This window comes from Cohnella suwonensis (assembly GCF_042655365.1).
Taxonomy (GTDB): Bacteria; Bacillota; Bacilli; order Paenibacillales; family Paenibacillaceae; genus Cohnella; species Cohnella suwonensis.
Window position 1 is genome coordinate 171,465 of sequence record NZ_JBHSMH010000005.1, and the last position, 57,671, is coordinate 229,135.

The 57,671-nt window shown below is 58.8% G+C and carries 42 protein-coding genes (2 of these 42 cut by a window edge); 11 read left to right on the forward strand and 31 right to left on the reverse strand.

Translation table 11 applies throughout. From position 1 onward, the window contains the following. The 12 genes from ACFPPD_RS02940 to ACFPPD_RS02995 all read right to left on the reverse strand — a co-directional run. Positions 1-2,436, reverse strand: partial view of a transglycosylase domain-containing protein gene (locus tag ACFPPD_RS02940; protein ID WP_209742957.1) — the 5' portion only. 81 nt of this gene lie to the left of the window's left edge; only the first 2,436 of its 2,517 coding nucleotides appear in the window; it begins with the start codon at positions 2,434-2,436; the stop codon falls past the left edge of the window. 239 nt (positions 2,437-2,675) lie between these two features. Next, positions 2,676-2,918 carry an RNA chaperone Hfq gene (gene hfq, locus ACFPPD_RS02945; protein WP_209742959.1) on the reverse strand — a complete coding sequence of 81 codons (243 nt, stop codon included), beginning with the start codon at positions 2,916-2,918 and terminating at the stop codon, positions 2,676-2,678. A 28-nt stretch (positions 2,919-2,946) separates the two neighbouring features. Then, positions 2,947-3,951 (reverse strand): tRNA (adenosine(37)-N6)-dimethylallyltransferase MiaA, encoded by a 1,005-nt coding sequence (gene miaA, locus ACFPPD_RS02950; protein WP_209742961.1) that lies wholly within the window; start codon positions 3,949-3,951, stop codon positions 2,947-2,949. After that, positions 3,941-4,717: a class I SAM-dependent methyltransferase gene (locus ACFPPD_RS02955; RefSeq protein ID WP_209742963.1), complete on the reverse strand. Its 777-nt coding sequence runs from the start codon at positions 4,715-4,717 to the stop codon at positions 3,941-3,943. The genes miaA and ACFPPD_RS02955 overlap by 11 nt, the downstream gene beginning before the upstream one ends. Beyond that, a complete protein-coding gene (gene mutL / locus ACFPPD_RS02960; protein ID WP_209742965.1) occupies positions 4,714-6,813 on the reverse strand; it encodes a DNA mismatch repair endonuclease MutL in 2,100 nt (699 codons plus the stop codon). The genes ACFPPD_RS02955 and mutL overlap by 4 nt, the downstream gene beginning before the upstream one ends. 38 nt (positions 6,814-6,851) lie before the next feature. After that, on the reverse strand, positions 6,852-8,285 hold the full coding sequence (locus ACFPPD_RS02965; RefSeq protein WP_209742967.1) for a S41 family peptidase: 1,434 nt from the start codon (positions 8,283-8,285) through the stop codon (positions 6,852-6,854). Beyond that, on the reverse strand, positions 8,282-11,002 hold the full coding sequence (gene mutS / locus ACFPPD_RS02970; RefSeq protein ID WP_209742969.1) for a DNA mismatch repair protein MutS: 2,721 nt from the start codon (positions 11,000-11,002) through the stop codon (positions 8,282-8,284). The genes ACFPPD_RS02965 and mutS overlap by 4 nt, the downstream gene beginning before the upstream one ends. Positions 11,003-11,610: 608 nt before the next feature. Further along, positions 11,611-12,672: a type 2 isopentenyl-diphosphate Delta-isomerase gene (gene fni, locus ACFPPD_RS02975; protein WP_209742972.1), complete on the reverse strand. Its 1,062-nt coding sequence runs from the start codon at positions 12,670-12,672 to the stop codon at positions 11,611-11,613. Positions 12,673-12,790: 118 nt separating this feature from the next. After that, the gene (locus ACFPPD_RS02980; protein ID WP_209742974.1) at positions 12,791-14,335 is read right to left on the reverse strand and encodes a putative amidoligase domain-containing protein; all 1,545 of its coding nucleotides are present in this window, start codon (positions 14,333-14,335) and stop codon (positions 12,791-12,793) included. Between the two features lie 200 nt (positions 14,336-14,535). Next, complete coding sequence (locus ACFPPD_RS02985) at positions 14,536-15,099, reverse strand: outer spore coat protein CotE (RefSeq protein ID WP_209742976.1); 564 nt, start codon at positions 15,097-15,099, stop codon at positions 14,536-14,538. A 139-nt stretch (positions 15,100-15,238) separates the two neighbouring features. Further along, the gene (locus tag ACFPPD_RS02990) at positions 15,239-16,210 is read right to left on the reverse strand and encodes an aromatic acid exporter family protein (protein WP_209742978.1); all 972 of its coding nucleotides are present in this window, start codon (positions 16,208-16,210) and stop codon (positions 15,239-15,241) included. A gap of 15 nt (positions 16,211-16,225) precedes the next feature. After that, positions 16,226-17,755: a carboxypeptidase M32 gene (locus ACFPPD_RS02995; RefSeq protein ID WP_378081214.1), complete on the reverse strand. Its 1,530-nt coding sequence runs from the start codon at positions 17,753-17,755 to the stop codon at positions 16,226-16,228. A gap of 229 nt (positions 17,756-17,984) precedes the next feature. On the opposite strand from ACFPPD_RS02995, the gene ACFPPD_RS03000 reads away from it, so the two are divergent. Both ACFPPD_RS03000 and ACFPPD_RS03005 read left to right on the forward strand, forming a co-directional pair. Next, positions 17,985-18,329 carry an iron-sulfur cluster biosynthesis family protein gene (locus ACFPPD_RS03000; RefSeq protein WP_209742980.1) on the forward strand — a complete coding sequence of 115 codons (345 nt, stop codon included), beginning with the start codon at positions 17,985-17,987 and terminating at the stop codon, positions 18,327-18,329. Positions 18,330-18,356: 27 nt separating this feature from the next. Further along, the gene (locus ACFPPD_RS03005; protein ID WP_209742982.1) at positions 18,357-18,938 is read left to right on the forward strand and encodes a beta-class carbonic anhydrase; all 582 of its coding nucleotides are present in this window, start codon (positions 18,357-18,359) and stop codon (positions 18,936-18,938) included. A 65-nt stretch (positions 18,939-19,003) separates the two neighbouring features. Here the strand turns inward: ACFPPD_RS03005 and ACFPPD_RS03010 are convergent, their stop codons facing one another. Next, positions 19,004-19,546, reverse strand: a complete 543-nt coding sequence (locus ACFPPD_RS03010; RefSeq protein WP_209742983.1) for a DUF309 domain-containing protein — start codon at positions 19,544-19,546, stop codon at positions 19,004-19,006. Between the two features lie 142 nt (positions 19,547-19,688). Between ACFPPD_RS03010 and ACFPPD_RS03015 the strand changes: the two genes are divergently transcribed. From ACFPPD_RS03015 to ACFPPD_RS03025, 3 genes are all read left to right on the forward strand, one after another. Then, positions 19,689-20,126, forward strand: coding sequence for a hypothetical protein (locus ACFPPD_RS03015; RefSeq protein WP_209742985.1), 438 nt, complete (start codon positions 19,689-19,691; stop codon positions 20,124-20,126). 6 nt (positions 20,127-20,132) lie between these two features. Beyond that, positions 20,133-20,411 carry a DUF2653 family protein gene (locus ACFPPD_RS03020; RefSeq protein ID WP_209742987.1) on the forward strand — a complete coding sequence of 93 codons (279 nt, stop codon included), beginning with the start codon at positions 20,133-20,135 and terminating at the stop codon, positions 20,409-20,411. A gap of 280 nt (positions 20,412-20,691) precedes the next feature. Then, positions 20,692-21,114 (forward strand): VOC family protein, encoded by a 423-nt coding sequence (locus ACFPPD_RS03025; RefSeq protein ID WP_209742989.1) that lies wholly within the window; start codon positions 20,692-20,694, stop codon positions 21,112-21,114. A gap of 84 nt (positions 21,115-21,198) precedes the next feature. On the opposite strand, the gene ACFPPD_RS03030 is transcribed toward ACFPPD_RS03025, so the two are convergent. The 7 genes from ACFPPD_RS03030 to ACFPPD_RS03060 all read right to left on the reverse strand — a co-directional run bounded on the left by ACFPPD_RS03030 (position 21,199) and on the right by ACFPPD_RS03060 (position 32,202). Then, complete coding sequence (locus tag ACFPPD_RS03030) at positions 21,199-22,485, reverse strand: serpin family protein (RefSeq protein WP_209742991.1); 1,287 nt, start codon at positions 22,483-22,485, stop codon at positions 21,199-21,201. Between the two features lie 71 nt (positions 22,486-22,556). Continuing rightward, the gene (locus ACFPPD_RS03035) at positions 22,557-24,956 is read right to left on the reverse strand and encodes a glycoside hydrolase family 95 protein (RefSeq protein ID WP_209742992.1); all 2,400 of its coding nucleotides are present in this window, start codon (positions 24,954-24,956) and stop codon (positions 22,557-22,559) included. Positions 24,957-25,035: 79 nt separating this feature from the next. Further along, positions 25,036-26,763: an ABC transporter substrate-binding protein gene (locus tag ACFPPD_RS03040; protein WP_209742994.1), complete on the reverse strand. Its 1,728-nt coding sequence runs from the start codon at positions 26,761-26,763 to the stop codon at positions 25,036-25,038. Between the two features lie 96 nt (positions 26,764-26,859). Then, on the reverse strand, positions 26,860-27,696 hold the full coding sequence (locus tag ACFPPD_RS03045; protein WP_378081358.1) for a carbohydrate ABC transporter permease: 837 nt from the start codon (positions 27,694-27,696) through the stop codon (positions 26,860-26,862). Positions 27,697-27,779: 83 nt separating this feature from the next. Further along, positions 27,780-28,739: an ABC transporter permease gene (locus ACFPPD_RS03050; protein WP_209742998.1), complete on the reverse strand. Its 960-nt coding sequence runs from the start codon at positions 28,737-28,739 to the stop codon at positions 27,780-27,782. A gap of 147 nt (positions 28,740-28,886) precedes the next feature. After that, positions 28,887-30,425 (reverse strand): response regulator transcription factor, encoded by a 1,539-nt coding sequence (locus tag ACFPPD_RS03055; RefSeq protein WP_209743000.1) that lies wholly within the window; start codon positions 30,423-30,425, stop codon positions 28,887-28,889. After that, entirely contained in the window at positions 30,415-32,202 is a 1,788-nt protein-coding gene (locus tag ACFPPD_RS03060; RefSeq protein WP_378081217.1) for a cache domain-containing sensor histidine kinase, read from the reverse strand. Before ACFPPD_RS03060 ends, ACFPPD_RS03055 begins: the two co-directional genes overlap by 11 nt. Positions 32,203-32,439: 237 nt before the next feature. On the opposite strand from ACFPPD_RS03060, the gene ACFPPD_RS03065 reads away from it, so the two are divergent. After that, positions 32,440-35,265, forward strand: coding sequence for a glycoside hydrolase family 3 C-terminal domain-containing protein (locus tag ACFPPD_RS03065; protein ID WP_209743002.1), 2,826 nt, complete (start codon positions 32,440-32,442; stop codon positions 35,263-35,265). A 106-nt stretch (positions 35,266-35,371) separates the two neighbouring features. Here the strand turns inward: ACFPPD_RS03065 and ACFPPD_RS03070 are convergent, their stop codons facing one another. Beyond that, entirely contained in the window at positions 35,372-35,638 is a 267-nt protein-coding gene (locus tag ACFPPD_RS03070; RefSeq protein ID WP_209743004.1) for a hypothetical protein, read from the reverse strand. Positions 35,639-35,805: 167 nt separating this feature from the next. Here ACFPPD_RS03070 and ACFPPD_RS03075 point away from each other — a divergent pair, with 167 nt between their 5' ends. Beyond that, positions 35,806-36,156: a helix-turn-helix domain-containing protein gene (locus ACFPPD_RS03075; protein ID WP_209743006.1), complete on the forward strand. Its 351-nt coding sequence runs from the start codon at positions 35,806-35,808 to the stop codon at positions 36,154-36,156. Positions 36,157-36,177: 21 nt separating this feature from the next. Here the strand turns inward: ACFPPD_RS03075 and ACFPPD_RS03080 are convergent, their stop codons facing one another. Continuing rightward, positions 36,178-38,250: a sensor histidine kinase gene (locus ACFPPD_RS03080; protein WP_209743008.1), complete on the reverse strand. Its 2,073-nt coding sequence runs from the start codon at positions 38,248-38,250 to the stop codon at positions 36,178-36,180. Between the two features lie 189 nt (positions 38,251-38,439). Here ACFPPD_RS03080 and ACFPPD_RS03085 point away from each other — a divergent pair, with 189 nt between their 5' ends. The 3 genes from ACFPPD_RS03085 to ACFPPD_RS03095 are packed head-to-tail and all read left to right on the forward strand — an operon-like array spanning position 38,440 to position 41,385. Continuing rightward, the gene (locus tag ACFPPD_RS03085; RefSeq protein WP_209743010.1) at positions 38,440-39,186 is read left to right on the forward strand and encodes a response regulator transcription factor; all 747 of its coding nucleotides are present in this window, start codon (positions 38,440-38,442) and stop codon (positions 39,184-39,186) included. 35 nt (positions 39,187-39,221) lie between these two features. Next, positions 39,222-40,091, forward strand: coding sequence for a class I SAM-dependent methyltransferase (locus tag ACFPPD_RS03090; RefSeq protein WP_209743012.1), 870 nt, complete (start codon positions 39,222-39,224; stop codon positions 40,089-40,091). A gap of 28 nt (positions 40,092-40,119) precedes the next feature. Continuing rightward, a complete protein-coding gene (locus ACFPPD_RS03095; protein WP_209743014.1) occupies positions 40,120-41,385 on the forward strand; it encodes a CapA family protein in 1,266 nt (421 codons plus the stop codon). A 441-nt stretch (positions 41,386-41,826) separates the two neighbouring features. On the opposite strand, the gene ACFPPD_RS03100 is transcribed toward ACFPPD_RS03095, so the two are convergent. Continuing rightward, entirely contained in the window at positions 41,827-42,342 is a 516-nt protein-coding gene (locus ACFPPD_RS03100; RefSeq protein ID WP_209743016.1) for a MarR family winged helix-turn-helix transcriptional regulator, read from the reverse strand. 197 nt (positions 42,343-42,539) lie between these two features. On the opposite strand from ACFPPD_RS03100, the gene ACFPPD_RS03105 reads away from it, so the two are divergent. Then, complete coding sequence (locus ACFPPD_RS03105; protein ID WP_209743018.1) at positions 42,540-42,716, forward strand: hypothetical protein; 177 nt, start codon at positions 42,540-42,542, stop codon at positions 42,714-42,716. A 600-nt stretch (positions 42,717-43,316) separates the two neighbouring features. Here ACFPPD_RS03105 and gyrA read toward each other — a convergent pair. The 8 genes from gyrA to ACFPPD_RS03145 form a co-directional block, all read right to left on the reverse strand. After that, positions 43,317-45,800: a DNA gyrase subunit A gene (gene gyrA / locus ACFPPD_RS03110; protein ID WP_209743020.1), complete on the reverse strand. Its 2,484-nt coding sequence runs from the start codon at positions 45,798-45,800 to the stop codon at positions 43,317-43,319. Between the two features lie 63 nt (positions 45,801-45,863). Further along, positions 45,864-47,837, reverse strand: a complete 1,974-nt coding sequence (gene parE, locus ACFPPD_RS03115) for a DNA topoisomerase IV subunit B (RefSeq protein ID WP_209743022.1) — start codon at positions 47,835-47,837, stop codon at positions 45,864-45,866. 58 nt (positions 47,838-47,895) lie between these two features. Beyond that, positions 47,896-48,885: an ABC transporter permease gene (locus tag ACFPPD_RS03120; protein ID WP_209743024.1), complete on the reverse strand. Its 990-nt coding sequence runs from the start codon at positions 48,883-48,885 to the stop codon at positions 47,896-47,898. After that, positions 48,878-49,894, reverse strand: coding sequence for an ABC transporter ATP-binding protein (locus tag ACFPPD_RS03125; protein ID WP_209743662.1), 1,017 nt, complete (start codon positions 49,892-49,894; stop codon positions 48,878-48,880). The genes ACFPPD_RS03120 and ACFPPD_RS03125 overlap by 8 nt, the downstream gene beginning before the upstream one ends. A gap of 53 nt (positions 49,895-49,947) precedes the next feature. Further along, a complete protein-coding gene (locus tag ACFPPD_RS03130; RefSeq protein ID WP_209743026.1) occupies positions 49,948-50,763 on the reverse strand; it encodes a GDSL-type esterase/lipase family protein in 816 nt (271 codons plus the stop codon). Positions 50,764-50,930: 167 nt separating this feature from the next. Further along, the gene (locus ACFPPD_RS03135; RefSeq protein ID WP_209743028.1) at positions 50,931-52,730 is read right to left on the reverse strand and encodes an ABC transporter ATP-binding protein; all 1,800 of its coding nucleotides are present in this window, start codon (positions 52,728-52,730) and stop codon (positions 50,931-50,933) included. Continuing rightward, positions 52,727-54,523, reverse strand: a complete 1,797-nt coding sequence (locus ACFPPD_RS03140; RefSeq protein WP_209743030.1) for an ABC transporter ATP-binding protein — start codon at positions 54,521-54,523, stop codon at positions 52,727-52,729. Before ACFPPD_RS03140 ends, ACFPPD_RS03135 begins: the two co-directional genes overlap by 4 nt. Positions 54,524-54,780: 257 nt before the next feature. Continuing rightward, positions 54,781-57,671 carry the 3' portion of a dynamin family protein gene (locus ACFPPD_RS03145; protein WP_209743032.1) on the reverse strand. 814 nt of this gene lie beyond the right edge of the window, so 2,891 of the gene's 3,705 nt are visible here — the last part of the coding sequence; its start codon lies off the right edge, out of view; it ends in the stop codon at positions 54,781-54,783.

Genomic DNA, 57,671 nt, shown 5'->3' on the forward strand with positions numbered 1-57,671 from the left:
CGTCTGCGACTCGCTCGGCGTCGGAGATTCGCCCGGAATGACGATCTCGATCGGCGGAGGAGACTCCTCCGGCAAGCCTCCCTCGTCCGGCGGCACGACTTCTCCGTTCCCGTCCGGAGGAGGCGACGAGCCCAATTCCGACAACGTCGACACCGAGACTTGCTCCGAAGGCGCGCTTTCCAGCTTCGTCGAAGCTTGGTAAGCCGTGACGTAATACATATAATTCTTATCCGGTTCGACGCTCATGTCGCCGATCGCGGTTTCCGCGATTTCTTCGAGTTGGGTGAATTCCGCCTGATCTTCCGACTTGCGATAGATCTTGTACGTGATCCCTTCGCCCGCGACGGCCGCCCAAGACAGTTGCACCGTCAGGGAATCCGGCGTGTAGGACGCCGTCAAGCCGGTAACGGCCGGAAGCTGCGATTCTTGCTGTATATCGCTCGGAACCGGGAAGCTCATCTTCTTCACGCCGACGAGCGCTTTGGACATGACCGCGGAGAACATCGCCGCCGCTTGGCCGCTGCTGTTTTTGAGCAAGTGCTCTTTGTCCGTCTTGTCGTAACCGAACCAGACGGCGGCCGTCCATTCCGGCGTATAGCCGACGAACCAGACGTCGCGGTTTTTGCTCGTCTTGTAGCCCGGAATGCCGGCTTGCGTCGTGCCCGTCTTGCCGACGACCGTCCGTCCGCTGATGGCGGCGCGCACGCCCGTACCGCCTTTCTGGACGACGCCTTTCAGCAAGTCGGTCACGTAATAGGCGGTTTTCTCGTCCATGACGCGATTCTTCTTCGGCTCCGCGTATTCGTAGACCGAATTGCCTTCGCTGTCTTCGATGCTTAAGATGCTATGCGGATCTTGCAGTTTGCCGCCGTTCGCGAAGGCGCCGTAAGCGCGAACCATCTCAAGCGGCGTCACGCCGTAAGTCAAGCCGCCGAGCCCGACGGACAAGTTTCGGTCGGCTTTATCGAGCTTGATGCCGAGCTTCTGCGCGAAGTTCAGCCCTTTGGTGATGCCGATCTCGTTCAGCAGCCATACCGCCGACACGTTGCGGGATTCCTTGATCGCCTGGCGCATCGGAATAGGTCCGAGATACGGGACCTTGTTAGAGTTGCTCGGACAATACGTGCCGTTGCCGAAGCATTGCTTCACATCTTGCACGATCGACCACGGGAAGAAGTCTCCCGTCTCGATCGCCGGACCGTAATCGATGATCGGCTTAAAGGAAGATCCCGGCTGCCGCTTCTCGACGACGCGGTTCGTGCCCGACGTCTCGTAATCCCGGCCGCCGACCATGGCGATCAGCGAGCCGTCGTGCTGGTCCATGATGACCATCGCGCCTTGGACGAGACGTTCGTCGGGACTTTTCTCGAACCGGTCCGCATTCGCGAATTCCTTCTCCATCGCCGTCTGGGCTTTCGTGTTGATCGTCGTCTTGATCGTATAACCGGCGCTGCGGAGCTCCTCTTCGCTGAGTCCGGTTTTCTCGATCGCCTCGTCTAGGACGTAATCGACGTAAGTCAAATACTTGGCGCCTTTGCCGGCGTTCGCGGTCGGCTTATACGGCACGGTCGCCGCTTCGGCGCGTTCCGCTTCGGTAATGAGTCCTTGGTCGACCATCAGCTTCAGCACGACGTCGCGGCGGGCCATCGACTTCTCCGGATTGGATACGGGATTATATACGCCCGGCGCTTTCGGAATGCCCGCTAGCGTGGCGATTTGCCAGAGCTTCAGATTGTTCAGATCGGAGACGCCGAAATAATACTTCGCGGCCGTCTTGATTCCGTATTGCCCTTTGCCGAAATAGATCCGGTTCAAATACAGCTCGAGAATTTCTTGCTTGCTCATCTTCTGCTCGAGAGCGAGGGCGATCGAAGCTTCCGTGCCTTTACGGAAAATCGTCTTGTCCGCGTTGAGGAAAATGTTCTTCGCGAGCTGCTGAGTAATCGTGCTCGCTCCTTCGACCGCGCTTCTGGCGATGACGTCCTTTACGAGCGCCCTTCCGATGCCGAACAAGTCTACGCCGCTATGCTCGTAGAAGCGCTTGTCCTCGGTCGCGACGAACGCGTCCTGCAGCTGCTTCGGAATTTCCGCGAAAGGCACGAACTCCCGGTTGCCCTCCGCCACGTATAGTTTGGATACTTGGTTGCCGTCCTTGTCGACGATGATCGAGGCTTGGTCCAAGTTCAATTTATTCATATTCGCGCTCAAGATTCGCTCGCCGTTCAGAATGACGAGCAAGTAGCCGACGACGGCGCACACGACCGCGAACAAGCCGACGAAAAAAATCCATAGAATCGCCCGCTTCTTCCTGCCTTTGCGGGGACCTTTGCCTTTTCCTTTGCCCTTGCCGCCTCCGCTTCCGCTACCGCCTCCTCCGTTGCCGGATCTGCCTCTCGGCTCGGGCGACGCTTGCGAACGATATTCGGACTGACTCATGTCGATCTCCCCTTTTGCTAGCTCATACTCCGTATCTCTCATATCTCTATTAGTGGTTGTTCAACCTTACACTTTAAGTTACCCAACCCGGCCGACTTCCACGATGCCGGCGATTGCCGTCCGCCTCTCGCATAAAGAAAGAACAACCCGGTAAGGGGTTGCTCAATTGCCGGCCTATTGTGTTAGACGCTATTGGCTTGGGAAAAGTTTCGCGGACCGCTTGCGCGTCCGTATTCGGATCAATTGTCGGAGCTGGTCTCCTGTTGCATCAGAGACACGTTGCGTTGCGGCATGAACGTGCTGATCGCGTGTTTGTACACCATTTGCTGACGGCCTTCGCTGTCGATCACGATGGTGAAGTTATCAAACGCGCGAACGACGCCGCGGATCTGAAAACCGTTGGTCAAATAAACGGTGACCGGTATGCTGTCCTTGCGAAGTTGATTCAAGAAGGTATCCTGGATGTTAATGGACTTGTTCATTGGCCGTAAACCCCCATCGCCACAATATTTATGTCCAAATATATTCAATATCGATATGAAACTTTCCTGCTATTATATCACATATCCGTTTGAAAACATCGGAATTTTTTGAGCCGTCCCCGACGTCGACCCATTCGAGCCCCTTCATATGCCGGAACCAACTGAGCTGGCGCTTCGCGAAATGCCTCGTGTCCCGCTTCAGCAACCGCACCGCTTCATCGTAGTCGGTCTCCCCCGCCAAGTAGGCGGCGATCTCCTTGTAGCCGAGTCCTCTCATGGCGACGGCCTCGCGAGGAACCCCATCTCGCAGCAGCGAGGACACTTCCTCGACGAGTCCCTCTTCGAGCATGCCGTCGACGCGGGCGTCGATTCTGCGGTACAACTCCTCGCGGTCCATCGTCAAGCCGATGATACAGAGCCGGTAAGGCGACGCCTTGTCGTCTCCGCGGCTTTGATCCTGGGAATCGGACAGCGGAATGCCGGTGAGGCGGAACACCTCGAGCGCTCGGATGATGCGCCCTTCGTCGTTCGGATGAAGCTTCGCGGCGGTTACCGGATCGACGGCGTTCAGCCGGTCGTGAAGCGCCTGCGCGCCTTCGGATTGGGCGAACGCCCTCATCTCCTCCCGGAACCTCTCGTCCGAGCCGATGTCCTGGAAACGGAATCCGTAGCAGACCGATTCCACGTACAGCCCCGTCCCTCCGACGATAAAAGGCAGCTTGCCTCGCCCATGAATGTCGGCGATCGCCTCCCCGCACAGCTGTTGGAATTCCGATACGGAGAACGGATATTCGGGCTCCCTGATATCGATAAGATGATGCGGAACTCCTTCGCGATCGTCCGGAAGTAGCTTCGCCGTTCCGATATCCATCCTTTTGTATACCTGCATCGAGTCGCCGCTGATTACTTCCGCGTTCAGCGCCTTCGCGAGCTTCAAGCTCAGCGCCGTCTTGCCGACGGCCGTCGGTCCGACGAGCACGAGCAGCGGCGGCCGCCCGTCTACATCGACTTCTTGGTTCCAATTAGTCAACATCGATCACTCCGTAAGCGACCGAGGATGCGGACAACCGAGCGGGGCGGAAGCCCAACCGCTCGAATTGACCGCTCGCCCGGTGATCTTTAAGCACGACTTTCTTGCGGGCGATCCGCGTCGCATGGCGGACGGTTTCCGGATCGAGAGCGTCGTGCCGCGCCCTTGCCCTTAGCGGCTCGAGTCCGCTGGAAGATCGTACCGCGCGTTCGAACATCGGGTCGAAATAAACGACGTCCGCGCTCTTGTCCGGCATGGCGGGAAGCAGCTCTTGATACGGCCCGCGACGGGTATCGATCGTTCTCATCGCCGCGTCGACTTGCGCGATGCCGGACTCGTAAGCGCGCAGCCCTTCCCGTACGAGCGCGTGCACGACGGGCGAAGCTTCCAGCGCGACGACTCGGCCTGCCGGACCGGCTGCGTAACTGAACACGAGGGCGTCCGCGCACAAGCCGGCCGTGCAATCGACGACTTCGTCACCCTCCGAGACGCCCGATACGTCGAGCAGCGTGTCGTTCCCGCCCGTCAGAAGACGTTTCAAGCGAACGAGCGCCATGCTCGGATGGTAGAAAAACGGCGGAATGCCTTCTTGCAGCAGACGGATATCGCGAGGCCCGACGATCAGAATCTCGTCGTCTCGTTCTTTGGCGACGATCGCGTTGATCGTGCGGCCCGAGCGGACGACGTAGCGCCCTTCCAGCTCCGCGGCCAATTCTATCGCCTTCCGACTCGTAGCCTCCGTCGGTTTATCCGTCGTCGTGACGATCAAGACGTCACCCGCTTGAACATTTTTTCCAATTCGTACGTCGTGAAGCTGATGACGATGGGCCGGCCGTGCGGGCACGTGTACGGCTGCCGGCAGGCGCCGAGACGCTCCAGCAGCTTCTCCCCGGCTTCGCGCGTCTGCGATTGGTTCGCTTTGATCGAAGCCTTGCAGGAGCACATGATGGCGGCCTTCTCGCGCAGCGCCCGCAGATCGACGTTGCGCTCTTGGATGATCCATTCGGCCATTTCCCGGACGATCGCCGCCTCGTCTCCCGAAGGGAACCAATGCGGAACCGCCCGGATGATAAAGGTATTGCCTCCGAAATCCTCCAAATATACGCCGGACGCTTCGAAATGGGCCAGCTTGCCTTTCAACGCCGCGCACTCGTCGGGCGCGAATTCGAGCGTGACCGGCAGCAGCAGCTCTTGGCTCGCCTCTTCGGGCCGGCCGAATTTGTCGTAATAATATTCGTAATGAATCCGCTCATGGGCGGCGTGTTGATCGATCAGATACAAGCCGCTCTCGTTCTGGGCGACGATGTAGGTGCCGTGCAATTGGCCGATCCAAGACAATTCGGGGAACGTCGGCGATTGCGGTTTCGTCTCCGGCGCGGCGAACGCGCTTTTCCATACCGCTTCGGGAACGCGCTCCGCGTTCGGTGCGGACGGTCTTTCGGGACTTTGGTAACGCTTGGCCGGCGGACGGTCCGCGGACCGTTCGTAGTCGGACGGCGACTTCGACGCGTATCCCGCCGATGTCGGACGCGCGGATTCGAACGAGCCGGTCTTCGTCTCGTAAGTCGGTCGTCTTTCGAATACGGCTGCATCCGCGCCGTGTGACGCGAACGGCTCGGTTGCAGCTTTTGGCGACGGCGCGCCGGATGACGATGCTCGCGATGACGGCGACGGCGTCGAAGTTTCGCCGACGGGCGTCGATCGGGCGGTTCCGAGCGTTTCGTCGAACGCCGAAAGCACCGCCGCGGCAAGCTCTTCCCGCGCGGATGCCGGATCGGCCGCCTTCCCGTCGGGCGGCAGCTGGAAGCGAATTTGATCCTGTACCCACGTCGGCGCCGCTTTCGGCGCGCGTACGGACGCTCCCGAAGGAATATAGGCTTCGGACCCCAACGCTTGCTTCGCCGCCGCTTCTATAAAGCCGCGAAGCTCCGCTTCCTTGCTGAACCGCACTTCCAGCTTCGCCGGATGAACGTTCACGTCGACGAGCGTCGGATGCATGTTCAGATTCAGCACGGCGAGCGGATAACGATGAAGCGGCAGCAGCGTATGGTAAGCCTGCAGCAACGGCTGCACGACCGCTTGGCTTCTCACGTAACGCCCGTTAACGAGCACCGTGACGGCGTTGCGGTTCGCCCTCGTCTCTACCGGAAGCGCGGTCAACCCGGTAAGCGTGTAATCCGGATTGTCCGCTTTCACCTCGACCATCGCTTTCGCGGACGACGTGCCGTAAATCGCGGCGACGACTTGCTTCAAGTCGCCGTTGCCCGGCGTCCGGAGCAGTTGATTCCCGTTATGCGAGAACGAGAACGCGATGTCGGGGCGGGCGAGCGCTTGGCGATAGACGACGTCGGACAGGTGGCCGAGCTCCGTTTGGATCGTTTTCATGTATTTCAGACGGGCAGGCGTGTTGTAAAACAAATCTTTCACGACCATTTCCGTTCCTTTGGGCGCGTTCGTCTCCCGGTCGGCCGTGACGGTGCCCCCTTCGATCTCGAGCAACCGTCCGAGACCGCCGGCGTCCGTCGCGCTGACGCACTTCACTTTGGAGACGGCGGCGATACTCGGCAGCGCCTCTCCGCGGAAGCCGAGCGTCGTAATCCGGAAGAGATCTTTGTCCGACGCGATTTTGCTCGTGGCGTGACGCTGGAAGGCGACGAGCATGTCGTCCGGCTGGATGCCCGCGCCGTCGTCGGCGATGCGAAGCAATTGCAGGCCGCCTTCCTCGGCGGTCACGTCGATGCGGGACGCGCCGGCGTCGACGGCGTTCTCGATCAGCTCCTTCAGTACCGAAGCCGGACGTTCGACGACTTCGCCGGCGGCGATCTGGTTCGCCAGATGCTCGTCGAGCGGACGAATGATTCCCATCGGTGCTCACTCCTTTTCCCCTTAGCGTCGTTGATTGATTATTGTAAATTCGCGGAGAGCTTCAGCGTCTCTCCCGATACCGAGTAAGCGAACCCGGCGAACGTCTTGGCGATCAAGCCGACGTCGACGTTCGATCTGCCGTCTTTCACGATCATGCGGACGTCGTTCGTCTTGAGAGACAATTGCGACGCGCCTTTCGTCAGCTTGACGGCATGCGCTTGCGAATCGTAAGAGACGTTCGCGCCGACGAGCGCGGCCGCGAGCCTCGTGTCGACGTACCAGGTCTTCTTGTTCCATATCGCCGCGTTCGGCTCGGCCATCGTCAACCCGTTCATCGTCGCGATACCGCGTTCGAGAGTGAGTTCGATGCCCATGCCTCCCGCCAGACGGTAAGCGTCGACGAGCTGTTCGGCCATGCCTTTTGCGTAGACGTCGGGAATGAGTCCGGTTTTGTCCACCTTGCGCCCCGTCGGCGTGAGATACTCCTGTACCGTCACCTTCAGCACGCCGCCGCTCTTCACCGGAATGAGAGACTGGACGACGCCTTTGCCGTACGTTTTCGTTCCGACGAGCTTCGCGACCCCGTAATCCTGCAGCGCTCCCGACAGTAGCTCCGAAGCGCTCGCGGAATTCCCGTTCACGAGCACGACGACGGTATACGGTTTCTTCGTTCCGAGCAACTCGATCGGACGGTCGGTGCCGTCCCGGTCCATCATGTGCGCGAGCACGCCTTTATCGATGAACAGCGACGCGATCGCTTGGGCGGCGTCCACGTACCCCCCGCCGTTATTGCGCAAGTCGAGCACGAGCGAAGTCAACCCTTGAGTCTCGAGCTGCTCGAGTTGCCGCTTCACCTCGCTGCCCGAGTCCGACGTGAATCCGGAGAGCGCCAAGTAACCGATGCCCGGAGACAACAGCTTCGCCGTCACGACGGGCAGGTGGACTTCCTTGCGTTCGATCGAGAAAGTAATCGCCTTGCCGCCTCGCGTGAATTGCAGCTGCACGGTCGTACCCGCTTCGCCCCGAAGCTGCTTCTGGACCTGCTCGACCGTTTTGCCTTTCAACGATTGGCCATCCGCTCCCGCGATGACGTCGCCTGGCAACACGCCGGCTGCTTCCGCCGGGCTGCCCGGAACGACGCTTTCCACGAGTACAGCGTCTTTCCCTTGGCTCATGACGATGCCGACGCCGACGAACTTCTGATCGAGCGAGGACGCGAACGCGTTCCAATCGTCGTCGTCGAAATATTGCGTATAAGGATCGTGCAACGCTTCGACCATCTTGTCGATCTCGTCGGCGGCGAGCAGCCCGTCGTCCGGTTTGCTGATGTGGTATTGTTCGAGAAGCTCCCTGACTTCCTGCACTTGCTGGGCGCTCGCCGCGAAGGCGGGCGTGCCGACCGTCAAGAGCGCGAAAGACAGCGATAGCGTTATCGCGATTCGAAGGTTTCGTAGTTTCCGTAACCGGTTCATGCGTGTTCCCCGCTTTCGTTCAGTAAGTTACGGGCGTCGTTTAACCATTCCAGCGCCTGCATCGGCGTCATTCTCATGACGTCCAGCTTGCGTAATTTGTCCAGCACCTTGTCTGAAGACGGCAATCTCGCCGGTTTCGCCGGCGCCGGCGCTTCTCCGAAGAGCGAGAGCTGTACGATGCCCGCGGCCGTCGGGGTCACCGTAACCTTCTCCGATTCGTCCTGCTCCGGAGCAACAGCCGTCACGGTCGTAGGTGCCGTCGCAAGACCCAATGCCGCCGCCGTTTCCTTGACCATGTCACCGGCCAATGCGGGCTTGCCGCCGACATGCGCGGGCTCGCTCAGCAGCGAGTATGCCCTTGATACGATCGTGCCCGGCAACCCGGCGAGCTGCGCGCAATAGATGCCGTAGCTCGAATCGGCCGCTCCCGGCACGAGCTTGCGCAGGAAGGTGACGCCGTCCGCGCTTTCTTTAACGGCCATGCAACCGTTCTTTAACCCCGTTAACGATTGCTCCAGATGAGCCAGCTCGTGGAAATGGGTAGAGACGAGAGCTTTGCAGCCGATATGGTCGTGGACGTATTCGATGACCGCTTGCGCGATGGCCATCCCCTCGTCCGTCGAAGTGCCCCTGCCCAGCTCGTCGATAATGATCAAGCTGCTCTTCGTCGCCTGCTCGGTCATCACTTGGATGTCCTTCATCTCGACCATGAACGTGCTCTGGCCGCCGACGAGATCGTCCGCCGCGCCGATCCGAGTGAAGATGCGATCCACGAAAGGCAACACCGCCCGCTTGGCAGGCACGAAACAACCGATTTGAGCCATCAGGCAGATGACGGCGACTTGTCTCATGTACGTGCTTTTGCCCGCCATGTTCGGCCCCGTGATCAGCAAGATGGAACCGTCGATAGCCGTCAGCGAAGTTTCGTTCGCGATGAACACGCCGTTCTCGTTGACGGACTCCACGACCGGATGGCGGCCTTCCTCGACGATCAAGTCGTAACCGTCGCCCTCGGTCCAGCGCGGACGCGTATAACGGCGATCCGCGCTCGCTTCCGCGAACGATTGCAGCACGTCCAGCTCGGATACGCCTGCGGCGAGCCGCTGCAGCCTGTCCATCTGGGCGGCGATTCCGTCGCGGAGCTCGACGAACCGTTCGTATTCGAGGTCGAACATGCGGTCTTCCGCTTCGAGAATGAGCGCTTCCTTCTCCTTCAGCTCCGGCGTGACGAAACGCTCGGCGTTCGCCAGCGTCTGCTTCCTCTCGTAGCGGCCCTCGGGCAAGCTCGTCAAGTTGGAGCGCGTCACTTCCAAATAATAGCCGAAAACTTTGTTGAAGCCGATCTTCAGCGACTTGATGCCCGTCGCTTCGCGCTCCTGGCGCTCGAGCTCGGCGATCCACTGCTTGCCGTTCTGGCTCGCTTCCCGGAGCTCGTCCAGCTTCGCGTCGAAGCCCGGGCGGATGATGCCGCCTTCGCGGAGCGAGACGGGCGGTTCGTCGGCGATCGCCCGTTCGATGGCGTCCGCGATATCCTCGCAGGCATCCATCCGCTCCGCAAGCGCGGCGAGCGGCGTCTCTCCGAAACTATCGCAGATCGCTTGCACGGAAGGAATGCGCCTTAGCGAATTACGCAAGCTCAGCATGTCTCGCGCGTTGGCCGTGCCATACGCGATTCTACCGGCCAGTCGCTCCAAGTCGTATACTTCGCCTAATTCGTCGCGAAGCTCGCTCCGCTTGATCCAGTCGCTATGCAGCGCTTCTACCGCGTCGAGCCTGCGATCGGCTTCCGCGCGGTCGAGCAGCGGCTGGTCGATCCATCTCTTGAGCAAGCGGGCGCCCATCGCGGTCCGCGTACGGTCCAGCAAGGAAAGCAAAGAGCCTTTGCGGGAACGGTCGCGAACCGTCTCCGTTAATTCCAGGTTGCGTCTCGTGAACGCGTCGAGGGACATATACGATTCGGAGTCGTACGCCTTGACGGCGCGCACGTGGGCGAGCGACCTCTTCTGCGTCTCTTCCAGGTAAGCGAGAAGTCTCGCGACGGCCGCTTGGCGCGACGCGTCGTGCTCGGACCAGCGCTCTTCCGGGAACTGCGCGGCAAGCCGCGTCGGGTCGGCTTCCGCCCGCACCGTCGTCACGATCGTTCTTCCCGTCTTGCACGCTTCGTTATGTATGGCCGCGATCGCCGCTTCGTCGCCGATCGCTTCGGCGGGCTTGTACACGTTCAGCACGTTGCCGATCGCTTCCTCGGAAGCCGAGAACGACGTCACGTATAGTTCTCCGGTCGTCAAGTCACAAGCCGCGACGCCGAATCTGCCTCCAAGCAGCGTCGCCCCGAGGATGAAGTTGTTCGACGCTTCTCCGAGCATTTTCGCATCCATGACCGTTCCGGGAGTCACGATGCGGACGATTTCGCGCCGGACCATGCCTTTCGTCGCGGCCGGGTCTTCCATCTGCTCGCAGACGGCTACTTTATACCCTTTATCGATCAATCTAGCGATGTAACCTTCCGCCGCGTGGTGGGGCACGCCGCACATCGGCACGCGTTCGTCCCCGCCCGCGCCTCGCCCGGTCAGCGTAATTTCGAGCTCCCGGGATGCGGTAATCGCGTCTTCGAAAAACATTTCATAGAAATCGCCTAAACGAAAAAACAGTAGAGCGTCGGGCGCCGTCGCCTTAACGGACAAATATTGTTCCATCATGGGGGTATAGCCGGCCATGGTCTTCCTCCTGGTCACGCGAAAGATGTGGAATGATCAATAATTCATTATAGCAAATCTGCGTGACGCACGGACACCCGAGGGGAAAAACACTGCTCCGTGCCTATCCGTTCGAACGAATGGTCGAGATTCCGTGCGAGCGTTTGCCCGATTACGTTGATTTCTAATCGAATCTGCAGCCGACTGACGGGGTTCGTTCTTGCAGTCAGGTTTCACCTGACTACAGATGTCCCGTCAGTTGTTTTAGTACCTGCAGTCAGGTTTCACCTGACTACAGCCATTCCGTCAGCTGTTTTAGTACCTGCAGTCAGGTTTCACCTGACTACAGCAATCCCGTCAGCTGCTTTAGTATCTGCAGTCAGGTTTCACCTGACTACAGCCATTCCGTCAGCTGCTTTAGTATCTGCAGTCAGGTTTCACCTGACTACAGCTATCCCGCCGCCCGTTTTAGTCCCTGCAGTCAGGTTTTACCTGACTACAGCCATCCCCCCCGCCGGTTTTTGTTCCTGCAGTCAGGTTTTACCTGACTACAGCCATACCGTCGGTCGTTTTCGTTCCTGCAGTCAGGTTTCACCTGACTAAAAAGCGTCCCACCTGCCACCGCCGCGTCACCACCGCACCTTCGCAAGCCTGTCCGTCCGCCGAAGACGGTCCAGATCGCCCGCGCCGATGCCGAACATCGCCGCCCGCAGTTCGAACGCGATGCGGTCGAACGTTCGCTCCAGCTCCTCGTCCGTGCCGAGAGCCGGCGCCAGCAACGTCCGCCCGTAAGAGACGACGTTCGCTCCGAGCGCGATCGCTTTGGCCGCGTCGACGCCGTTATGCATGCCGCCGCTTGCGACGATCGTCGTCCCGGGAACGGCCGCCCGAACGCCGACGACGCATTCCGCGGTCGGAATGCCCCAGTCGAGGAACGCATGCGCCGCTTCCCGTCTCACGGGATCGGCCGAACGGTATTTCTCGACCTCGATCCAGGACGTGCCGCCCGCCCCCGCGACGTCGACGAATGAGACGCCCGCGTCCGTCAGCCTGCGGGCTGTCGCCCCGTCGATGCCGAAGCCGACTTCCTTGACGCCGACCGGGAACTCCGCGTCCCGGCACAGCCGCTCAATCCGCCGCAGAAGCCCCGAGAAATCGACGTCCCCTTCGTCTTGGAATAGCTCCTGCATCCCATTCAGATGAAGCACGAGACCGTCGGCTTCCGCGAGCGCCATCGCTTGGCGACATTCGTCCGCGCCGAAGCCGGCGTTCAATTGTGCCGCTCCCAAGTTCGCGAGGAGCGGAATGCCGGGCGCAAAGCGGCGCACCCGGAAAGAAGCCGCCCGCTCGGGCTGCTCGATCGCCGCTCGCAGCGAGCCTAATCCCATGGACCAGCCTTTCCGTTCGGCCATCTCCGCCAAACGGACGTTAATGCGTCCGGCCTCGTCGGTGCCTCCCGTCATCGAGCTGATCATGAAGGGCGTCTTCGTCCGCTTGCCGAGAAACGCCGCCCCGATGTCGATCGCTCGGAAATCGAGCTCCGGCAACGCCGAATGAACGAAGCGATAACGATCGAAGCCGGTCCCTTCCCCTCTACCCTCGACGTCCTCGTTCAAGCAAATGTCGATATGCTGATTTTTCCTCTCTCCGATGTCCAACGCCCTTCGTGCGGGTCGCCCTTCTTCGCTCATCCGTCTTTCCTCCGGTTCAAGTTGTCCCCTAGCACTTCGGCTAGGTTGCCAACCGCCGTCGACGTTCATCCGCGAACGCGAAAAGTCCTCCCGCGCCACTACGCGGAAGGACTATCTATTACATGATCGGAATTCGCCACTTACGACGAAAATCCGCCGATTCGTCCCATCGACGGTCGCCCGCGATGGAAGCGAACAAATAGTCGACCGGTTCCCTGTAACGGTCGTAACCGGCAGTCTGCCGTATGAGTCCGTATATCCTATCCGACGCCTCGAGCAATACTGCCCGGTCGTCCGAATAGAACGCCTCCCTGTACCGCTCCTCGTCGAGCGGACGCCAGGCCGCGAGCTCCCGCGAATGCTCCGCCGCGATCTTCGCCAAGGCGAACGCGCCGAGCGCCAGCCTCGGCGAGACGAGCCAGCTCGGCGGCGTGCGGAATTCGAAGCCGCCGTGGGGTTGGCGGCGCACGTCGCCAAGCGCGCCGTAGCGCGGACGGCGCTTGGCGGCCGACGGCGGCTCTAGCAACCGCAGCGGCAACGCGACGGCGTTGTCTAGGGCGCGCAATCGCTCGCCCGTCAGCGCGACGCCGCTTAAGTGGACGTGGCCGCCGAGCGGCAACCCCGGGACGGGCATCGCGCCCGCCCGCCACGTCAACGCTGCGCCCGCAGTCTTCTCCGCCGCCGCGACGAGCAATCTTCGCACGTCCGAAGCCAGACGCGACGGCTCCGTCGTCGGCCTCGGTCGAAGCTCGACGAGCGGCCAGCGTTTCTCCCCGCGTACGCGTACCGAGTCGCAGCCGGCATCCGCTTCCGGCTTGAAATACCTCGACGCCGGCACGACCCTTCCGTCTTCGGAGAGAAGAACGAATTCGGGATCGGCGCCGAGCTTAGCTACCGGCCGGCGAAAGGCTTCCGCCGCCCACGCCGAAGCGAATTCGTTCACCAGCTCCTTCAACCGAAATTGTCCTCCCGGAGACAACCTCGGCATAACCGGCCGCACGGCGGCGACGTACAGTTTGCCTTGGTCGGTGACGCGGGCTTCGACTTGTCCGAAATCAAGACCTAGCGCGTACAACGCCCTGGCCGCAAGCTTCTCCGCCGGCTTCCAAAGAGCATGCTCGCGATGCAAACAGATGGGATCGACTTGCCCCCTCTTATATTTAACGTCGTTAATCGAAGGGGAATGCCATCCGAGTCTCGCGATCTCGACGGCGTCGAACCCCCATACGGATACGCTTAGCCGGGTAATCCCGACATCGCCGGGGCGTTTCTCGCCGATGATCGCCGGCACGCCTTCCCTGCGTAGCCGCCTTTGCAGTTCCCCGTCAGGAAGGGCGGCCGTTTCCTTCGCCTTCGCGTTCATGAGCCAAGGGGATATCGTCAAAGACGTCATAGCCGACTTATCCGATAACAATAAAGTCGGCGCGCTCCCGACCGGAACGACGCAATCGTTCGGCCCCGCCGCTCCGGGACCGGACGGTTCGTCCAGCATCGGCAAGCCCGCGAGAGCCCACGGCGACCCGCCGTCAAGCGCTCCCGCCTTTGAACCCGCTCCGGCAACATGCGATGCCCTTAATCCCGCAACCACTTTACCGCCCGCCGCGTTCGCTCCCGCTCCGGCTCCGACGGGCGACCGAACGTACGCCCACACTTTACCCGACATGCCGGCTATCCTCCGTTTCCCGAACGCAAACACGGGAAGGACCGTCCCGCGTGCGGCGAGTGTACGCCGAAGCCGAATAGCCCTTCCCTATGTTCGCCGCTGCTGCATTCAGGCTTATCCCGTTGTTCCGGCAGGGCACCCGCCCTCGACAATCGTTCCGCTTCTGCATAGACTTAAGTACCGGTCGATGACCGAACCGATCACAAATCGTCTTCCAGTAAATCGGAATCGAGATCTTCGAAATCCCCATCGTCGCCGAGGCTGAAGTCGGCCGACTTGCCGTCGTCGTCGCTGCCGTTAGGATCGACGATAACGCATACTTTCGTTTCCGCAACCATCTCGACGGCGAATTCCCGTTCGACGCGGATGTGTACGGAAGACCCGCCCGATCCGATCGTCGCTTCCACGCAATTGGGCTCCTGCGTCGCATCCGCAGATACCTCTTCCGTGGTCGCGCGATGTTTCGGATCTACATACGACAAGTTTACGAGCTCCACGTAGGAGATCGTCTCTTTGGCGACGTCGGTTTGCGAGTTTTTGTTGTACGAATACCAGATGTTAATATCGTAAGACCCGATTACTTCGATTCCGTCCCCCGATTTCACCGCTTCATACTGATGATTGATGATCCACGCGCCCAGAATGCTGGTCGGGTGGTGCGGCGGCGTTACGGTGTGGGTAATCGTCGAGAACTTACGGCCTTTGCCGCAAACCGCCTTCGTGATGATTTCCCTGCGCTGCAGCCGTTTATCCGCAATAGCCATTTCGGTAGACCTCCTCCATACGATCAAGTCACTTAAAGTCTATGCAGGACATTCGTCTAGAGTGACAAAAATGTATTCGCTCAGCCCGCAACCGTTGCCGGTCACCGTCAAGAACGGTTGCCGGGATAGACTTTACGTTTCATTGTATGATCGCATGGGCAGAAGTTGACTTCCGTTTTTTCCAACGGCTCGCGATGCCCAAATATCTGCGAAGCTCTCTCGATAAATGAAAGAGAGAAGAACGAATTTCGAACTCGTCCCTCGTCGCCGGAAGAGGCATTCCCTTGAAGCCGACTTCGAGTTGTCCGAGCATCCGCTCCGTCTCGCCTTCGTAATAATCCGACTTGACGTCTTCCGTCAGCCGGTCGAACAGCACCGCGATCAGCTCGGCTTGGGGGACGCGGCTCGAGACGAACGCGATCGATTCCATCATGAGCTGGATCGATTCCAATTGCTGGCGCCTCATTTGAAAATAAAGCTGCCAAGGCTCGTCCTGCGGAATGAGACGGTTCTCCCTCGCCCGCTGGGCGACCTCGATGCCTTCTTCGATCGCCATCTCCGCCTCCAGCATTTCCTCGCCTCCCCACACCGTTCCCGGATCGCGCAAGTGCTCGGAGAGCCTACGGAAGATGTCCGAGAAGCTCTCTTCCGTCCTGGCCCGAAGCGCCACGAGCGTCTTGTTCTCCTTCGGCATGTACGCCAAGTTGAACAGCGTCGCCGAGCCTAGGCCGAGAAAAAGCAGCTCGAGCTCCGTCAGCAGCGTGTTTCCCGTCACCTCTCCCGCCGCGAACAGATGGAACACGATGACCGAGCCCGTGATGATGCCGTCCTTCAAGCCTGTCCGCGCCAATATCGGATACGCGAACAGAATATAGAGCGCCAGCACCCAAATATGAAAGCCGATGAATGCGAATAAAGCCGAGGCGAACAGAAGGCCGAACACGGACGCGCCGAAGCGCGCCAGCACGGTGCGAATGCCGCGCCAGCGCGTCGTATCGACGCCCATGATCGCCAGAATGCCTGCGGATAGCGGATTGTCGACGCCGAGCAAATAGGCGGCGTAGATCGCGACGAGCGCCGCGACCGCGGTTTTGATGACTCGGATCCCCATGAACGGCTACGGCTCCTATTCCAGTCGGTAAATCTCCTTGTATTTGTCCTCCAAGTAATCGCACAAGCAAGACGATTGCAACGGCCGTCCGCTGATTCGTTCGATCAGCTCCGACGGCTTCAGCAGCTTGCCGTGGCGGTATACTTGCTCCGTCAGCCATTCCTTCAGCGGCAACAGCTCCCCGTTCGCGATTTGCGCGTCGAGTTCGGGCAGCTTGCTTCGGGCGACGTCCATCATTTGCGCGCCGTACATGTTGCCGAGAGAATACGAAGGGAAGTACCCGAACGCGCCTCCGGACCAGTGAACGTCCTGAAGCACGCCGTGCGCGTTGTCCGGAGGAGTAACGCCGAGCGCTTCCGCGTATTTCCGGTTCCATACTTCCGGCAAGTCTCGCGCGTTCAGATTTTCGTTGAACAGCATTTTCTCGATCTCGTAACGGATCATAATATGAAGGTTATACGTCAATTCGTCCGCTTCGATCCGGATGAGCGAAGGCTCCACGACGTTGATGCCGCGGTAGAAAGCTTCAGGCGTAACGCCGTCGAGCTGTCCCGGGAACAGCGCCGCAAGGTCCGGCAAGTACCGTTGCCAGAAGCCGAGGCTGCGGCCGATCATGTTCTCCCAGAGGCGGGACTGCGATTCGTGGATGCCCATCGACGTGCCGGTGCTGAGCGGCGTGCCGTCGAGCTCGGGGCTTATATTCTGCTCGTACAGCGAGTGACCGCCTTCGTGGATCGTGCCGAACAGCGCGCTCGTCAGATCTTCGGGCAAGTAACGGGTCGTAATGCGGACGTCGCCCGTGCTTAGGCCCGTCGCGAACGGATGAACGCTCTCGTCCAGGCGCCCCGCTTCGAAATCGTAGCCCATTTGCTTCAGGATCAGCTTGCTGAACGCCTTCTGCGCTTCCTTGTCGAACGTCCCGTTCAAGAAAGACGTGTCGGGCTTGTTCGGCGACTTCGCGATCCGTTCGGCGAGCGGCACGAGGCGCTCGCGAAGCTCCCCGAACAACCGGTCCAGCTCCTCCGTCGTCAGTCCGGGCTCGTACATATCGAGCAACGTGTCGTACGGCGTATTTTTCACGCCCCACAGGTCGATGAACTTCCGGTTATAATCGATGATTTTCTCCAAATAAGGCACGAAACCTTCGAAATCGTTCTTTTCCTTCGCTTCTTCCCAAGCGGCTTCCGACTGGGAAGTGAGAACGACATACTCGCGGTACATATCCGGCGGAATGCGGCGGTTGCGGTCGTAATCCTTCGCCGTCTCCTCGACGAGCTTGCGGTCGATCTCGCCGAGAGCGGACGCGTTGTCCGGCGCGCTTAAGTGCGCGAGCAGTTCTCCCATCTCTTCGGAAGTCGACAGCTTGAACGTCTCCGAGGAGAGCGCGCCCACCGCTTGAGAGCGAAGCTCGATGCCTTTGCGCGGCGCCCCCGTTCTCATATCCCAATAAACGAGGCCCAGAATTTCTTCGAATTGCTTGATTTTCCCCGTCAGCTCCCGGAATCGCTCCAGTGGCGTGGCGGACGATTGTTGTTGTTGGCTCAAGAGGACACGACCTTTCCTTTTACTGGACGATTCAGAATGTATAAGTTTCACGCTTATCCATTTCTGAATCGTCTCCGCAAAGCTTCTTCAGCGCCCAGAGGACGCCGAAGGCGTTTTTGCTTTGCTGGATATTGTTATCTTGATCATAACTTCAGTAAAATTTATAATCAACTTGATTGGTTTATTTTCCGATCGGTACGCAACACGAATCGGGGAGGCATGCGGAGCGATGATTCGCATCGAATGGAGCGACGAAGCGATCGGAGAAATCCGGGCAAAATACGGCGAGGACGCGACTGTCTGGAAGCTCGTATCCGACACGGAAGGCTGCGGTTGCGCGATGAACGGCGTTCCCGCGTTATGGGGGATCCGGGCGCCGGCGCAAGGCGAGCTCAAGGCGGAGAGCAACGCGTTCGACGTCTGGTACGAGCAACGTCACGAAGTGTTTTTCGAAGAACGGTTAAGATTGACTTACAGATCCGACACGCGGGCTTTCGCCTTGATCAGCGACTCGCAAATCTACAGCAACCGGCTTCGGCTGGAAGACCGCAGAGCGGCGACCGTCGACGCATAACGCGCAAGGAGGTTAAGAAGGAATCCTATGCCCAACATCGAGGAAATACTGAATCATAATCGCGAATTCGTTAACAATAAAAAGTACGAGAAATACATGACGTCGAGGTTTCCCGAGAAACGCATGGTCATAGTCACGTGCATGGACGCGCGCCTGACCGAACTGCTTCCGAAAGCGATGAACTTGAAAAACGGCGACGCCAAAATCATCAAAAACGCGGGAGCGATCATTACCGCCCCGTTCGGCAACATCATGCGGAGTATCCTGGTCGCACTCTACGAGCTCAACGCGCACGAAGTGCTTATCGTCGGGCACCACGAATGCGGCATGACGGGCATCGATCCGAACGAAGTCGTATCCCACATGAAGGCGCGCGGCATCGCCGACGACGTCATCCATACGTTGCGCCATTCCGGCATCAGCCTCAACCGTTGGTTGACCGGCTTCGACAGCGTCAGGGAAAGCGTCGAGAACAGCGTCGACATCGTCCGCAACCATCCGCTTCTCCCGCCGGGCACGCCCGTTCACGGCCTCATTATCCATCCCGAAACCGGCGAGCTCGAAATGGTCACGGAAGGTAATCGTTATCTGGCGGCCTTGAAGGATTAATCCGATCGCAACAAAAAGAGGCGTTCCGAGACAGTCCCGAGACGCCTCTTTTTGTATTGTTGCGGTCAACCGCGGCCGTTCGCCTTGCGCTCGGCCGATTCCGCTCGCGCGCGAACGACTTCCGTCCGGTCGCGCGTCAGATGACGGTGGATGACGTCCTCGCCGGCTTCCTCGCCGCGGATTCCCCACGAATAGCCGAGCTCCCCGCAACGGTCGATCGCCGCTTGCCGTAACGCCGCATCTACGATCGGAAGCTCGATGTCGGCATACTCGGCGTTCGGCTCGGACCACGCTTGCGCCGCGCTTCGCAGCGCTTCCTTCAACTTCGCGCCGTCCATGCCCAGCTTGCCGAACTGCTCCGCGTCGGCTTCTTGGGCCGCTTTGCCCATCAGCTTCGCGGCGCCTTTCCAATTGCCTCGGCGCGCGTGATACAAGCACACCGCGATCCGAATGAACACGAGCCAGCTACTAAGCTGAGGCGAATCCGGATGTTCCTTCCAATATTCTTCCATGATTTCATGGCATTCGAAATAATCGCGCGAGCCGTAGTATTCCGCGAGATAATCGACGTACGCCTGCGGATATTGCGAGACCGGCAACGTTTCCACTCCCCCAACCTCTTCGCTGTCTTTAGCATACCGTAAAATTTGCTAACCGGCATCCTCCTTCGAAAATGAAACTCCGCGAACCGAACCCCGTATTACCTATCATTCAACACACAAAACCTCACTTCAGAAGGAGTCAAGCACCATGTGGAAAAAAGTATTTCTTGTTCTGAGCCTCGTCGCTTTTACGGTCGTCGTTACCGTTCCGGCGAACAGCGTCGACGCGAAGCCCCGTTCGTTCAGCTCCGGCAAGAAATCGTTCAGCAAAACGCCGGCACAATCGCAAGATAGCGTGAGCAAAAGCTCCACGACCAATACATCCTCCGCTTCGTCTACGGGCGGCACGACGAATAAAGGATTTTTCTCCGGAGGCAGCTTCATGAAGGGCATGATGATCGGGGGATTGGCCGGCCTGATGTTCGGCGGCATGTTCGGCACCGGATTCTTCGGCAACATGATGGGCTTCCTGATCAACGCGCTCGCGCTAGCCGTCCTGATCGCCGTCGCGGTCGCCGCGTTCAACGCGTTCAAGCGCCGCCGCCAGCAGCCGCCGCGCACGCATGACGGCCCGCGCCGCTGGTAACGGACGATGAGACTCGGAATGGATCACATCGTTAACGCCGTCTGCCTGCATCTGGCCGAGAGGTACGAAGTGCCGGTCGAATCCGTCGAGGTCGAGCTCCTCTACGACGAGGAGCAAGGCTTCGGGGCGGAGACGTGGGTGCAAGGCCGCAGCCGTATCCTGGTCGAAGCGAACTTGAAGGAAGCGATCGCCCGATACGTGCTGAGCGAATTCGGAGAACGCGTCTTCCCTTCGCAGATCACGCTCGACGTCGAAGAGGAAATGTGGGCGGACATCGCCAAGTGACGACATAGAGGCTATCCCGAGCGTCGAATGCTTTCGACCCGGGATAGCCTCTTTTCCTATCATATGGTCGCTTTACAACCATCGAGCCAATTGCGTTCTTTCGCGCCGGATGAACTCTTTCCCCTAACTTTATCTTAACTTTGTGCTAACTTCATCTTAATATATCGGCTGTTTTCGAAGCGTTATGAATCGGCTCGAAATAAGAACACATGTTTGATTTCGTTTTTTAGTTATGGTACACTCTTTTCGAAATGTAAATCATATCCAAGGAGCGAATAAGATGCCGATTAACGCCTATTTGAACTTCGAAGGCAACACCCGGGAAGTCGTGCTGTTCTACGCTGAAGTATTCGGCCTCGGGGAACCCCAGCTGATCACTTTCGGTTCAATGCCGGCCCATCCGGATTACCCTCTCCCTCCGGGTACAGAAGATTGGGTCATGCATGCGCGCCTGATGATCGACGGCAGCGCCCTGATGTTTTCCGACGTATTCCCGGGCATGCCTTACAACCCGGGCAACAACTTCACTCTCTCCTATGTCACCAAGGACGAAGATGCGCTCAAGTCGGCTTTCCATAAGCTGAAAGAAGGCGGCACGACCGTCATGGAACTGCAAGAAACGGATTGGAGCAAATGCTACGGCCAAGTGACGGACAAATTCGGCATCGGCTGGCAATTCAATCTCGCGGGCGAACAAGACTAACTATGCTTCGCCGCGCACGCGCATGAAGCACCTTATGAATAGAGAAGCCCCGTGCCGCAAATCGCGGTCCGGGGCTTCTATCATTTATTCGGCGTTCGGATTCGATACGGTACCGACGAACAGGATCACGCCCGTCTCCCTGTCGACGATGCCGACGACGAACGGCCGGTCGACGGACATGCGGAACGGCTCTTCCGGCGGAGGGGAAGCGGCTCCCACCTCCACCTCGACGATCGTCGCCGCGGACGCGCTAACGCCGTCTTCGTTCATTTCGAACGAGGAGAAATGCTCGACGTTACTGATGAACAAAGTCTGCGGTTCGTCGTTAATGCCCGGGAAGCTAGCATTTAAGGGATCGAAGGCCGTCTCCATGCCCATCGCCTTCAGCTCTTCGTTCAAGTTCGCGGAGTAAGCGAATTGCGTCTTCGGCAGTTCGATCGTTCCGCGTCGCGATTCGAGCTTGCCGGTCAATATCTTAGGATCCGCCGCGAGCTTGGCCTGAAGCTTCGCGAGCGCATCTTCCGCTTTGTCGGGCAAGACGACGGCCAAGTACGCGCTATCCTTCTTTCCGATCGGCAAGCGAATCGTTTCGTATCCATCTAGCTTCGCGTATTCGTATAGGCCGCCTTGCGTCATCATCTGCACGAAGAAATCTTCCTCCGACGGAAACCCGGTCGGGTGAAATCTCGCCCGGTTCGTAACCGCCGCGTTGAACGGCGACGTCCAAGCGCCGTCGAAGTCTATCGCGTTCAGTACGTATAACGCCGAATTCGGATCGATGCGGTCGATCACCTTCTTGATTGCGCCGTCCGTGCGCTTCGCCGCCCAATCGTTCATCCTCTTCGCCGCGGAATCGTCTTCCGCATCGTATGCGAAAGTCTCCGCGGCGTAATCGGACACGCTTCCGCTGATGAAACCGGGATTGAACATCTTATGACCGGCCATCCATAACGAACTCGCGAACGTCATGATGACATCGTCGTCGTTCGGGTGACGCAATAGGTCTAGCAGGACACGATAACCGCTTCCGATATGATCATTGGTCATTCCTTCCAGCCCGAGCGCCTTACTCATCCCGGCATCCGTCTCGCCCGCGGCCCCGCGCGCGACGAGCGCGAGCGCGGCGGATACGCTCAGCGGGGACATGAAGACGTTCCCATCCGACTCCTTAGCCTCTGTCAATCGACCATAGAGCGACAGGCCGAACCTGTTCGACGCATCGACAACGGCCGGATCGAGCCGGCTTGCCGAATACTGCCGTACGCCCTTCTCCGGCAAAATCGCTCCTTCCTCTCCCCGGCCGCATCCCGCCAATCCGGTCAACGTAAGCCCCGCGAAAGCGACAATGGCAAAGATTCTCGCTTTTTTCACTGCCTAACCCCCGATTTCTCTCGTCTTTTACTCTCAGACGATCGGAGGGAGTCAAATGTTTCCGACTCAACTCAAAAATTCAAAACATACGTTTCTCCGGCGTTCGCCCGGAATTCGCCGCCTTCGCAAGCAACGGCCGTTCCGTTGCAGTCCGTTACGGCGAATACCGCCCCCGCTCCGTAGCGAATCCGGCAAGCTCCGTCATGCGAAGCGGCTAAAGTCGCTTCCTTGAGCGCGCCATTCTCCCATCGCATATCGACGGTATAACCGCCCCGGGCTTTCAACCCGCGAACGGCGCCGTCTTTCCAAGCTTCGGGCAACGCGGGCAGCAGCTCGATGGCGTCCAAGTGGCTTTGAAGCAGCATCTCGGCCATGCCCGCCGCGCCGCCGAAATTGCCGTCGATCTGGAACGGTGGATGCGCGTCGAACAAATTCGGGTAAGTCGACTTGGATAGCAGCGTCCGCAAGTTGGCGTAGGCTTGTTTCGAGTCCTTCAGCCTCGCGAATTGATTGATCAGCCAAGCGCAGCTCCATCCCGTGTGACCGCCGCCGTTCGCGAGCCTTCGGGCCAATGTTGCCGAGGCTGCCCGGAACAGCTCCGGCGTTCCTTCGTGAATCTGGTCGCCGGGATGAAGGCCGTACAAGTGCGAGATGTGCCGGTGTCCCGGTTCCGCCTCCTCATAGTCTTCCAGCCATTCTTGAATCGTTCCGTGCCGGCCGATCCGATAGTCCGGCAATCGCGCAAGCGCGGCCGTCAGCTCGCCGGCGAAGCTTGCGTCGACGCCGAGCTTGCCGGACGCCGCCGCGACGCTTGCGAACAATTCCTTGATGATGGCGAAATCCATCGTAGATCCGACCGTCACGCTGCACGTCTCGCCGTCCTTCGTGAGGAACGCGTTCTCCGGCGACGTGGACGGATTCGTGACGAGCAAGCCGTCCGGCCCTTCCACGAGCCAATCGAGGCAGAACAGAGCCGCCCCTTTCATGATCGGATACGCCCGCTCCTTCAAGAATCGCTCGTCCCGATCGAACAAATAACGGTCCCACAGATGCCGCGCCAACCAAGCGCCGCCGAGCGGCCAGAAAGCCCACATCGCGCTTCCCCCCGTCGGCGTCGCCATCCGCCAGACGTCGACGTTATGGTGCGTCGTCCAGCCCCGGCAGCCGTACAGCACGCGCGCCGCCCTGCCGCCGGTATCGCTTAAACCGTCCAACAGGTCGAACAACGGCTCGTGGCATTCGCTTAAGTTGCCGACTTCCGCGAGCCAATAATTCATCTCGGTGTTAATGTTCACCGTATAATCGCTATACCATGGCGGCTGTACGTGCGGGTTCCAGATGCCTTGCAGATTCGCCGGTTGCGTACCCGGTCGGGAGCTCGCCATGAGCAAATAGCGCCCATACTGGAAGAACAGAGCCTCCAGCCCCAAGTCGGCTCCGCCGTTCTTGTAGGCTTCCAATCGCGCGTCGGTCGGCGTCTCCTCCAGATCGGAGCACTCTTCGCCCGCCTCGAGCACTAGATCGACTCGCCCGAACAAAGCGCTATGCTCTTCGGCGTGCCGACGCAACAGTTCCTCGTATCCCAGCTCCGACGCAAGATCGACCCGATTCCGGCAGCGTTCCAAGAAAGCTTCCTCTTCGGGAACCGTCCGGTAGTCGACGAAGCCGGTCTCGATGGCCAAATAGATCGTGAATTCGCGGGCATCCCGGATTTCGAGCCGGCCGTCCCCCAGGCTCAGACGACCGTCCGTCGTCGCGCGAAGGCGAGCCTCGAACGGCATGCCGATGCCTTCCTCGTACAGCACCGGCTCCGGATGGTCGCCTCGGTAATTTTCCGCCACGTGGCTAGGCGCGCGTCCCGTCATCGAAAGGACGGCGCCGTCCGAAGCGACCGTCTCGCATGGAATCGGCGATGTAAAGCCAACGTCGAAGTTCAGCTTCCCCTCTTCCGCGACGTACCGGATAACGATGACTTGATCCGGCACGCTCGCGAAATACTCGCCTCTCACGAGGGCTCCGTCCGAATCCGCGCGGTAACTCGCGGTTGCGACGCCATCCGACAGCGTCAGCTCGCGGCGATAGTCCGATACGCCGTCTTTCGCGACCGAGCCGCCCTCGATCCGCTTCAGCAGCAAGTCGCCGACGGGTACGTACGGCTGGCAATCTTGCCCGACCATCCGCTCTTCGATCAGCCGCTGCGCTTCCGCGTTCTTTCCGTTGAACAGAAGCTCTCGCGACTTCGCCAAATATCTCCTCGCGTCGTAATCGAGCGTGTCTCGCGGAATGCCGGCCCATAGCGTATCCTCGTTCAAGGCGACGCGTTCCGCGTCCGCTCCGCCGAAGACCATGCCCCCGAGCCGTCCGTTACCGATCGGAAGAGCTTCTTCCCATACCGTCGCGGGCTTGTCGTACGAGAGCTTCCATTCCTTCTTGCCGCTTTCTAAGCCCGATTGCTTCCATTGCTCTCCCATAGTCGACCCTCCGTGATAGCAAACAGAGCCCGGATCGCCCGGGCTCTGTCGTTCCTGCTTTAGATTAACACAATCGCGATTATTCGTTCCACAATTTAACGCGTTCGGCTACGAGTTCGCCGCGAAGCTCTTCGGCTTTATGCACGCCCGCTTTTTCGAGCTGAGCGACGTAATCGTCCCAGATCGCGTCGAATTCGGCAGGCTTCGCGAGAATCGCCTTCGGAATCATTTTCCACGTAATGTTCTTCAGCTTCTCGTCGAGCACCGTGACTTCGCTGTCGGTCGGAACCGGAATGTTCCATGCCGCGCCCCACGGCTTGATTTTGAACTCGTCTTCTTTCGGGAACAGGTCTTTCCAGATCGTCGCGCCGTAAGCTTTCAGCACTTCTTTCTCTACGTCGCTGTAGTCCGTCGTCAATTGCTCGGGATTCTTCAGCGTGTAGTAGTTGTCCGTCGGATCCTTCACGCCGTCGCCGTAGTGAGCGCTCAATAAATTATAGAAGCCGATGCCAGATTCTTTCGCAAAGTTCGTGGCGTCGTTGATGCGGCGATCGTTCACTTCGGGAATCATCACGCGTTTGCCGTTCTCGACCGTATAGTGCTTGCCTTCGATACCCCAGTTCAGAAGAACTTGACCTTCGTCGGACGCCAGGTAATCGAGGAATTTAATCGCCGCGACCGGATCCGGATTCGTTTTGGAGATCGAGAGGCCGTTACCTGCCATGAAGCCCGTCGGCCAGAACGACGTGTCTTTGTACGTTTCGTCAAGCGTAACCGGATAGTGGCCGTAAGCGTAATCCATTTTGCCTTCCGCTTTCAGCGCTTTCTCGCCATCCGCGTAATCCCATAGCTGGTCGATCAAGCCGAGCACGCGGCCGGAAGCGACTTTCGCTTTGTATTGGTCGTACTTCTGAACGAAGCTTTCTTTGTCCAGCAAGCCTTCCGCGTTCATGTGGTTGAGCCATCTGAAATATTCTTTCTCCGCGGGACGGAGGAAGTGGTAAGTGACCTTGTTCGTGTCTACATCGATGTTGTATTCGCCATCGTCCGCTCCGCCCGTTGTCGCAAACGCAGGGTTCGTGACGGAGATGTACATGTGCCAGTCGTCGGCGTTCAAGGAGATACCGATGTTTTTGTTTCCTTTGTCATCCGTTGGATGCTTGGCCAGGTATTGTTTAAGAGCGTTTTCAAAATCTTGGACCGTACGCATCTTCGGATAGCCAAGTTCTTTCACGACGCGGTGCTGCAAGCTAAAGCCGCCGCCCGCCTCGAAATAGGTTTGGTTAACGCCGGCATAAGACGGCAGTACGTAAATCGCTTGGTCTTCGTTGCTGTAGCGCAGACGCTTCAATTGGTCGCCGTATACTTTTTTGATGTTCGGGCCGTATTGGTCGATCAGGTCGGTCAAGTCGATGACGGCGCCCGCGTCGACGAATTTGCTGATGCTGTTCTTCGCGCTGATCAAGTCCGGGTATTTGCCACTGGTTGCGATCAGAGCGGATTTCTGACCCGGGTCTCCTACCGCGAATTCCGCGTCGAGCGTAACGCCCGTTTTCTCGGTAATGACTTTGCCCGTCTCGTCCTGCATATTCGCCCAGTTCGGGTTCGGGTCTTCGCTGTAGTAGGAGAACGTAATCGGTTTAACCGCTTCCGGGCTTGCGCTTTCGCTTGCGGAGCTGCTTGGGGTGCTAGCCGCGCCCGATGCGGACGGGCTTGCGTTATTGTTGTTGTTGCCGCAACCCGCCAGCAAACCGGCGAACAGCGTCGAGGCCATCAGAACGACCGGCCATTTTTTCTGAGCTGCCATTTGTGTAACCCTCCTATTTTTTATTGAAACTTATATGCGTATCACGGGTTTCCCCGGCAATACCGATGGTCATTCGGCTAACCGAGAAAGGGAAAGTTACCCTTTCACGGCGCCTAAAGTCATGCCCTGTACGAAATACCGCTGTAGGAACGGGTACACAAGAAGAATCGGAACGGTAACGACGATCGTAATCGCCATTTTGACGGATTCTGGCGATACAGTCGCCATCACTTGCGTCATGTTCGTGTTGCGATAGTCTCCATTATTGCCCGTCGTCGTGCTTTGGAGCACTTTCATCAGCTCGAATTGCAGCGTCGTCAGATGATCGCTCGACGAATTGTACAAGTACGTGTCGAACCAGGCGTTCCATTGCCCGACGGCGAGGAACAGCGCGATCGTCGCAAGCGCCGGCGTCGTCATCGGCAGGATGACGCGCCAGAAGATCGTAAAGTCGTTCGCGCCGTCTATCTTCGCCGATTCCTGAAGCGCGAAAGGAATGCCGTCGATGAACGACCGGATGACGAACACGTTAAAGGCGCTGACGAGCCCCGGCAAGACGTACACCGCGAACGTCCCCATCATATGGAGATCCTTGATGAGCAAGTAAGTCGGTATAATGCCGGCCGATACGTACATCGTGATCGCGAGCGTGTAGGACACGAACTTGCGACCTTGGAAATCGGGCCGGGCCAGCGTAAACGCCAGCATCGACGCGCTAACGAGTCCGAGCAAGGTGCCGACGATCGTTCGCAGCACCGAAATTTTGAAGCCCGTAACGAGCCCGCTGAACGAGAAAATAATCTCGTAGTTCTTAAACGTAAACTCCCTAGGGAATATCGTGATGCCTCCCCTGACGCTGTCCGTCGAATCGTTGAACGATAGGGCGAGCACGTTAAGGAACGGATACAACGTCGCGATGACGACGAGAGTCATGAAGATCGCGAGAAACGAATTGAACGCCTTGTCCGATATTGAAGTTTTACGTCGCAAGCTTGTCGTAGTCATGTTGCTCCTCCTTAAATGACGCTTTCTTTCGTAAATCGCTTGGACAGTCCGTTCGCGACGAACAGCAGAATGAGGCTGACGACGGAATTGAACATGTTTACGGCGGTTCCGAACGAATAACGGCTCATTTCAAGGCCGTATTTGAGCGAGTACAAATCAAGCACCTGCGAGTAATCGAGCACGAGGTTGTTGCCGAGCAGGAATTGTTTCTCGAAGCCGTTATTGACCAGATGGCCGATGGACAGCACGAGCAGGACGACGATCGTCGAACGGATGCCCGGGAGCGTCACGTGCCACATTTGTCTTAGTCTACCCGCTCCGTCGACCTTCGCCGCTTCGTACAGATCGGGCGCGATGCCGGAGATGGCCGCCAAGTAGATGATCGCACTCCAGCCCGTTTCTTTCCACAGGTCGGACACCGTGACGATGCCCCAGAACAAGTGTCCCTTGCCCATGAATTGTATCGGTTCCTGGATAAAGCCGAGTCCTAGCAATATATCGTTGACGACGCCGTTGTCGCTGGACAGCATTCTCGTAATGATGCTCGTCGCTACCGTCCAGGAAACGAAGTGCGGCAAGTACGATATCGTCTGCACGACGCGTTTGAACGCGATGTTCTTCAATTCGTTAAGCAACAGGGCGAAACCGACCGCCACGATAAATCCGGATACGAGCCCCATGATGCTCATCGCCAGCGTATTGCGCAAAGCCTGATAAAACATATCGTCATGGAACATCGTTCTGAACTGTTCGAGCCCGACCCATTTCTGCTGCAGTATCGGCGTGCCGTTCGGCTTGAACTTCTGGAAAGCCATCAGCCAGCCCCATAACGGGTAATAGCTGAATACGAATACCCATGCGATGAACGGGAGCGACATCATGTACAAATATTTGTTGCGGATGAAAGTTGCCCAGAATCGGTTCGCACGCGAACGCTCTTTGGTGACTGGTGAAGCCGTAACCGCCTTCATGGAATCCCTCCTACTTCGTAATCCAATCATATCGGATGGGAGTCGCCTCGGACTACCCGAAGGATTGCACGCAAAATCATATAAAAATCCGCAAAAAAAGCGCCATCCGCCGACGGGCGGACGAGCGCTTGTCTCCGAGTCCTCCGACTACTGCTTCTTATAGCCGCTGGGAGAAGTTCCGACGTACTTGCGGAACTTGATATGGAAGTAATCGACGTTCGCGTAGCCGACCTTCTCGGCGACCTGGTACACCTTCAACCCTTGCTCCAGCAGTTGCTTCGCTTGGTCGATACGCACTTTGTCGACGTACGTGTTGAAATGCTCTCCCGTCATTTGTTTGAATAGCTTGCCCATATAGGCGCTATTGTAGTTGAACAGCTCAGCCAGCTTCTCGAGCTTCAGATTCTCGGCGTAATTGCGGTGGATGAGGTCGATCATCCGTTTGACGAGCGTCTCCGCTCCGCCGCCGTCCGCCTTGCCCGCGAGTCCTTCGGCGATCGCCGATAACCGTTCGATGAGTCCGAGATAACGGGTTTCCTTGTAGATGTCGACGAGTCCCGCCCGCAGCTCCAGGCTATGTTTCTCCGAGCGGTTATGCGTGAGCTTGTCTTGAACCGCGGAGAACAGCTGGACGAACCGGGTTTTGATTTCCTCCTCGGAGCAGCCGAAGCTGACCGTCTCCTCGGCCAGTTCTTGGATATACTGGCGCACCGTATCCGTATTGCCGACCTCTAGCGCCAAGTACAGCGTACCGACCGCGTTCGCGAACAGCTCGTCTAGCTGCTCCGCGTTGTCGGCTTCTCCGCGCTCCGTTTCCGGCCGATCCGCCCGGGATATCGTCCCTTTCTCGAGGAAAAAGCGGTTCTTGATCCGGTCGAGCGCCTTCCGGTACGAGGTGCCGAGCTCTTCCAGTCGCTTCGCTTCCCCGCCGGACACGGCGAACAAATCGATGACGTGCTCGGAGCAGCTATCCCAAATTTCCTTGTACATTTTCCTGCGGTGCTTCTCGTCGCCGAGCGCTCCCTTCAATACGATGCCGACGTACGGCGCCATGCCGAAGGTGACGCCCCGTCCGCGGGCGTCGAACAAGCCGACGAGCTTATGTTTGATCAGCGTCATGAGGGCGGGCACCATCTCGTTGCTCGTCGCGGGCTTCACGAGCACGATCTCGTAGGACTCCCATTCCAGCCGCTCATTCAACTGCGCGAATGAAGCCGGAGGAAGCGTCTCGCCGGACAAATACGATTGGATAAGCACGTCGATTCGGATGTCCGGCCCGCCGGCGGGTCCGGCTTTCGCCGAAGCGGCCGCGTCCATCTCCGCCCGAAGCTTGTCCAGGTAGCCGATCAGCTCGTCTTCGTCGACGGGCTTCAGCAAATAGCCGTCGATGCGATGGGCGATCGCCTGCTTCGCGTATTCGAAATCGGCGTAACCGCTCAGGATCAGAATTCTTATGTCCGTCTCTAGCTCGCGTATCGCTCCGATCAGTTCCAGGCCGGTCATTCCCGGCATTCGGATGTCCGCGATCAGCAGATCCGGGGCGTTCGCTTTGCATTTCTGCAGCGCTTCCTGGCCGTTCGCGGCCGTATCGGCGACCCGGAAGCCTAGCTCCTCCCAAGGAATAAGCGTCCGAAGCCCTTCGCGGATCGTCGGTTCGTCGTCGACGAGCATTACATTATAGTTCATGGGTTTTCCCTCCTAGCGGTATCGTGAACGTTATGTGCGTGCCGGCGCCGGGCTCGCTTCTGAATTCGAGCCCGTGTCGCTCGCCGTAAGTGAGCCGAAGCCGAAGGTGTACGTTGCGCAAGCCGATCCGGTTGTTCTCGTCGTCTTCCGTCTCGTTCAGGGAAGAGACGAGCTTCTCGATCTTTTCAGCCGTCATGCCTTCGCCGTTGTCGAATACGTCGACGCGGATCTGATCGTCTTCCAGCTCCGCCTGCACGTAGACGATGCCGCCCTCCGCCTTGTTCTCGAGTCCGTGGATGACGGCGTTCTCGACGAGCGGCTGTATGATCAGCGGCGGAATGTCGGTATTCTCGGCGCGCGGGTCGATCAGTATCGAATAGTTGAGCCGATCCTCGTAGCGGAATTTCTGAATGTCCAAGTAACAGCGAACGATGTCGATCTCGCTCGCGAGCTTCGTCATTCCCGTCCCGACCTCGAGATTCCTCCGCATCAGTTTGCCCAGTAGACGCACGACTTGGGAAATTTCCTTCTCCCCCTTCAGATGCGCCTTCATCCGAATCGATTCGAGCGCGTTAAACAAAAAGTGGGGATTGATCTGGCTGGCCATCATTTTCAGCTTGATCTCGTTCTGTTTCGATTCCAGCAAGCTTTTCTGCTTGTTCGATTCCTGAACTTCAGCCATCAGTCCGTTAATGCTGGACACCATCGCGTTGAACTGTCTCGACAGTTGCCCGATTTCGTCTTTGCCGTCGATCTTTAGCGAGATGTCCAGATTGCCCGTCGCGACTTTGGAGATATGTTTGCTGAGCCGCAGCATCCGCTTCGACAGTATCGTCGATACGCCGAAGATGAGCAACGTCGCGATGAGCAAGCTCGCCGAAATGATGACGAACGCTAGCACGTTGACGCGGTTCGCGTCCTTCACGATCGTTTCGATGGAAAATACCGAAATAATGCGAAGGCTGTTCATGCTTTCCTGCGGAACGATCGATTCGATGAGCACTCGCGAATCTTTCCCGTCGATCTTCGCTTCGAAGGAGCCGTCCCGCTCCTTGATGACGTTGCGCTGGAAATCGACGTCGGCTAGCGTCTTGCCGAGTCGTCCCGGACGGTTGGCCGCCAGTATCGTGTTGGAGTCGTCTACGATCATCGTCTCGAACGTCTCCTGGCTCAAAATGCTGTCGAGCATATCCATGTTCACGTTAATGACGAGAACGCCGTTCGTCGCCTGTTCCAAGAAACTGACCTTGCGGACAAGACTTAAATATTTGCGGTTGTCCCGCTCGTCCTGCAAGTAATACCACGCCGTCATGCCGTTGGCGCTACCGAGCGCGCGTTGAAACCATAATGAAGCCTCGTCGTCGGGAGAAGGCTGAATGAATTCCCAGTTATTCAGCAGCGTCGGGTTGTCCATATAGAACCGGATGTTCGAGATTTCATTGTATAACCGGCGGTTTTCTTTGAAATCGTTGTATTCTCGGTAAGCTTGGACGACGTCGTACGTCGTCTCGTATCGTCTGTTCGTGACCGTCTCCAGCCTTTCGTCGTTCGCGAGCCGATAGGAGCTGTCGTAAGCGACGTTCATCAGCTCCGCGGTCCGCGCCTTGACGCGCTGGACGTTCGTCGATGTCTGGTCCATCGCGTTGCCGAGCGCCATGTTGCGCAGCTCGTTTGTCAGCAAGACGCCGACGATCAGGACGGGAACGAAGACGACGGCGATGAACGACAGGAACAGCTTCGTCCTCAGCTTTAGGTTGTTCAACGCTCGAAATAGCACGAAGCTTCCTCCTTCATAACCGGCCATCGGGACGGGCCGTCGATCCATCCCTAACATTAATCCTTACGGGCGCCCTTGTAAATGCCCCTTCCGATGCCGCCACATCTAATTGTGAACGTATTTTCACTTCAATAAGCCGGGTATTTCTCGCCGCGGCACCGTGATAAAATCGATTAATCTACGGGTCGGCTTGACGTTCGGCCGCCGAATCCAACACCGGGAGATGATCCTCAGACCATGACATACGAATTCCTATTCCAGAATCCGGCTCTGCCCCTCGCGGAACGCGTCGGCGATCTGGTTTCCAGGTTAACGCTGGACGAGAAAATCAACTTGATGTGCCAATACCAGGACGAAGTGCCCCGACTGGGCATTAAAGCGTACAAGCACGGTACCGAGGCGGCGCACGGCGTCGCCTGGCTCGGCGAGGCGACCGCTTACCCGCAGCCGATCGGCCTCGCCTGCACGTGGGACGCCGGGTTGCTCGAAAGAATCGGCGACGCCATCGGCGAAGAAGCCAGGGCCTTCTATAAGCGCAATCCCGCGATCAACGGCTTGACGCTATGGGCGCCGACCGTCGACATGGAGCGCGATCCGCGTTGGGGAAGGACCGAGGAAGCTTACGGCGAAGATCCGCATTTGGCGGGCAAGCTCGCCGCCGCTCTCGTTCGCGGCTTGCAAGGAGATCACCCGTTCTACTTGAAGGCCGTCGCCTCCTTGAAACACTTCATTGGAAACAACAATGAAATCGATCGCGGCGAATGCTCCGTCAGCATCGATCCGCGCAACATGCGGGAATATTACTTGAAGGCGTTCGAGATTCCGTTCAAGGAAGGCAAAGCCCAGTCGATGATGACGGCCTACAATTCCGTCAACGGCGTTCCCGCCAATCTCAACACCGACGTAAACGACATCGTGAAGAAGGAATGGGGCATGGACGGCTTCGTCGTCAGCGACGCGGGCGACGTGCTCGGAACCGTTAACGACCACAAGTACGTCGATACGTACAAGGAAGCGGTCGCCGGAACGATTAAAGCGGGCATCGACAGCATTACCGACGATCACGACGTGTCCAAGCAAGCGATTCGCGACGCCCTCGCCGAAGGTTTGCTCGGCGAAACCGATCTCGACGTCGCGCTGACGAACGCGTTCCGCGTCCGGTTCCGTCTCGGCGAGTTCGATCCGGATTCGCTTAATCCGTACTCGTCGATCGACGAATCGGCAATCCTTAAGCCCGAACATATCAAGCTTGCTGGCGAGGCCGCCCGCAAAAGCGTCGTCCTGCTCAAGAACGACGGAGCGCTGCCGCTTCGCGCGGATAAGCTGAAGAGCGTCGCGGTCATCGGGCCTCTCGGCGGTAAAGTGTACCGGGATTGGTATAGCGGAACGTTGCCGTACGCCGTCACGCCCCTCGAAGGCATCTCGAAATTGCTGGCGAAGCATGGCGCAGTGGTACGATTCGCCAGCGGCAACGACCACGTGAAATTCAAGCAGGCGAGTACCGGCCGATACGTTGGCTTGTCCTCGGCGGAACGCTCCCCCCTCTTCGCCGACCGAACCGACGCTTCCCAAGCGGAGACGTTCGTCGCTTCGGATTGGGGATGGGACAGCCATACCTTCGTGTCCGCAACGAATAGGCTTTATTTGACGACCGACGACGAGCGCGTGACCGCTTCTTCCGAGCACATCTGGGAATGGTTCACGAAAGAAGTATTCCATGTCCGCTACGGCGCGGACGGACGCTCCGCCCGCTTGTCGACCTGGAACGACCGCCCGGTAACCGTCGATTCGGCGTCCGGCGAATGGCGCGCGATGGATGGCTCTGCCGCCGACGCGGACGCGTTCGACGTTGAGAAAGTCGTCGACGGTCTCGCGGAAGCGGTCGAAGCGGCGCGGAATTCCGAAGTCGCCATCGTCTTCGTGGGCAATCACCCGCTCATTAACGGCAAGGAAACGATCGACCGTCCCGACCTGACGCTCGCCGCTTCGCAGGAGCGTCTGCTTCGCGCGGTACGGGAGGCGAATCCGAACACGATCGCCGTCATCGTCGGCAGTTATCCGTTCGCGGTCAATTGGGCGAACGAGAACGTTCCGGCCATTCTGTACAGCTCCCATGCCGGCCACGAGCTCGGTTCGGCGCTGGCGGACGTCCTGTTCGGCCGGTATAATCCCGCCGGCCGCGTCAACATGACTTGGTACAAGTCCGTCGACCAACTCGGCGCGTTCATGGATTACGACATTATCAAGAGCGGGCGCACGTACCAGTATTTCTCCGGCGAGCCGCTGTATCCGTTCGGCCATGGCCTGTCCTATTCCTCGTTCGCTTACGGCGATCTGAAGGTCGACGCGCATCGGATCTCGGACGGTGATACCGTTCGCGTAAGCTTCCGCGTCCGGAATACGAGCGACGTCGCGGGCGAGGAAGTGGCGCAACTGTATACGCGCGTCGAACGCTCCCGCGTCAAGAGACCGCTGCGCCAATTGCAGGCGTTCCGGCGTCTCCGGTTGGAGCCCGGCCAATCGGCAGAAGTCGTCTTCGAACTGCACGCCTCCGATCTTCGGTTCTGGGACGTCACGCGCGAGCGCTTCTGCCTCGAGAACGGCGAATGCTCGATACTCGTCGGCTCTTCCTCCTCCGACATCCGCTTGACGGGCTCGCTCGCGGTAGCTGGAGAAACGGTACCGCCACGGGATCCTAGCGCGCTCACGCGGGCTGTGAACTTCGACGACTACGACGGCATCGTCATCGGCGATTACGCCGAAGGCGGAGGCTGCGCGCAGCCGGTCTCCCCCGTCGCTTGGCTCCGTTACGGGGACTTCGCTTTCGAGAGCGGCGAATACGCCGTCGAATTGATCGTCTCCGGCAATGAAGAAGGCGCCGTCGACATCCGCTTCGGCGGGCAGAACGGCCGCCTTGCGGCTAGCCTTAGCTTGAACGGCGAATCCGGAACTTGGAGCTCCCGTTCCGGCAACTTGACGATCGGCGATGCCGACCGCGACGTGACGCTCGTCCTCCGCGGCGACGTCCGGCTCGGTTCGTTCCGGTTCGTCCGCCGTCCGTAAGCCGTCAGCGAACCTCCTATCACGCAGAAAGGCCGTGCATGCAGATCCGATTCGATCTGCCTGCGCGGCCTTTGCTTATGTATGGCTTATCGGGAAACCATTTCTGTTAGGCCATTCCCGCTTTCGCGGCGATGACGAATTGCTCGAAAAACGCGTCGTCCTCTTCCAGGCGTTCGTCTACCGTTTGGATCTCTTCCTCGCTTCCGGATTGGGCTCCGAAATTGATCGCGTAGCTCCAATTGTTTCTACCGTTATTGCTTTGGATCGTGACCTCGTACGGCTGTTTATGCCCCTCTACCTCGAACAGGACGATGCCGACGTAGCCCGACTCTTCGTCATGGGTCATATTCGCGCGAGTAATATTGACTTTCATTCGATCACCTCCTCAGAAAAAGATACATTATGTAACTACTATTTGCAACATTTTGTTTATCATTGCCTTCTTTTGCGCTAAAACGCTTCCTTAACCACTTGACACGATACATTATGTATCATAAATTTAATATAAATATTCTAACTAGTGTCAAGGAGTTATTCACTATGAGCATGGGTGAACGGTTGCGCGAACTTCGCCTTCGGCGAAAAATCTCGCAGGAAGAAGTCGCCAAGCATATCGGTATTACGCGCTCGGCTTATAGCCATTATGAAATCAACAACCGACAACCCGTATATGAGACGCTGATCAAGCTCGCCGCGTTTTTCGACGTGTCGCTCGACTACATTATCGGCGGCGCCAATTCGAAGCCGAAGCCGGAGAGCGGCGTATCCGCGGAGTCGCGGGAAATCCTTTCTCTCATTCAGCACATGAGCCAAGATCAAAGGAAGAAATCGTTGCACCTCATTAACGACCTCATACGCCAGGAACAGCATCGTGCCGATTCAGGCGGTTAGCGTAGCCTCGTCGCCCGCCGATCAAGCGGAAAGCGGAACGACGATCCGGAACTCGCTGCCGCCCGCCGGCAGGTTGCATGCCGAAATGCTGCCGCCGTGGAGCTCGACGATTTCCTTCGCGATCGACAAGCCGAGTCCGCTTCCTCCGGAGGAAGAGTGGCGCGACTTGTCTTTCTTGTAGAATCGGTCGAAGATGAAAGGCAGATCTTCGGGGTCGATGCCGGCGCCGTTGTCGGATACGGCCACTTCCATCTCGGAACGGTCCGCGAACGCCTGCATGGCGATTCGGATTTCCCCTCCCGGAGGCGTATGGCGGATCGCGTTGTACAAAATGTTCGCGAAAACGCGGTCCATTCGGCGAATATCCACGAGCACTTTCGCGCCCGGCCTGCCTTCCTCGTCGAGAGAGCTCGCGAGGCCGATTCCTTTTTCCTGCATCTCCAATCCGTACTGCTCCGTTAATCGTTGTATCCATCCGGACAACGGAATATGCTCGAGAGTCAGCTCCACCTTGCGGGCTTCGAGCACCGACAAGTCGAACAAGTCCTGGATGAGCGCATTCAGCCCTTCCACCTTCGCGAGCATCGAACGGATCGTATGGTCCCTCTTCACCGGATCGGAAATGACGTTGTCCTTGAGCGCCTCGAGATAACCTCGAAGCAACGTGATCGGCGTGCGCAGATCGTGGGAAATGTTGCTGACGAGCTGCGTCCGGGACTGCTCCATCCGTTCCAGCTCTCTCTTCGCTTCCTCCAATGTCACGTAGGAGCGTTGAAGCTCCGCCGTTCTCCCTTCGATTTTCTCCTCCAGCGAGTTGTTCCATTCCTTCAGTTCCGCGGACATTCGTTCCGCCCGTTCGTAAGTCGAAGACGATCTTTTGGAAATGATGAACGAATTCAGGATGATCAGGAACAGCAAGCCGAACGGCAGCAGATCGACGGATCGCCACCAACCGTTGTAGAACAGCATGTCGTTCACGATCGTCAGCACGAGGCCCGCTACGCCGACCAGCGTCAACCAGGCTCCTTCCCTGCGCCTTTTCGCGGAGAAGACGAGTGCGACCAGCACGATGCTGCTGAAGAGCAGAATGTACAATTGATAAGCGATCAACCACGAAGTGAACGACAAAGGTTCGGCGACGAACAGAAGCGCAATGAGCGCGGACGCGAGGCCCGTCGACAGCTTGTGCCAATATCTCTTGATTTCGTCCGGATACACGGTCTGGAAGAAGCCGAAGCCCGACCAACCCGCCATGACGAACGACACGTATTCGATCCGCATCGCGCCCGCCCAATCGAGCGGTTCGATCCATTGAACGAGATACCCTTCCCCGATGACGCCCATCCTCACGCTGACGAACAAGCATAACAGGGCGAACATCAGATTCGCCATTTCCTTGCGCCGCATGACGAACAAGCCGAAATGGTAAAAGCCGATCATGAGCAAGCAGCCGAGCACGATCAGTTCCTGGGCCGTTTGCCCCGTTCTCAGCTTCTCGATATGCGCGTAGTCGCCCAGAACGAGCTCCGTCCGGATGCCGCCGCGCCGGTGGTCGTAATTGGCGACGCTAAGCGTCAGCTCCGTCGTCTCGCCTCCGGCGTCGAAGAAGACGGTCGCGGGCTGTTGGTACGGCACGCTCATCTTCTTCGACGCGCCCGTCACTCCCCGCGTCGCGGCGACTTTGCCGTCGATCCTGAGCTCGTACGCGGTCGAGACGTTAGGCACGCGAAGCGCGAGCAGTCCGTCTTGGGGAGCATGCTTAATCGTAAGCCGGTAAGTGCCGAGTCCTTGGTCGTCGAGCCGAACGCCGCTCCCCGTAACGGCCGCTCCCCACGTTCCGGGAACATGGATCGTCGTCTCGGCCGCTGCCTTCGTTCCGGCTTTATCCGCCTTCCCGGACAGCCACTCGAATCGCCATTCCCCGTCCAATGGAACGATTCCGTCCTTCTCCCACGACCAATCCGTCAAGTCGATGACGCCTGCCGAAGCCTCCGGAATGGCTTTGTCCGGTCCCGGCGCGACCGCGCAGCCGCCTATAATGGCGATCAGCAGCATCGCGAATGCCGCCACGCCCATCAAGGATCGTATTCGCATGCGAAAGCTCCGTCCCCCGCGGAAAGCCGCGTCACTAGGGCCCACAGGTGCCCCTCCCCGTCCGTCTGTTCCATCGCCGATCCGTTGCGCCGGCGATAGTATTCGAACGTCATTGTAACGGCGCATTGCTTACACGTCAACGCTTTCGTTATAATAAGGCATCGACAACTTCCGAGTGGGAGGATTAAAATGAAAAGTCCCGAAGCTTCCATTCTCGTCGTCGACGACGAACGCGAGATTACCGAGCTGATATCCCTTTACTTAGAAAAGGAAGGATTCGCCGTCTATACTTCCGACAACGGCGCCGAGGCGTTGCGGATCGCCGATACGCTTATTCCCGATCTGATCGTCCTCGACGTATCCATAGGCAAAATGGACGGCATCGAGCTTTGCCGCACGCTCAGGCAAGGCGCGTGCGCCGACGTGCCGATCGTCTTCCTTAGTTGCAAATCGGAAGACCGCGACATTATCCGCGGCTTGTCCGAAGGCGGCGACGATTACATAACGAAGCCTTTCAGCCCGAGCCAGCTCGTCGCAAGAATCCAAGCGCATCTGCGCAGAAGAAGAACGCGCGAGCGTTCGGCCGAAGATTCCGCGGGCTCTCTGCAATTTCCCGGGCTCGAGATCGATCTTCGAAGGCTCGAAGTCAGGCTGGACAGTGGCGTCGTTCCGCTGTCCGCGAAGGAGTTCGAACTGCTGAGCGTGCTCGCGCGCCAGCCTTATCGCGTGTTTCCGCTGGAGGAACTGTACCGCAGGGTCTGGCATTCCGAAAGCATGGGAGACACCCGCACTCTCATGGTGCATATCAGCAACCTGCGCAAGAAACTGGAAGCGGATCCCGCGCATCCCCAATGGGTGCAGACGGTCCGAGGCTTCGGATACCGGTTCAGCCCGAACAACGGCTGCGAGGAAGCTTCCCCGCCCGCCTCGGGCTGAACGAACGACAACAGACAAAGGAAGAATAGACGACTATGCAGATGGCAACGGATTGGCAAGACTACGAATTGATCGACACGGGCAACGGCGAGAAACTGGAACGCTGGGGCGACGTGATTTTGCGCAGGCCCGATCCCCAGATCATTTGGCCGCTCCGCAACGAGAACGCCGAATGGAAACAAGCCGACGGCCATTATTACAGAAGCGCCAGCGGCGGCGGACAATGGACTTACAAGCGCGCTCTTCCGGAGCGTTGGAACATCTCATACGGTCCGCTGAAGTTCCATATCAAGCCGACCAGCTTTAAGCATACGGGACTGTTCCCCGAACAAGCGGTGAACTGGAGCTGGATGATGAAAAAGATCCGCGAGGCGAACCGCCCGATTCGCGTATTGAATCTGTTCGCTTACACGGGCGGCGCCACCGTCGCCGCGGCGTCGGCAGGAGCGGACGTCTGCCACGTCGATGCCGCGAAAGGCATGGTTCAATGGGCGAAGGAGAACGCGGAGCTGTCCGGACTCGGTTCCGCGCCGATCCGCTACATTACCGACGACGTGTTCAAGTTCGTCCAGCGCGAAGAACGCAGAGGCCGCCAATACGAAGCGATCATCATGGATCCTCCTTCTTACGGCCGCGGCCCTAACGGCGAGATGTGGAAGCTCGAAGAGAATTTGTTTCCGTTCCTCGAGTCGTGCATGTCGATCTTGTCGGACAAGCCTCTCTTCGTTCTCGTCAACTCTTATACGACCGGCTTGTCGCCGACCGTGCTTAGCAACCTGCTCAACCTGTCGTTCCGCAGGAAGTTCGGCGGCACCCTCGATTGCGGCGAGATCGGATTGCCGATCGCGAGAAGCGGCATGACGCTGCCTTGCGGCATCTACGGCCGTTGGGAAAGCGGCAAGTAAACCGATTCGTTCCGAGGAGAGGAATGTATTGATCAGAAGTTCGGTACTGGCTATCGCGATCGGGCTGTCGGCGTTCACGCTGACGGCCTGTTCAGGCGCGGGCGTTAACTCGCCCGCATCCCCTTCCCAGTCCGCGACGAGTTCCGCGGGCGGACTGGGCGGGCAGGGCACGCCCTCCGCTCCGGCGGACAGCGGAGAGTCGGCTTCGCCGACTCCGGAAGGCCCGGCCGTCACGGAAGCCCGGCTCGTCGCGGTCGGCGACATTATGACCCACTCGCCGCAATTGCCCGGCTATTACGATGCGGCGACCGGCAAATACGATTTCTCCTCCTGGTTCGCGCAGGTCAAGCCGATCTTCGCGGAAGGAGACTGGGTCGTCGCCAATCTCGAGACGCCGATCGCCGGCAAAGATCTGAAGTATACCGGCTACCCTCGGTTCAACGCTCCTTACGAGCTCGCCGTAGCGCTGAAGGGCGCCGGCGTGCAATTGGTGTCGACCGCCAACAACCATGCGATGGACCGCGGATTTCCGGGCGTGGAGCGCACGCTCGCGAACGTCCGCAAAGCGGGCCTCGTTCCGTTCGGCACGTCCGCGACCGAAGCGGAGAGCGGCCGGTTCGTCATCGAAGAGCGCAACGGCATCCGCATGGGCTTCGCCGCTTATACGTACAGCACGAACGGTATCCCCGTGCCTCAGAACAAATCGTTCGCCGTCAACTTAATAGAGCCTTCCCGCATCAAAGCGGATATCGCCAAACTGAAAGAAGCCGGCGCCGACGTCGTGACCGTGAGCCTTCATTTCGGCATCGAGTACCAACGGCTGCCGAACGAAGCGCAGACGACTCTCGTCCGGGATCTTGTCGAGGCGGGCGCCGACATCGTTCTCGGCTCGCATACGCACGTCGTCCAGCCATACGACGTCATCGACGTCCCCGCCGGGGAGAGCGCCGACGGAATGCCGCATCGCGGACTCGTCATCTATTCGATGGGCAACTTCATCTCCAACCAAACTGGCAACTGGAAAGACGTAGGCCTGATCTTCGGCGTCACCCTTGTCAAAACCCGTCAAGCGGACGGCACGTTCGCGACGGAATGGAAGAACGTCACGACGGAACCGACATGGGTGCACATCGTCCCCAAAAACAAAAAACGCTATTATACGGTCATCCCGATAGCCCGCGCTCTCGCAAACCGAGACGATCCGACGCTGACGAACGCCGACTACGCCAACATCAAGAAGATGCTGAACAAGATGAACGTCCACCTGCTCAAGCTTCGGCCGAAGGCGGGTTAAGAAAAACCGCGAACATGAAATAAGCCTTCGTCCCATTCGTGGGCCGAAGGCTTATTTCATTGAGAATTTGTCGCTTTGGGCTACTAAATCCGCTCGCTTAGAGCCGCATTTCAGGAATTAGTCGCTTTGGGCGACTAACTCCGCTCGCTTAGAGCCGCATTTCAGGAATTAGTCGCTTTGGGTGACTAACTCCGCTCGCTTAGAGCCGCTTTTCAGGAATTAGTCGCTTTGGGTGACTAACTCCGCTCGCTTAGAGCCGCATTTCAGGAATTAGTCGCTTTGGGCGACTAAATCCGCATGCTCAGAGCCACTTTTCAGGAATTAGGTCGCTTTGGGCGACTAATTCCGCAAGCAGAGTGCCGTTTATCAGGTTGTCATCCGTTCAAACCAAGCAATAACGCCCCAACGGACTCGCACCGTTGGAGAGTTCGTTATGAAACTTTAACTCGCGGAAGATTGAGTGCTTTGCTCTACCGGGTCTGACCCATCTTGCTCTCCGCCGGCCGCAGCCGCTTTCTTATCCGAAGCGGAGACGGCTGGCTGCTCTCTCGTGCCGGCGACTTTGCTGATCAAATACACCAGCAATTGCCGGTTATGGCTCGAGATTTGCTCCAGCGACATGTTCACGATGGCACTTCTAACCGATACGCCCCGTTCGACTTCCGAGCGTCCGAGTTGCGTCATGGTCACCCAGACGATACGGCGATCGCCTTCGTCGCGGTTTCTTTCCACCAAACCGGCTCTCTCCATACGGTCGAGAAGCGTCGTAATGGCCGCAGGCGTCGTTTCCAAATGCGGCAGCAAATCCGACGGTTTCATCGGCTCGTAAGCTTGCAACAACTCCAATACTTCCAGTTGACCCGCGGTTAATTGAGGAGCGAGCTCCGCTTCCATTCGCGCGTTCCAATCCTTCGTGAGCTTCGTCCAGCTTTTCACAAATTCCGCCGCATTATCCATGGGGACGCCCCTTTCCTCCCGAACATTGCCTTCTCTTTTATTATACTCAGGCCCTATGTCGAAAGATAGTTTAATGCGATTAAATATTTACGACATAAATCCGCACGATAACGAACGTGCCGACAATCCCCGACATATACTGGTCACGAAAGATGGGCGAACGCGGAGAATCGCGCGCGGCAAGGAGGGGTAAGTTCATGTCCCAAGCGGATCAAAAAATCAAAATGATCGGTCAGATGGCGCAAGAGGCCGGACTCATAGAAGACCCCCAGTGGCTGGACCGGCTAAACGAACCGGTGCCTCTGTGGGTCGTATTGGATATTTTGCTCAGATGGATCGACCGTGCGGAGACGAACGGCGGGCCTTACGATTAAAAGGAACGTCTCTATCCAAAAGCTGAAAGCGTGCTGAAAGCTGGTTTCGCTGGACTGCGCCGCATTAAGCACGCTGCCAGCGTGCTGCAAGCCGGTTTCGCCGGACTGAGACGCATTTAGCACGCTGGCGGCGTACTACAAGCCGGTTTCACCGGTCTGCGGCGCATTTAGCACGCTGGTAGCGTACTGCAAGCCGCTTTCACCGAACTGCGATGTATTTAGCACGCTGGTAGCGTACTGCAAGCCGCTTTCACCGAACTGCGATGTATTTAGCACGCTGGTAGCGTACTGCAAGCCGCTTTCACCGGACTGCGACGCATTTAGCACGCTGGCGGCGTACTATAAGCCGCTTTCGCCGGGCTACGGCGCATTTAGTACGCTGGTAGCGTACTGCAAACCGGTTTTGCCGGACTGCGGCGGACCGCGAAGGTAAATGGCTTCCTGAGCAACTGGGATATCGGCAAAAGGGGCCAAATGTGTTCCTGAGCAACGGGGATACCGGCGTATGGGACTTCTGAGCGAATGGGATAGCGGCACAAGAAAGCGCCCCCGGGCAGCCGAATCACGGCAACCGGGGGCGCTTATTCGCGCGTTATGGCGTTATTGTTGAGACAACGGCTTGCGGAACGCCTCCGACAGAAGGTCGCCTCGATCGACGGCCGCCATCAGTTTGCCTTGGGATTTGCGGTCGTCGACCGGCGCGTTCTCCGAGGAGAACTCCGATACCGCGCCGCCCGTCGTCAACGCCAGCAGCGAAGCGGCCTCCTTCACGTGGAACACGGCGATCAGCCGCGTTCCGTTCGGGCGTACCCGTTTGCCTTCCTTGAACTCGAACGTCTGGATGCCTTTGCCGCCGCGTCCTTGCTGCGGATAATCGAGCAACAGGGAACGTTTGGCGTAGCCGTAATCGGACAGGACGAGCACTTCCCCTTCGTCTCCCGCGACCGGCAGCGCTCCGGCGACCAAGTCGCCGTCCTTCAGCGTGATGCCTCTTACGCCGCCGGCTACGCGCCCTTGCAAGCTGACTTCGTTCAAGTTGAAGCGGATGCTCATGCCCTGCTCCGTAACGAGCAGTATGTCGTCCGGTTGCTCGCTACGGAAGACGCCGACGATCTCGTCGCCGTCCGCGACTTTGCACGCGGCGATCGCCATGCTTCTGCTCGTCGCGTAATCGACGAGAGGCGTGCGCTTCACTTGGCCGCGACGCGTCACGAACACGAGCGTCGGTCCTCCCGCTTCGCCGCCCTCGACTTCGGAGGCCGAAGCCGCGAAGTCCGCGTTCTTCGCCGGCACGACGCCGACGATGCGATCGTCCTTAGCGAGCGGAAGCACGTTCACGATCGCCGTTCCGGTGTCTTTCCACTTGAACTCCGGAATTTGGTGCACCGGAAGCAAGTAGTAATAGCCCTTCTGCGTGAAAAGCAGCAGCGGATCGAGCGTGTTCAGCCCGAGGCTCCAGCGAATGACGTCGCCTTCCTTCACGCCCGCGCTGCCGAGCTCGCCGCCCGAACGCGTGAACGATAGCAAGCTCGTCCGCTTGATGTAGCCCTCGCGGCTCAAAGTCACAAGAACTTCCTCGGCCGGCACGGTCACCTCGAGATTGACTTTGATCTCTTCCACTTCGCCCTGGATGACCGAGCGGCGGTCGATGCCGTATTTCTCGCGGATTTCCGTCAACTCTTCCTTGATGACGCCCATCAGCTTCTTCGGATTGTCGAGAATCGAACGGTACAGAGCGATTTTCTTAAGCGCTTCCGCATGCTCCTTCTCGAGCGACGTGATCTCGAGATTCGTGAGCCGGTACAATTGCAGCGTCAGGATCGCGTCCGCTTGACGCTCGGAGAAACCGAACTTCGCGACGAGATTGTTTTGCGCGTCGAGACGGTTTTTCGATGCTTTGATCGTCTCGATGACCGCGTCCAGCAAATTCAACGCCTTAACGAGCCCTTCGAGCACATGGGCGCGATCTTCGGCCTTCTCCAAGTCGTATTGCGTGCGATGCGTGACGACTTCCTTCTGGTGGTCGACGTACGCTTCGAGAATCGCCTTGATGCCGAGCTGCCGCGGCGCCTTGTTGACGATAGCGACCATGTTGAAGTTGTAGGCGGTCTGCAGGTCTGTCTTCTTCAGCAAGAAAGCCAAAATGCCTTCGGCGTCCGCGTCCTTCTTCAACTCGACGACGATGCGAAGTCCGTTCCGTCCGCTCTCGTCCCGTACTTCGGCGATGCCCTCGACCTTTTTCTCCATCCGGAGGTTATCGATCGCGTTCACGAGCTTGGACTTGACGATCTGGTAAGGAATTTCGGTAACGACGATTTGCTGCTTGCCGCCTTTCAGTTCCTCGATCGCGGTTTTGGAACGGATATAGATTTTGCCTTTGCCCGTCTCGTAAGCTTCTCGGATCCCGTCGCCGCCCATGATGGTGCCGCCCGTCGGGAAGTCGGGCCCGCGAACGATCTCCATCAGCTCCGGAACAGTAAGCTCCGGCTTGCTCATGAGCGCGACGCAGGCGTCGATGATCTCGCGCAGGTTATGCGTCGGAATTTCCGTCGCGAATCCGGCCGAGATGCCCGACACGCCGTTCACGAGCAAATTCGGGTACCTTGCCGGCAGCACGACGGGTTCCTTCGCCGTATTGTCGAAGTTATCTTTGAAAAGAACGGTTCGTTTCTCGATATCGCGCAACAGTTCCATCGCAATCGTCGACAAACGCGCTTCCGTGTAACGCATCGCCGCCGGAGGATCGTCGTCCATCGAACCCCAGTTGCCGTGGCCGTCGACGAGCATATGCGCCATTTTCCATGGCTGCGCCATGCGGACCATGCCTTCGTAGATCGACGAGTCGCCGTGAGGATGATAGTTGCCCATGACGTCGCCGACCGTCTTCGCGGACTTGCGGTACGGCTTATCCGGCGTGTTTCCGGAATCGTACATCGCGTACAGAATGCGCCGCTGCACCGGCTTTAATCCGTCGCGGACGTCGGGAATGGCGCGGTCTTGAATGATGTATTTGGAATAACGCCCGAAGCGGTCGCCGACGACCTCTTCCAGAAAAGCGGGTAGAAACTGCTCCAGTAGGCTCAAGCGCCTAGCCTCCTATCAACATGCGCCTAACCATCCGGTCGATTGCCCCGGACGGCGCCGCGCTTACTCTTCGATCTCCGTAAAATCGACGTTCTCGATGATCCAACGCTTGCGGGGGTCGATTTTGTCGCCCATGAGCGTCGACACGCGGCGCTCCGCTTTCGCGGCGTCCTCGATCTGCACTTGCAGGAACGTCCGGGTCTCGTAGTTCATCGTCGTTTCCCACAACTGGTCGGGATTCATCTCCCCGAGTCCTTTGTACCGCTGCAGCTCGGCATTTTTGCCGAATTCCTTCATGTAGCTCCCCAGTTGGTCGTCCGTCCACGCGTAACGCACCGTCTCCAGCTTACCCGACTTACGCGTCAGCTTGTAGAGCGGCGGTTGGGCGATGAACACTTTGCCCGCGTCGATAAGAGGCTTCATGTACCGGTAGAAGAACGTCAGCAGCAGCACTTGAATGTGCGCGCCGTCCGTGTCCGCATCGGTCATGATGACGATTTTGGAGTAATTGCACTCTTCGACGTCGAATTCCGAACCGATGCCGGCGCCGATCGCGTTCACGATCGCCTTGTACTCCTCGTTCTTGAGGATGTCGGCAAGCTTCGCTTTCTCCGGGTTCATCGGCTTGCCTTTGAGCGGGAGGATCGCTTGGTATTTGGAATCCCGTCCCTGCTTCGCCGAACCGCCGGCGGAGTCCCCTTCCACGATGAACAGCTCGTTGCGCGAGCTGTCCTTCGATTGCGCCGGCGTGAGCTTGCCGCCGAGGCTCGGGCTTTCGCTGCGTTTCTTGCCGCTGCGGATTTCCTCGCGCGCTTTGCGCGCCGCTTCGCGGGCTCTGGACGCTTGGATCGATTTCTTGATCAGCAGCTGGCCGACTTGCGGATTCTCCTCGAGGAACACGGTCATTTTGTCCGTTACGACCGCATCCACCGCGCTGCGCGCAGAAGCGCTCCCCAGCTGGTCCTTCGTCTGGCCGACGAATTCCACTTCCGACATTTTGATGTTGATGACCGCCATGAGTCCTTCTCGCAGATCGTTGCCCTCGAGGTTTTTGTCTTTCTCCTTGAGCTGGCCGGTTTTGCGGGCGTATTCGTTCATGACGCGCGTGTAAGCCGTCTTGAAGCCCGTCTCGTGCGTGCCGCCGCCGCGCGTCGGAATCGAGTTGACGAACGAAGCCAACGTCTCCGTGTAGCCGTCGTTGTACTGGAGCGCCACTTCGACCTCGATGTCGTCCTTCTCCGCCGTAAAATGGATCACGTCGTGAAGCACGGACTTTTCTTCGTTCAGGAACTGAACGAATTGGCTCGCGCCGCCTTCGTAGTGGAAGGTGTCGGTCTTGCCGTTCCGGTCGTCCTTCACGACCACTTTCAAGCCGGAGTTCAAGAACGCGATTTCTTGCAGCCGTTCGGATACCGTTTCGTAATTCATGCTGACGTGGCCATGGAACACTTTGGGATCCGGTTTAAACGTGATCTTCGAGCCCGTCCGGTTCGTGTTTCCGACGACGTCGAGCCCCATGACGGGTTCTCCGACGCGTTCGACGCCCGCTCCGTCGACCCAAGTCTCGAATCTCATCTTATGTATTTTGCCGTCGCGGTAGATTTCCACTTCCAGCCATTCGGACAAGGCGTTCGTCACCGAAGCGCCGACCCCGTGCAAACCGCCGGACTTCTTATACCCCCCGCCGCCGAACTTGCCGCCCGCGTGAAGAATCGTGAATACGACTTGGGGCGTCGGAATGCCGCTCTTGTGCATGCCCGTCGGAATGCCGCGTCCGTTATCGACGACCGTCACCGAATTATCCTTGTTGATGGTGACGTCGATGCGGGAGCAATATTTCGCCAAGTGCTCGTCGACCGCGTTGTCGACGATTTCCCAGAGCAGATGGTGCAAACCCGAGGCCGTCGTGCTGCCGATGTACATGCCCGGTCTTTTGCGCACGGCGGTCAAGCCTTCGAGTATTTGAATATCGTCCGCGCTGTATTCGCTGCCGGCCGTTGCCGCGCTTTCCGTGAACAGATCGATTTGCTCGGTCACCTGTGGACCTCCTTGCTCTTCTCTCGCGCCCATAGGAATCGAACGCACTTCCGTTATTCTAATTCAAGATGTCTTGCTTCGTAAAGACGGTGAACGACACGATTAGCGCGACGACGCCCCAAATCGCGAGAACGGCTAGCGAAAATCCGAGCGTCATCCCTTCCACCGGGGGCGGCGTGCCGCGTAAATAGGACGATATTTCAAGATTGACGTTAAATAAATATTTCGCCGTCTTCCAAGACGAAGCCATGTTCGCGAGAATCGTTCCCGCGATGATCGTCGCCATCATCGTCACGAAGCTGGCAGCCGTGCTCCTTACGAGGACGCTTACCATAAGCGCGATGATCGCGACGACGATGGCCGAGAACCATACGAGACCCGACTGCATGAGCAGATAGACGCCCTGGCTGACCGCGTGAACGTTCGACGTGTCGACGTCCGAGCCCTGCACCTTAAACCCGACGAATACCGGCTCTCCCCAGCCCCGATACCCGAAAGCGAGACCCGAGATCAAGTAACTGAGAACGACAGTCGCGATAACGATCAGCGAGACGTACAACGTCAGGGTAGCCAACTTGGAAAATAAAATGCGCCATCGCCGCACCGGTCGCGTCAGCAGCATCTTGATCGTCCCCGTCGAGCGCTCCGACGAGACGAGATCCGACGCGACGGCGAGCACCATGAGCGGAATGAACAGCGACACCGCGTTGTCCATGAACGAACGGGTGAACGTGACCGCGTTCGGGGTTTGCGGATTGATATCGTGATCGAGATAATATTGCAATTGTTGGACGAGCGCTTTGCGCCACTTCTTCCACTCTTCGGGAATCCGTTCGCTGCTGAGCGCGTTCGTATTGTCGGTGATCCGGCTTTGCAGCTCGGCACGCCAATCGGTATCGTACTTCTTGGCCGTGTTCTGCGCGATCTTCATTTGCGCGTACACGAATACAGGAATAAGAACGAGCAGAATAAGGACGACGACGGCGAATCTTTTTTTCTTCCACACCTTCAACGTTTCGTTCTCGATCAACGCGAGCAAGTTACCCAATGCGCTCCCCCTCCGTCAGCTTCAGAAATAGTTCTTCCAGAGACGGCGCCACGCGTTGGACTGACCGAACGGCGATGCCCGCCGATACGAAGCGGTTCACCCAGCCGGGAACGGCCTCGTCATCCATGATCGTCACGATCGGCCGATGAAGAGTCGTCAGGATCGCCTCGTCGATACGGTGCCCGCCGTCCGGCACGACCGAGACCGTCCCCGAGACCGCGCCCGATACCGAGCCCTTGTCCGCGGCTTCTAGCATCGCCTTCGCTTCGTCGGGGTGGTCGACTTGCCACACGGTATACGTCCCCGCCTGCGAGACGAGCTCGTCCACGTCGCCCACCGCGATGACGGAACCTCTCGCGATGATGGCCACCCGATCGCACATCAATTGGATTTCGCTCAGCAAGTGGCTCGAGATGAACAAGCTCATGCCCCCGTCGGCCAGCATGCGGATGAACTCGCGCAGTTCTTTGATGCCGAGCGGATCGAGCCCGTTCGTGGGCTCGTCCAGAATGAGCAGCTTCGGCTTGCCGAGAAGGGCTTGCGCGATGCCCAGCCGCTGCCTCATGCCGAGCGAGTACGTTTTGACCTTGTCGTGGATGCGCTTGTCCATGCCGACGATATCGACGACTTCGGCGATCCGTTCGGCCGTTATGCCGCTCTGCATGCGAGCGAAATGCTCCAAGTTCTCCCACCCGGTCAAGAAGGCGTACATCTCCGGATTTTCCACGATGCATCCGACGTATGACAACGCCTTCTCCGGATGCTTGCCGACGTTCTCCCCGCAGACGAGCACTTCGCCCGCCGAAGGTTTGATCAAGTCGACGAGCATGCGGATCGTCGTCGTCTTCCCGGATCCGTTCGGCCCGAGGAAGCCGAATATTTCCCCCGCCCTCACATCGAACGATACGCCGTTGATGATCGGCTTGCGCCCGATCGACTTCCTCAGACCGCGCACCGACAAGACGATTTCTTTATCGTTCCGCTCCGGGGAAGAAGCTTCTTGCGCCATGGACGGGTTTCTGTCCTCCGTTACGATCGTCATTATCGCCACTCCTTTCTCTGTTATTGCAACGCCTGAACGATGCGGTCCGCGATGCGCGAATAGCCGAATTCATTCGGATGAAAGTGATCGGAAGACAAATATTTCTTCAAGTCGAATTCGAACAAGTCGTACGTCGGCACGACCGTCGCGTTGCCGTCCGCCTTCGCCAAGGCGAACGCGTAATCGTTCCATTGCGCGACGACGTCGCTCGCGCCCAACATTTGCGGCAAGTCGTAGAAAGCATTATAGAGCCCCACATAAGCGATCCGCGCGGTCGGGTTCAGCTCCCGGATTTTGCTCATGACCGTTTCGAGGCGAGGTCTTAACCCGGGTAATCGCTCAAGCAGCAGCTCCGGGGACAAATCCCCGCCCTCGGCGAGCGAGCCGCCGTCCTGCGCGACTTGGAACAAATCGTTCCCGCCGATCGTCAGAAGCACAATGTCCGCCTTGCTAATCGCGGTCGCGAAGCCTTTCTCCTCCAACCTATCCGCCATCTGGTCCGCACGCAGTCCGTTGATCGCGAGGTTGTTGACGAGATGAACGGGCTTGTCCATTTCCTTGGCCAGCCGTTCGACGACGCGGTCGACGTAACCTTCGCCCGTCGCGTCGCCCGTCCCTTTCGTCAGCGAATCGCCGAGGGCGGTGACGTACAGCTCTGTTTTGCCGCTCCAATCGCCTCCGGTCGCCTTCTCGGGCGCAGACGGTTCGGGTAGCGCGATACCGCTCTCCGGTAACCAAGAGTCCTTGAGCGCCCACCCGAACCCGGTCAGCATCAACAACAAACAGACGAGCGTCGTCCACCCGAGCGTCGGCCAAAGCCATTTGGATCTTCTCATGACCTGATTCCTCCCCCCATGCGCATTCGTCGGCGACGAATCCCTTCGCGCCGTTATTCCCTATTTCTTTCCACGATAACGGTTCCGGCGACATTTTACAAATCGGCGCATGAACGCAAACCGCCCCTCCGGCGAATGCCGAACGGGCGATTGTTGTAAAGTCCGAATTAGGCGGATAAGTACCGGTATTGCGCGTCAACTAAATTTCTGTAGTGACCGGGGCGCTTCATCAATTGCTCGTGGTTGCCCGTCTCGACGATCTCGCCGTGATCGAGCACGACGATCATGTCGGCGTGCCGAATCGTCGACAACCGGTGAGCGACGATAAACGACGTCCGTCCGTGAAGCAGCGTCGCCAGCGCGTCCTGGATGCGAAGCTCCGTCTCGGTGTCGATGCTGGCCGTCGCTTCATCGAGCACGAGAATGCGCGGATCCGCGAGTAGCGCGCGGGCAAAGCTGATGAGCTGGCGTTGGCCGACGGAAAGGGCGTTGCCCCGTTCCTCGACTTCCGTGTCGTAACCGCCCGGCAAGTCGACGATGAAATCGTGCGCCCTGACGGAACGCGCGGCGGCTTCGACTTCCGCGTCGCTCGCGTCCGGACGGCCGTAACGGATGTTGTCGCGGATCGTGCCGGAGAAGATGAACGTATCCTGCAGCACGATGCCGATCTGCGAGCGCAAGCCCGCGATCGACACGTCCCTGACGTCGATGCCGTCGAGCAGCACGCGACCTTCCGTCGCGTCGTAGAACCGGCAGATCAAGTTGACGATCGTGCTCTTGCCCGAACCGGTGTGGCCGACGAGAGCGACCGAAGTGCCCGCCTTGATGTCGAGATCGATCCCCTTCAGCGCTTGGCGGTCCGCTTCGTAGCCGAACGATACGCCGTCGAGGCGAACTTCCCCTTTCAACTGCGTCAGCGCGGTCGGCTTTTCCTTCTCCGGAACGGCCGGCTTCTCGTCGAAGAATTCGAAGATGCGCTCCGCGGAAGACATCGAGATGAGAAGCTGCGAATACATGTTGCCCAGACGCGTGATCGGCTCCCAGAAGCTGCCTACGTAAGTGATGAAGGCAAAGAGAACGCCGACCGTCATCGCCCCGCTCTGGATCAGGTGCGTGCCGTACAGGAGCAAGATGAGCGTGCCGACCGCCGAAGTGACTTCGATGACGGGACCGAACAATTGGTTCAGCGCCGACGCCCTATTCCACGAACGGATGTTGCTCGCGTTCATGCGGTCGAAGAATCCGATGTTTTCTTTCTCTTGCGCGAACGCTTGCGTTACCCGAATGCCTTGTATGCTCTCGTTCAAGTGCGCGTTGATGCGGGACTGCTTGATCCGAACGACCTGCCAAGCCATCCGGATTTTCTTCCGAAGCGACGTCGACACGAGGAACATGAGCGGTACCGTGATGATGATCGCGAGTCCCAAGCTCGGCTGCAGCACGAGCAGGATGACCGTAATGCCGATCAATTGCACGATGTCGATGGCGGAGTTGACGACGCCGTTCGTGAAGAGATCCTGCAAGGAATTGACGTCGTTCGTGACCCGGACGAGCACCGAGCCCGCCGGACGCTTGTCGAAGAAACGGAACGACAACGATTGAATGTGCTTGAACAAGGCCGCCCTCAGGTCGAAAATAACCTTCTGCCCAATGACGTTCGTTTGCTGGATCGTGTAGCGTTGCGCCCACCAGCGTGTGCCGTATAACACGAGCATCGCGACGACGATCCACGTCAGCATGCCGAAATCTCCGTTGCCGTCCTTCGGATGAATGGCCTTGTCGATCGCGACGCTCATGAAGTAAGGAATGGCCAGCCGCGACAGCATGCCGAACGCGAGCATGATGACGACGACTCGGGCGACGGCGGACTTGTAAGGGGCGACGAAGGAAAACAGCCTTCCGACTTGTTTCCAGTTGAACGGCTTCTCGATCAGTTCGTCGTCCTGATAGACGAATTGGCGACTCATCCCGTCACCCTCCTTTCTCCGCTCGCGGCGCTCGCTTCGATATCCAGCTCTTCCGGGCGGTCCGCGAACTGAATGCGGTAAGTTTCCCGGTACAAGCCGGGCTGACGAACGAGCTTTTCGTGCGTGCCGCGCTGTATCGTGCGACCCTTGTCGAGCACGACGATCTCGTCCGCGCGGCGCAGCGTCGAGATCCGGTGCGCGATGATGAACACGGTTCGGCCGGCCATCACTTTGCGGATCGAGGATTGAATTTCTTGTTCCGTCTCCATGTCAAGTGCGCTCGTCGCGTCGTCGAGAACGAGGATTTTCGGTTTCGCGAGCAGCGCGCGGGCAATGGCGATCCGTTGCTTCTGTCCGCCGGACAAGCCCATGCCTCGCTCCCCGACGACCGTCTCGTAACCGAGAGGAAGCTCGCGGATGAAGCCGTCCGCTTGCGCGAGGCGCGAAGCTTCATAGATATCCTCATCGGTCGCGTCCGGGAATCCGTAGCAGATGTTTTCCCGGATCGTCGTCGAGAACAGGAACGATTCTTGGAAGACGACGCCGATCTGGCGGCGCAGGCTTTCCAGCTCGATATGCCGGATGTCGATGCCGTCGAGCGTAATCGCGCCTTCGCCGACGTCGTATGCCCGAAGCAGCAAACCCACCGTCGACGTTTTGCCGGAACCCGTTCCGCCCAGCAGCCCGATGACGGAGCCCGCCGGAGCGTCGAGCTCGAAGCCGATCAGCGCGGACGGCAAGTCGTCGCGGTTCGCGTAACGGAAGCTGACGTCCTCGTACGAAATATGGCCTTTCACGGCGGCGGCGTCCAGGACGAGCGCGTTGTTCGCGTTCTTCACCGAAATCGGCTGATTCAGCAATTCCAGCAGCCTTTCGCCGGACGCTTTCGACTGCGTGTAGCCGTTAATTTGGAACCCGAGCGTCCAGAGCGGCGCGACGATCATGCCGAGCATCCCCGAAAGCGCAATCAAATCGCCGAGCGATAACGTGCCGTCGATGACCCGCCAGCCTCCGACGAGGAGCAATGCCGCCACGCTGAGGTTGGCGACGAATTCCATCATCGGGAAGTACTTCGCCCAGACGCCCGCCAGTTCCACGTGGTTGTCGCGATAATCGACGTTCTCTTTCACGAATCTATCGATCTCGAACGGCTCTCTCGCGAACGACTTGACCGTGCGTACGCCCGTTACGTTCTCTTGGACCCTTACCGTCAGCCGGCCGACCGCGGAACGGATCGAACGGAATACCGGGTGGATGTTCTGCTCGAAGCGGATCGCCACGAAGCCGAGCACCGGCAGCATCGCGAACGTCAGCAACGTCAGCTTCCAATCGATCGCGAACATCATGGCGAAGCCGAAGACGAGCAGCAATCCCGTGTTCAGCAGCTGCGCGAAGCCGAACCCGATGAATTGACGGATGCCTTCGATGTCCGCCGTGAGACGGGACATGAGATCTCCCGTTCTTGCCTTGTCGTAGTAAGAAAATGATAATTTCTGGAGTTTCCCGTAACAGCCGTTTCTCAGCCTGTAGGCGAGCCTGTTGCCAAGCCTTCCTCCGCTGAAGCCGTGCAAGTACTGGAAGCAAGCTTTCAGGAAAATAACGCCGACCGCCGTAAACGACAGTCCGAGCACGCCCGAAAATTCGCCGGGTAAAATGACGTCGTCGATGAGCGACTTGAGCAGAAGCGGATACACGAGCCCTAACGCCGTCGCGATCGCGAGCCCTCCGACAGAGCCCCAAAGAAATCCTTTGTCTTGCCAGTAATAACTTTTCAATGCTTTGAAAATTTGCAAGAACGGCTCTCCCCTCTCCTCTTTCTCCGGCAGTGTAGCGCAATCGCGATGGAGCTTCAACAGCGGTATGCGTTGGTATTCGTCCTTCGCGCGGGAACTTCGCCGTTCAGCGACCCCATGCACCCGTATTCTCGTAAATCGTCGCGAATCGTACCGAATATCCCTTTGTTCAGCCGTTAAACCAAGGAAAAGATAGCCAACGCAAGAAAAAGCCTCCTCCCGTCGCCTTAACGAAGGGAGAAAGCCGATTTCGTTGTTTATTGGATAATGTTCCGCCAACGTTCCCGCAAATTCGACAACATTGTTTCTTCGCCCGGACGTAGCAGCGATTCGCTGACACTGAGCGCGAACGCCGATAGTTGGTCGGACCATGCGGCCGCCGATCTTTCGACCGCTTGGCGAAGCGCGTTTCCTGCCTCCGAGTTCCACTGTTCCCGAAGGGCATCCAACTGTTCGTCGAGCACGCCGAACAGCTTCCCGTTCAGTTCCTCGCGAAGACCCGTCGCCCCTTCCTTCTCGAAGAAATGCTTCGGCGAGCGGAACGCCGCCCACAGTTGCTTCGCCTCCAGCGCGGGACCGCGGGAGAACGGCTCCGGCAGCGGAAGCTCCAGCGCCGCCCGTTCGGCCGATTCCGGCTGGAAGCCTTCCTTCGCCATGCTCGCCAAGCCCGGCAACGCTTCGAGCGCTTGGACGGCGAGATGGTGCGTCGTGCCTTCCAGGCGCAAACCTGCCGCCCTCAGCTCCTGCAGCAGGTCTTCCCCAAGCGATCGTTTCAAGTCGTCCCCGCAGGCCTGAAGCAGCTTCTTCAGGTCCCTTCCGTCGTCCTGTAGCACGGACGGATGGAAGGCCAGCTGGAAATGTTCCTTGAACCGGAATTTGAGCCTCTGACGCAAATGATAGAGCTGTTCGCCGATCTCTTGCTCGAGAGGCTGCGCGGCGGCCGGAGGCACAGCCTTGGCGCCGTCCGTGCGCCATTGCTCCGCTTGCGCGGCAAGTTTGAGGGCTTTCGCCTCTCTCGTCGCCGCGTCCTCGTTCGCGGACTGCAGCCAGCCTTCCAGCAGCTTGTCGACGCGCTCCAGCTCCTTGTTCGCCGAAGCGAGCGCCAAGCCGCCGAGCTCCTCCTCGGAAAACGACTTGAATGCCGCCTCGAAAGGCGCGATGCCGGAAGCGGCCAACCGATCCGCGCTGCGCGCCAGCTTCGCCTCTAAGCCGTCGCGGCTGGATACGGCGAACAGCCGCGGCTTGCGGATGCCGTGCTTGAGCAACTGGCCGGAGACGTGCTCTCTCACGTCGTTGAGTTCGGCTTCGGAAGTCGCCAAGTCGGCCGCGTTGATGACGAAGAACATCTTGTCGAGCTCGAACACGTCCTTGACGCTGCCGAGCTGGTTGAGGAATTCGCGGTCTGCCTCGGTAAAGGCATGGTTGTAATACGTCACGAACAAGACGGCGTCCGCGTTCTTGATATATTGGAACGCGACGCCGGTATGGCGCGCGTTGATCGAATCCGCTCCGGGCGTATCGACGAGCACGGCGCCGCTTCTCGTCAGCGGCGAATCGACGTGCAGGTCGATGTCCGAGACGAAGCACGAAGCTTTCTCTTCCGCCGCGAACCGCCGATAGTCCTCGCGCCCGACGACGAGCTTCTCGCCTAGCTTCGGTCCGTAAGCCTCCCAGCCTTCCTCCGCCGCGTTCAGGAAGGCGAGATGCGGCCTGCCTCTCGGATGGAGGTCGCCGGCGGAGACGGCGTTCTTCAACGACAGCAGCGTCTTCACGTCGTCGCCAGCCGCTTCGAGCTTTTCCTTGCCGATGCCGATCCGCTTCAGCGAGTGGCGTATGTCGTCCGCGAACGCTTCCGGCGTCTTCATCGAGACGAGCGCCGTCCCGTCGGGACGATCGGCCGTAGGCGCGACGATCCGGTTGATCGTCGCCGTCGTCGGATTCGGCGACACCGGCAGCGCCGGCTTGCCGACGAGCGCGTTCGCGAACGACGACTTGCCGGCGCTGAAGGCGCCGAACAACGCGATCGTGAAGCTGCGGTTGCGGAACCGCTCCGCCTTCGCCTTCAAGCCGTCCGCGATCGAACGCAGCGCCGGAATGCCCGACAGCAGCTCCGCCGCTTGCGACAGCCTCTCCGCGGCTCCGGCCGGCGATCCGGGCGACTCGCTCGGCATCGCCGTTTCCTCGCCGGCGTCGCCGTTCGCTTGAGGCGCTGCGCCTTCGTGCCGCGCGACGGCGGACGCCGCCGCTTCCGCCGTCGCGAGAGCCTCCGCCGTCACCTCGCCGACTGACGGCATGGCCACGCGGTTAGCGTCGTTCGCCTCGCCGGGAAGCAGCGCGAGCAAGCGGCTCTCTTCGCCGCGCTCCTCCGCTTCGAGCTTCTCCAGCTCATCCGCGGCGCGGTCCCGCTCCGAGAGCTTCGCGAGTTCGCCGCGCAGATTCCCGGCGATTTCCTTCCGCTGCGCCTCGTCGCCCTTCGCCGCTTCTTCCGCCCACGAGACGGCGGCTTTGCGGTACATCGCCTTCAGCTCGGCGCTGATCTCCGCAGAATAATTCAGCGTCGCTTGCCCGTCGGCGCCCGCGCCGGGTTTCACGAGCGACTTCAGCCAGTCCGGCGCGACGGGGCGGAACAAGGCGTCCAGCGACGCTTCCATCCGTTCTCCCGACATCGCGGAGCCCCCTTCGGCCGCCGCTTTCCTCAGCAGCTCCTTCGCGTGGCCGGTGACGTTCGCTTCGACTTGCCGGTTGAAGTCGGCGGCGAGCCTCTCCAGGCGCGTCGCGCGTTCCGCTTCCGTCTTCGCCGCGCCCGCGAGCCAACCGACCTTAAAGCCCGGTTGCATCGCGACGAGCGCTTCCCTTGCTTTCTCCCGCGTCTCCGCCGGCGTCAGATTCGCGCTGCCGAGCAGCTTATCCAGCTCCGTTCGCAGCCGGTTACGCCGCATATCCTCGGCGTCATCCGCCTCCGACAGCTCGCGTTCCAATTCCGCGCGAAGAGCTGCTCGGGCTTCCGGTTCCCCGTCGTCTCCGAGCGCCTCCAGCCACTTGTCCCTCTCTTCTGCATGCCGTTCGTGCAGCGTTTCCCGGAATTGCTCGGCCAAGTGTCTCGCCGAACGGTCCGCGCTCGCGAGCATGAGCGGCGCGGCCAGCGGCT

Excerpts from the sequence above, each read along its gene's own strand:
- hfq (WP_209742959.1), bottom strand. The coding sequence starts at position 2,918 with ATGAACAAGTCCATTAACATCCAGGATACCTTCTTGAATCAACTTCGC.
- miaA (WP_209742961.1), bottom strand. The coding sequence starts at position 3,951 with ATGTTGACTAATTGGAACCAAGAAGTCGATGTAGACGGGCGGCCGCCG.
- mutL (WP_209742965.1), bottom strand. The coding sequence starts at position 6,813 with ATGGGAATCATTCGTCCGCTCGACGAGCATCTGGCGAACCAGATCGCC.
- ACFPPD_RS02965 (WP_209742967.1), bottom strand. The coding sequence starts at position 8,285 with ATGAACCGGTTACGGAAACTACGAAACCTTCGAATCGCGATAACGCTA.
- mutS (WP_209742969.1), bottom strand. The coding sequence starts at position 11,002 with ATGGCCGGCTATACCCCCATGATGGAACAATATTTGTCCGTTAAGGCG.
- fni (WP_209742972.1), bottom strand. The coding sequence starts at position 12,672 with ATGAGCGAAGAAGGGCGACCCGCACGAAGGGCGTTGGACATCGGAGAG.
- ACFPPD_RS02980 (WP_209742974.1), bottom strand. The coding sequence starts at position 14,335 with ATGTCGGGTAAAGTGTGGGCGTACGTTCGGTCGCCCGTCGGAGCCGGA.
- ACFPPD_RS02985 (WP_209742976.1), bottom strand. The coding sequence starts at position 15,099 with ATGGCTATTGCGGATAAACGGCTGCAGCGCAGGGAAATCATCACGAAG.
- ACFPPD_RS02990 (WP_209742978.1), bottom strand. The coding sequence starts at position 16,210 with ATGGGGATCCGAGTCATCAAAACCGCGGTCGCGGCGCTCGTCGCGATC.
- ACFPPD_RS03000 (WP_209742980.1), top strand. The coding sequence starts at position 17,985 with ATGATTCGCATCGAATGGAGCGACGAAGCGATCGGAGAAATCCGGGCA.
- ACFPPD_RS03005 (WP_209742982.1), top strand. The coding sequence starts at position 18,357 with ATGCCCAACATCGAGGAAATACTGAATCATAATCGCGAATTCGTTAAC.
- ACFPPD_RS03015 (WP_209742985.1), top strand. The coding sequence starts at position 19,689 with ATGTGGAAAAAAGTATTTCTTGTTCTGAGCCTCGTCGCTTTTACGGTC.
- ACFPPD_RS03020 (WP_209742987.1), top strand. The coding sequence starts at position 20,133 with ATGAGACTCGGAATGGATCACATCGTTAACGCCGTCTGCCTGCATCTG.
- ACFPPD_RS03025 (WP_209742989.1), top strand. The coding sequence starts at position 20,692 with ATGCCGATTAACGCCTATTTGAACTTCGAAGGCAACACCCGGGAAGTC.
- ACFPPD_RS03035 (WP_209742992.1), bottom strand. The coding sequence starts at position 24,956 with ATGGGAGAGCAATGGAAGCAATCGGGCTTAGAAAGCGGCAAGAAGGAA.
- ACFPPD_RS03040 (WP_209742994.1), bottom strand. The coding sequence starts at position 26,763 with ATGGCAGCTCAGAAAAAATGGCCGGTCGTTCTGATGGCCTCGACGCTG.
- ACFPPD_RS03045 (WP_378081358.1), bottom strand. The coding sequence starts at position 27,696 with ATGACTCTCGTCGTCATCGCGACGTTGTATCCGTTCCTTAACGTGCTC.
- ACFPPD_RS03050 (WP_209742998.1), bottom strand. The coding sequence starts at position 28,739 with ATGAAGGCGGTTACGGCTTCACCAGTCACCAAAGAGCGTTCGCGTGCG.
- ACFPPD_RS03055 (WP_209743000.1), bottom strand. The coding sequence starts at position 30,425 with ATGAACTATAATGTAATGCTCGTCGACGACGAACCGACGATCCGCGAA.
- ACFPPD_RS03065 (WP_209743002.1), top strand. The coding sequence starts at position 32,440 with ATGACATACGAATTCCTATTCCAGAATCCGGCTCTGCCCCTCGCGGAA.
- ACFPPD_RS03070 (WP_209743004.1), bottom strand. The coding sequence starts at position 35,638 with ATGAAAGTCAATATTACTCGCGCGAATATGACCCATGACGAAGAGTCG.
- ACFPPD_RS03075 (WP_209743006.1), top strand. The coding sequence starts at position 35,806 with ATGAGCATGGGTGAACGGTTGCGCGAACTTCGCCTTCGGCGAAAAATC.
- ACFPPD_RS03080 (WP_209743008.1), bottom strand. The coding sequence starts at position 38,250 with ATGCGAATACGATCCTTGATGGGCGTGGCGGCATTCGCGATGCTGCTG.
- ACFPPD_RS03085 (WP_209743010.1), top strand. The coding sequence starts at position 38,440 with ATGAAAAGTCCCGAAGCTTCCATTCTCGTCGTCGACGACGAACGCGAG.
- ACFPPD_RS03090 (WP_209743012.1), top strand. The coding sequence starts at position 39,222 with ATGCAGATGGCAACGGATTGGCAAGACTACGAATTGATCGACACGGGC.
- ACFPPD_RS03100 (WP_209743016.1), bottom strand. The coding sequence starts at position 42,342 with ATGGATAATGCGGCGGAATTTGTGAAAAGCTGGACGAAGCTCACGAAG.
- ACFPPD_RS03105 (WP_209743018.1), top strand. The coding sequence starts at position 42,540 with ATGTCCCAAGCGGATCAAAAAATCAAAATGATCGGTCAGATGGCGCAA.
- ACFPPD_RS03125 (WP_209743662.1), bottom strand. The coding sequence starts at position 49,894 with ATGGCGCAAGAAGCTTCTTCCCCGGAGCGGAACGATAAAGAAATCGTC.
- ACFPPD_RS03130 (WP_209743026.1), bottom strand. The coding sequence starts at position 50,763 with ATGAGAAGATCCAAATGGCTTTGGCCGACGCTCGGGTGGACGACGCTC.
- ACFPPD_RS03135 (WP_209743028.1), bottom strand. The coding sequence starts at position 52,730 with ATGAGTCGCCAATTCGTCTATCAGGACGACGAACTGATCGAGAAGCCG.